The organism is Streptomyces sp. NPDC088910, assembly GCF_044749865.1.
Taxonomy (GTDB): domain Bacteria; phylum Actinomycetota; class Actinomycetes; order Streptomycetales; family Streptomycetaceae; genus Actinacidiphila.
The window spans coordinates 421,225-476,368 of sequence record NZ_JBIVIV010000001.1; the positions used below are offsets into that span (position 1 = coordinate 421,225).

52 protein-coding genes and 3 tRNA genes (1 of these 55 cut by a window edge) are annotated in these 55,144 nt (G+C 72.2%); 27 read left to right on the forward strand and 28 right to left on the reverse strand.

What is annotated here, in order from left to right:
* Positions 1-69: 69 nt before the first annotated feature.
* Positions 70-606: a DUF4383 domain-containing protein gene (locus ACIP4Z_RS01820; protein WP_401304258.1), complete on the forward strand. Its 537-nt coding sequence runs from the start codon at positions 70-72 to the stop codon at positions 604-606.
* A 25-nt stretch (positions 607-631) separates the two neighbouring features.
* Here the strand turns inward: ACIP4Z_RS01820 and ACIP4Z_RS01825 are convergent, their stop codons facing one another.
* On the reverse strand, positions 632-1,291 hold the full coding sequence (locus ACIP4Z_RS01825; protein ID WP_401304261.1) for an O-methyltransferase: 660 nt from the start codon (positions 1,289-1,291) through the stop codon (positions 632-634).
* A 54-nt stretch (positions 1,292-1,345) separates the two neighbouring features.
* Here ACIP4Z_RS01825 and ACIP4Z_RS01830 point away from each other — a divergent pair, with 54 nt between their 5' ends.
* Positions 1,346-1,972 (forward strand): nucleoside/nucleotide kinase family protein, encoded by a 627-nt coding sequence (locus ACIP4Z_RS01830; protein ID WP_401304263.1) that lies wholly within the window; start codon positions 1,346-1,348, stop codon positions 1,970-1,972.
* A 276-nt stretch (positions 1,973-2,248) separates the two neighbouring features.
* Here the strand turns inward: ACIP4Z_RS01830 and ACIP4Z_RS01835 are convergent, their stop codons facing one another.
* From ACIP4Z_RS01835 to ACIP4Z_RS01845, 3 genes are all read right to left on the reverse strand, one after another.
* Complete coding sequence (locus tag ACIP4Z_RS01835) at positions 2,249-3,067, reverse strand: HAD family hydrolase (RefSeq protein ID WP_391047340.1); 819 nt, start codon at positions 3,065-3,067, stop codon at positions 2,249-2,251.
* Complete coding sequence (locus ACIP4Z_RS01840; protein WP_391160177.1) at positions 3,064-5,667, reverse strand: phosphoribosyltransferase domain-containing protein; 2,604 nt, start codon at positions 5,665-5,667, stop codon at positions 3,064-3,066. Before ACIP4Z_RS01840 ends, ACIP4Z_RS01835 begins: the two co-directional genes overlap by 4 nt.
* 111 nt (positions 5,668-5,778) lie before the next feature.
* Positions 5,779-6,945 carry an HpcH/HpaI aldolase/citrate lyase family protein gene (locus ACIP4Z_RS01845; protein ID WP_401304268.1) on the reverse strand — a complete coding sequence of 389 codons (1,167 nt, stop codon included), beginning with the start codon at positions 6,943-6,945 and terminating at the stop codon, positions 5,779-5,781.
* Between the two features lie 163 nt (positions 6,946-7,108).
* Here ACIP4Z_RS01845 and ACIP4Z_RS01850 point away from each other — a divergent pair, with 163 nt between their 5' ends.
* A complete protein-coding gene (locus ACIP4Z_RS01850; RefSeq protein WP_355349950.1) occupies positions 7,109-8,023 on the forward strand; it encodes a TerD family protein in 915 nt (304 codons plus the stop codon).
* Between the two features lie 27 nt (positions 8,024-8,050).
* Here the strand turns inward: ACIP4Z_RS01850 and ACIP4Z_RS01855 are convergent, their stop codons facing one another.
* The 6 genes from ACIP4Z_RS01855 to ACIP4Z_RS01880 all read right to left on the reverse strand — a co-directional run bounded on the left by ACIP4Z_RS01855 (position 8,051) and on the right by ACIP4Z_RS01880 (position 12,595).
* Positions 8,051-8,782, reverse strand: coding sequence for a Tellurium resistance (locus ACIP4Z_RS01855; RefSeq protein ID WP_355349947.1), 732 nt, complete (start codon positions 8,780-8,782; stop codon positions 8,051-8,053).
* A 70-nt stretch (positions 8,783-8,852) separates the two neighbouring features.
* A complete protein-coding gene (locus ACIP4Z_RS01860; RefSeq protein WP_401304272.1) occupies positions 8,853-10,046 on the reverse strand; it encodes a DUF475 domain-containing protein in 1,194 nt (397 codons plus the stop codon).
* A gap of 55 nt (positions 10,047-10,101) precedes the next feature.
* Complete coding sequence (locus ACIP4Z_RS01865) at positions 10,102-10,677, reverse strand: TerD family protein (RefSeq protein WP_355349942.1); 576 nt, start codon at positions 10,675-10,677, stop codon at positions 10,102-10,104.
* A 111-nt stretch (positions 10,678-10,788) separates the two neighbouring features.
* Entirely contained in the window at positions 10,789-11,364 is a 576-nt protein-coding gene (locus tag ACIP4Z_RS01870) for a TerD family protein (protein ID WP_188285108.1), read from the reverse strand.
* Between the two features lie 108 nt (positions 11,365-11,472).
* Positions 11,473-11,955 carry a redoxin domain-containing protein gene (locus tag ACIP4Z_RS01875; RefSeq protein ID WP_391047347.1) on the reverse strand — a complete coding sequence of 161 codons (483 nt, stop codon included), beginning with the start codon at positions 11,953-11,955 and terminating at the stop codon, positions 11,473-11,475.
* 199 nt (positions 11,956-12,154) lie between these two features.
* On the reverse strand, positions 12,155-12,595 hold the full coding sequence (locus tag ACIP4Z_RS01880) for a DUF3052 domain-containing protein (RefSeq protein ID WP_188285110.1): 441 nt from the start codon (positions 12,593-12,595) through the stop codon (positions 12,155-12,157).
* 411 nt (positions 12,596-13,006) lie between these two features.
* Between ACIP4Z_RS01880 and aceE the strand changes: the two genes are divergently transcribed.
* Positions 13,007-15,754, forward strand: coding sequence for a pyruvate dehydrogenase (acetyl-transferring), homodimeric type (gene aceE / locus ACIP4Z_RS01885; protein WP_355344828.1), 2,748 nt, complete (start codon positions 13,007-13,009; stop codon positions 15,752-15,754).
* A gap of 108 nt (positions 15,755-15,862) precedes the next feature.
* Here the strand turns inward: aceE and ACIP4Z_RS01890 are convergent, their stop codons facing one another.
* Positions 15,863-16,129 carry a small hydrophobic protein gene (locus tag ACIP4Z_RS01890; RefSeq protein WP_355344825.1) on the reverse strand — a complete coding sequence of 89 codons (267 nt, stop codon included), beginning with the start codon at positions 16,127-16,129 and terminating at the stop codon, positions 15,863-15,865.
* A 404-nt stretch (positions 16,130-16,533) separates the two neighbouring features.
* Here ACIP4Z_RS01890 and ACIP4Z_RS01895 point away from each other — a divergent pair, with 404 nt between their 5' ends.
* The 3 genes from ACIP4Z_RS01895 (at position 16,534) to ACIP4Z_RS01905 (ending at position 18,922) form a co-directional block, all read left to right on the forward strand.
* Positions 16,534-17,700 carry an alpha/beta hydrolase gene (locus ACIP4Z_RS01895; RefSeq protein ID WP_355344870.1) on the forward strand — a complete coding sequence of 389 codons (1,167 nt, stop codon included), beginning with the start codon at positions 16,534-16,536 and terminating at the stop codon, positions 17,698-17,700.
* A 77-nt stretch (positions 17,701-17,777) separates the two neighbouring features.
* Positions 17,778-18,131: an MmcQ/YjbR family DNA-binding protein gene (locus tag ACIP4Z_RS01900; protein WP_355344822.1), complete on the forward strand. Its 354-nt coding sequence runs from the start codon at positions 17,778-17,780 to the stop codon at positions 18,129-18,131.
* A 38-nt stretch (positions 18,132-18,169) separates the two neighbouring features.
* On the forward strand, positions 18,170-18,922 hold the full coding sequence (locus tag ACIP4Z_RS01905) for a DUF4429 domain-containing protein (protein WP_391047353.1): 753 nt from the start codon (positions 18,170-18,172) through the stop codon (positions 18,920-18,922).
* 61 nt (positions 18,923-18,983) lie between these two features.
* Here ACIP4Z_RS01905 and ACIP4Z_RS01910 read toward each other — a convergent pair whose 3' ends face one another.
* Both ACIP4Z_RS01910 and ACIP4Z_RS01915 read right to left on the reverse strand, forming a co-directional pair.
* On the reverse strand, positions 18,984-20,006 hold the full coding sequence (locus ACIP4Z_RS01910; RefSeq protein WP_355344816.1) for an aldo/keto reductase: 1,023 nt from the start codon (positions 20,004-20,006) through the stop codon (positions 18,984-18,986).
* The gene (locus ACIP4Z_RS01915) at positions 20,006-20,515 is read right to left on the reverse strand and encodes a MerR family transcriptional regulator (protein WP_355344813.1); all 510 of its coding nucleotides are present in this window, start codon (positions 20,513-20,515) and stop codon (positions 20,006-20,008) included. The genes ACIP4Z_RS01910 and ACIP4Z_RS01915 overlap by 1 nt, the downstream gene beginning before the upstream one ends.
* Positions 20,516-20,659: 144 nt before the next feature.
* Between ACIP4Z_RS01915 and ACIP4Z_RS01920 the strand changes: the two genes are divergently transcribed.
* The gene (locus ACIP4Z_RS01920; RefSeq protein ID WP_401304282.1) at positions 20,660-21,478 is read left to right on the forward strand and encodes a serine hydrolase domain-containing protein; all 819 of its coding nucleotides are present in this window, start codon (positions 20,660-20,662) and stop codon (positions 21,476-21,478) included.
* A gap of 18 nt (positions 21,479-21,496) precedes the next feature.
* Here ACIP4Z_RS01920 and ACIP4Z_RS01925 read toward each other — a convergent pair whose 3' ends face one another.
* Complete coding sequence (locus ACIP4Z_RS01925) at positions 21,497-22,210, reverse strand: pirin family protein (RefSeq protein WP_401305021.1); 714 nt, start codon at positions 22,208-22,210, stop codon at positions 21,497-21,499.
* A gap of 377 nt (positions 22,211-22,587) precedes the next feature.
* On the opposite strand from ACIP4Z_RS01925, the gene ACIP4Z_RS01930 reads away from it, so the two are divergent.
* The 5 genes from ACIP4Z_RS01930 to fabF all read left to right on the forward strand — a co-directional run bounded on the left by ACIP4Z_RS01930 (position 22,588) and on the right by fabF (position 27,524).
* Positions 22,588-23,793 (forward strand): helix-turn-helix domain-containing protein, encoded by a 1,206-nt coding sequence (locus ACIP4Z_RS01930; protein WP_355344804.1) that lies wholly within the window; start codon positions 22,588-22,590, stop codon positions 23,791-23,793.
* An 89-nt stretch (positions 23,794-23,882) separates the two neighbouring features.
* Positions 23,883-24,833 (forward strand): ACP S-malonyltransferase, encoded by a 951-nt coding sequence (locus ACIP4Z_RS01935; protein ID WP_355344801.1) that lies wholly within the window; start codon positions 23,883-23,885, stop codon positions 24,831-24,833.
* A 13-nt stretch (positions 24,834-24,846) separates the two neighbouring features.
* Entirely contained in the window at positions 24,847-25,857 is a 1,011-nt protein-coding gene (locus ACIP4Z_RS01940) for a ketoacyl-ACP synthase III (protein WP_355344798.1), read from the forward strand.
* Between the two features lie 70 nt (positions 25,858-25,927).
* A complete protein-coding gene (locus ACIP4Z_RS01945; RefSeq protein WP_355344795.1) occupies positions 25,928-26,176 on the forward strand; it encodes an acyl carrier protein in 249 nt (82 codons plus the stop codon).
* 79 nt (positions 26,177-26,255) lie between these two features.
* On the forward strand, positions 26,256-27,524 hold the full coding sequence (fabF, locus tag ACIP4Z_RS01950) for a beta-ketoacyl-ACP synthase II (protein WP_355344792.1): 1,269 nt from the start codon (positions 26,256-26,258) through the stop codon (positions 27,522-27,524).
* Between the two features lie 173 nt (positions 27,525-27,697).
* Here fabF and ACIP4Z_RS01955 read toward each other — a convergent pair whose 3' ends face one another.
* Together ACIP4Z_RS01955 and ACIP4Z_RS01960 are read right to left on the reverse strand one after the other, a co-directional pair.
* A complete protein-coding gene (locus tag ACIP4Z_RS01955) occupies positions 27,698-28,609 on the reverse strand; it encodes an NAD(P)-dependent oxidoreductase (protein ID WP_401304287.1) in 912 nt (303 codons plus the stop codon).
* A gap of 56 nt (positions 28,610-28,665) precedes the next feature.
* Positions 28,666-29,160, reverse strand: a complete 495-nt coding sequence (locus tag ACIP4Z_RS01960) for a DUF3145 domain-containing protein (protein ID WP_188285125.1) — start codon at positions 29,158-29,160, stop codon at positions 28,666-28,668.
* Between the two features lie 453 nt (positions 29,161-29,613).
* Between ACIP4Z_RS01960 and ACIP4Z_RS01965 the strand changes: the two genes are divergently transcribed.
* The gene (locus tag ACIP4Z_RS01965) at positions 29,614-30,336 is read left to right on the forward strand and encodes an SGNH/GDSL hydrolase family protein (protein WP_401304291.1); all 723 of its coding nucleotides are present in this window, start codon (positions 29,614-29,616) and stop codon (positions 30,334-30,336) included.
* Between the two features lie 76 nt (positions 30,337-30,412).
* On the opposite strand, the gene ACIP4Z_RS01970 is transcribed toward ACIP4Z_RS01965, so the two are convergent.
* Complete coding sequence (locus tag ACIP4Z_RS01970; RefSeq protein ID WP_355344783.1) at positions 30,413-31,183, reverse strand: EI24 domain-containing protein; 771 nt, start codon at positions 31,181-31,183, stop codon at positions 30,413-30,415.
* Positions 31,184-31,791: 608 nt separating this feature from the next.
* Positions 31,792-34,347 carry a beta-glucosidase gene (locus ACIP4Z_RS01975; protein WP_401304294.1) on the reverse strand — a complete coding sequence of 852 codons (2,556 nt, stop codon included), beginning with the start codon at positions 34,345-34,347 and terminating at the stop codon, positions 31,792-31,794.
* Positions 34,348-34,496: 149 nt separating this feature from the next.
* On the opposite strand from ACIP4Z_RS01975, the gene ACIP4Z_RS01980 reads away from it, so the two are divergent.
* The gene (locus tag ACIP4Z_RS01980; protein WP_391047366.1) at positions 34,497-35,132 is read left to right on the forward strand and encodes a TetR family transcriptional regulator; all 636 of its coding nucleotides are present in this window, start codon (positions 34,497-34,499) and stop codon (positions 35,130-35,132) included.
* 59 nt (positions 35,133-35,191) lie between these two features.
* Here the strand turns inward: ACIP4Z_RS01980 and ACIP4Z_RS01985 are convergent, their stop codons facing one another.
* On the reverse strand, positions 35,192-35,620 hold the full coding sequence (locus ACIP4Z_RS01985) for an organic hydroperoxide resistance protein (RefSeq protein WP_355344774.1): 429 nt from the start codon (positions 35,618-35,620) through the stop codon (positions 35,192-35,194).
* A 118-nt stretch (positions 35,621-35,738) separates the two neighbouring features.
* Positions 35,739-36,749, reverse strand: coding sequence for an NADP-dependent oxidoreductase (locus ACIP4Z_RS01990; protein ID WP_355344771.1), 1,011 nt, complete (start codon positions 36,747-36,749; stop codon positions 35,739-35,741).
* A gap of 149 nt (positions 36,750-36,898) precedes the next feature.
* Here ACIP4Z_RS01990 and ACIP4Z_RS01995 point away from each other — a divergent pair, with 149 nt between their 5' ends.
* Positions 36,899-37,405 carry a MarR family winged helix-turn-helix transcriptional regulator gene (locus ACIP4Z_RS01995; RefSeq protein WP_401304299.1) on the forward strand — a complete coding sequence of 169 codons (507 nt, stop codon included), beginning with the start codon at positions 36,899-36,901 and terminating at the stop codon, positions 37,403-37,405.
* A 28-nt stretch (positions 37,406-37,433) separates the two neighbouring features.
* Here ACIP4Z_RS01995 and ACIP4Z_RS02000 read toward each other — a convergent pair whose 3' ends face one another.
* The 4 genes from ACIP4Z_RS02000 to efeU form a co-directional block, all read right to left on the reverse strand.
* Positions 37,434-38,447, reverse strand: a complete 1,014-nt coding sequence (locus ACIP4Z_RS02000) for a hypothetical protein (RefSeq protein ID WP_401304302.1) — start codon at positions 38,445-38,447, stop codon at positions 37,434-37,436.
* 154 nt (positions 38,448-38,601) lie between these two features.
* Complete coding sequence (locus ACIP4Z_RS02005) at positions 38,602-40,116, reverse strand: aldehyde dehydrogenase family protein (protein ID WP_401304304.1); 1,515 nt, start codon at positions 40,114-40,116, stop codon at positions 38,602-38,604.
* A gap of 151 nt (positions 40,117-40,267) precedes the next feature.
* The gene (efeB, locus tag ACIP4Z_RS02010; RefSeq protein WP_355344867.1) at positions 40,268-41,518 is read right to left on the reverse strand and encodes an iron uptake transporter deferrochelatase/peroxidase subunit; all 1,251 of its coding nucleotides are present in this window, start codon (positions 41,516-41,518) and stop codon (positions 40,268-40,270) included.
* A gap of 131 nt (positions 41,519-41,649) precedes the next feature.
* Positions 41,650-43,824, reverse strand: coding sequence for an iron uptake transporter permease EfeU (efeU, locus tag ACIP4Z_RS02015; RefSeq protein ID WP_401304307.1), 2,175 nt, complete (start codon positions 43,822-43,824; stop codon positions 41,650-41,652).
* A 247-nt stretch (positions 43,825-44,071) separates the two neighbouring features.
* On the opposite strand from efeU, the gene ACIP4Z_RS02020 reads away from it, so the two are divergent.
* The 3 genes from ACIP4Z_RS02020 (at position 44,072) to ACIP4Z_RS02030 (ending at position 47,051) form a co-directional block, all read left to right on the forward strand.
* Entirely contained in the window at positions 44,072-44,878 is an 807-nt protein-coding gene (locus tag ACIP4Z_RS02020; RefSeq protein WP_401304310.1) for an SDR family NAD(P)-dependent oxidoreductase, read from the forward strand.
* A 215-nt stretch (positions 44,879-45,093) separates the two neighbouring features.
* Positions 45,094-46,062 (forward strand): SDR family oxidoreductase, encoded by a 969-nt coding sequence (locus ACIP4Z_RS02025; RefSeq protein WP_391160210.1) that lies wholly within the window; start codon positions 45,094-45,096, stop codon positions 46,060-46,062.
* A 146-nt stretch (positions 46,063-46,208) separates the two neighbouring features.
* The gene (locus tag ACIP4Z_RS02030) at positions 46,209-47,051 is read left to right on the forward strand and encodes a helix-turn-helix transcriptional regulator (protein WP_401304314.1); all 843 of its coding nucleotides are present in this window, start codon (positions 46,209-46,211) and stop codon (positions 47,049-47,051) included.
* A 62-nt stretch (positions 47,052-47,113) separates the two neighbouring features.
* Here the strand turns inward: ACIP4Z_RS02030 and ACIP4Z_RS02035 are convergent, their stop codons facing one another.
* Positions 47,114-47,290, reverse strand: a complete 177-nt coding sequence (locus tag ACIP4Z_RS02035; protein ID WP_355344748.1) for a hypothetical protein — start codon at positions 47,288-47,290, stop codon at positions 47,114-47,116.
* Positions 47,291-47,797: 507 nt separating this feature from the next.
* Here ACIP4Z_RS02035 and ACIP4Z_RS02040 point away from each other — a divergent pair.
* The 4 genes from ACIP4Z_RS02040 to ACIP4Z_RS02055 all read left to right on the forward strand — a co-directional run bounded on the left by ACIP4Z_RS02040 (position 47,798) and on the right by ACIP4Z_RS02055 (position 50,371).
* Positions 47,798-48,910, forward strand: coding sequence for a hypothetical protein (locus tag ACIP4Z_RS02040; RefSeq protein WP_401304317.1), 1,113 nt, complete (start codon positions 47,798-47,800; stop codon positions 48,908-48,910).
* 140 nt (positions 48,911-49,050) lie between these two features.
* The gene (locus ACIP4Z_RS02045) at positions 49,051-49,491 is read left to right on the forward strand and encodes a phage holin family protein (protein ID WP_355344864.1); all 441 of its coding nucleotides are present in this window, start codon (positions 49,051-49,053) and stop codon (positions 49,489-49,491) included.
* Positions 49,488-50,108: a DUF3618 domain-containing protein gene (locus tag ACIP4Z_RS02050; protein WP_401304320.1), complete on the forward strand. Its 621-nt coding sequence runs from the start codon at positions 49,488-49,490 to the stop codon at positions 50,106-50,108. The genes ACIP4Z_RS02045 and ACIP4Z_RS02050 overlap by 4 nt, the downstream gene beginning before the upstream one ends.
* A complete protein-coding gene (locus ACIP4Z_RS02055) occupies positions 50,105-50,371 on the forward strand; it encodes a DUF4235 domain-containing protein (RefSeq protein WP_355344736.1) in 267 nt (88 codons plus the stop codon). Before ACIP4Z_RS02050 ends, ACIP4Z_RS02055 begins: the two co-directional genes overlap by 4 nt.
* Positions 50,372-50,608: 237 nt before the next feature.
* On the opposite strand, the gene ACIP4Z_RS02060 is transcribed toward ACIP4Z_RS02055, so the two are convergent.
* The 3 genes from ACIP4Z_RS02060 to ACIP4Z_RS02070 all read right to left on the reverse strand — a co-directional run bounded on the left by ACIP4Z_RS02060 (position 50,609) and on the right by ACIP4Z_RS02070 (position 50,989).
* Positions 50,609-50,682: transfer RNA gene (locus ACIP4Z_RS02060), tRNA-Ile, on the reverse strand.
* Between the two features lie 156 nt (positions 50,683-50,838).
* Positions 50,839-50,911 (reverse strand) — tRNA-Asn (locus tag ACIP4Z_RS02065).
* Positions 50,912-50,916: 5 nt separating this feature from the next.
* A tRNA-Asn gene (locus tag ACIP4Z_RS02070) sits at positions 50,917-50,989 on the reverse strand.
* Positions 50,990-51,199: 210 nt separating this feature from the next.
* Between ACIP4Z_RS02070 and ACIP4Z_RS02075 the strand changes: the two genes are divergently transcribed.
* The 4 genes from ACIP4Z_RS02075 to ACIP4Z_RS02090 all read left to right on the forward strand — a co-directional run.
* Positions 51,200-51,499, forward strand: a complete 300-nt coding sequence (locus ACIP4Z_RS02075; protein WP_355344861.1) for a YtxH domain-containing protein — start codon at positions 51,200-51,202, stop codon at positions 51,497-51,499.
* Positions 51,500-51,614: 115 nt separating this feature from the next.
* Positions 51,615-53,060 carry an FGGY family carbohydrate kinase gene (locus ACIP4Z_RS02080; protein WP_355344733.1) on the forward strand — a complete coding sequence of 482 codons (1,446 nt, stop codon included), beginning with the start codon at positions 51,615-51,617 and terminating at the stop codon, positions 53,058-53,060.
* Positions 53,061-53,264: 204 nt separating this feature from the next.
* On the forward strand, positions 53,265-54,998 hold the full coding sequence (locus ACIP4Z_RS02085; protein WP_355344731.1) for an ABC transporter ATP-binding protein: 1,734 nt from the start codon (positions 53,265-53,267) through the stop codon (positions 54,996-54,998).
* 50 nt (positions 54,999-55,048) lie between these two features.
* Positions 55,049-55,144: the 5' portion of an ABC transporter ATP-binding protein gene (locus ACIP4Z_RS02090; protein WP_401305024.1), read on the forward strand. Its footprint extends 1,824 nt past the window's final position; 96 of the gene's 1,920 nt are visible here — the first part of the coding sequence; its start codon is at positions 55,049-55,051; its stop codon lies off the right edge, out of view.

Sequence of the window (55,144 nt, forward strand, 5' to 3'; positions counted from 1 at the left end):
ATTCCGGACCCCGGCCTATCCTGGAGGAGCGGCGGCCTCGATTCCCCTTCAGCGAAGGAGGCCGGTCATATGCGACTCGACGATCATCTGCCCGTGGACCACAAGCTGAGCCAGATGTACCGCTTCGGCGCCGGTCTGATGGGCCTGATCCTGGTCGTCTTCGGGATCCTCGGACTCCTCAACGGCGTGTCGTTCCTGTCCAAGGCGGGCGACCGGATCGCCGGGCTGAACTCCAACGGCGCGCTCAGCACGATCTCCATCGTCATCGGCGTGCTGCTCTTCGCCGGGATGGTGAAGGGCGGCAACTTCGCCTCGACCCTCAACATCGTCGTCGGCGTCGCCTTCCTGCTCAGCGGGTTCGTCAATCTCGCCCTGCTGGACACCGGCAGCAACCTTCTGGCGTTCAAGATGTCGAACGTGCTGTTCAGCTTCGCGGTCGGCGTGATGCTGATGTTCTTCGGCATGTACGGGCGGGTGACCGGCGGGCTGCCGCACGACAATCCGTACTGGCGCAAGCGCCACCCCGAGCAGGCAGCCCGCGAGGAGGAGGCCCGGGCGGCGGTGACCACCCGGCGGCCGCCTCCCCGCGGACTGCCGCAGCACTGACCCCGTGACGGTCCTGCCGGAGTGACTACTTCTTACGAGCCAGCGTCAGGCCGTCCGCGACGGTGAGCAGGACATCGTCCACCCGGTCGTCCGCGCGTACGTGGTCGTTGAACGCGCGGATGGCCGCGGCGCCGCCGGTCGCGTCCTCGTCCACGACCTCGCCGTGGAAGAGCGTGTTGTCGACGACGAGCAGGCCGCCGGGGTTCATGCGCGGCACCAGCTCCTCCCAGTAGTCGGTGTAGGACCCCTTGTCGGCGTCCAGGAACACCAGGTCGATCCACTGGCCGCCGGGCAGCGCCTTGAGCGTGTCGATGGCCGGGGCGATCCGCAGGTCGACGCGGTCGGCGACGCCCGCCTTGGCCCAGGCGTCCTGGCCGACGGCGGTCCACTCCTCGGAGACGTCGCAGGCGATGAGCCTGCCGTCGGCGGGCAGGGCCTGGGCCATCGACAGGGTCGAGAAGCCGGTGAAGGTGCCGACCTCCACGATCTGCTTGGCGCCGGTCAGGCGGACGAGGAAGGCCAGCAGCGGGCCCTGCTCCTCAGCGGTCTGGAGCCCGGCCACATCGGCGAGGCGGGCGTGCGTGGTCTCGACCAGTTCCCGCTGGACGGCGTCCAGCGGCGGGTTGTGCGCGAGGACGTATCCGTAGAGCTCGGGTGTGAGCTGCGGGTTCTTCGTTTCGGTCAAGGGTCTTCTCCCTGGTGCGGCGCTCAGGGCCCGTCCGGGCCCTAGGGTGACGGAATGCTCGTGGATGACGCGGTCGCCTTGGTCCCCAGCATTCCAGGCCGGAGGGCTCTGCTGGGGCTGGCGGGCGCCCCGGCCGCCGGGAAGTCGACTCTGGCGCGGCGGCTGGTGTCCGGGGTGAACGACCGGGTGGGCGCGGGGACGGCCGCGTATGTGCCGATGGACGGGTTCCATCTGTCCAACGCGCAGTTGGACCGGCTGGGGCTGCGGGACCGCAAGGGCGCGCCCGAGACGTTCGACGTGGACGGCTACGTCCACCTGCTGCGGCGGCTGCGCGGTGACCGTCAACACCCGGTCTACGCGCCCGACTTCGACCGGCGCCTGGACGAGCCGGTGGCCGCCGGGCTGGTCGTCGCGCCCGGTGTCCGGCTCGTCGTCACCGAGGGCAATTACCTCGCCGACGACGGTGCCGGGTGGGAGCAGGTCCGTGACCTGCTGGACGAGCTCTGGTACGTCGACGCGCCGCGTCAGCTGCGTGAGCGGCGGCTGCTGCGACGGCACGTGCGCGGGGGGCGCAGCGAGCTGGAGGCCCGGGCCTTTATCGCTGCGAGCGAGCGGCCCAACGCGCGACGCATAGAGCGCTCCCGCGCCTATTGCACCCGGGTGGTGGCCCCGGGGCACTGACCCCGGGCCCCGAAGCGGTTCCTCTCCGCCGGGGCGCCGGCCACGCGCTTTTTTGGGGGCGCGGGGAACTGCGCGGCCCGCCCCCACCGGGCTGTCAGCCCGAGAACAGACAGCGTCTGCCCCGCTGGGGCCGGTTTTCAAGGCGCGCCACCGTCGGTGGCTGGTCGCGCAGTTCCCCGCGCCCCCAAAAAACAGGCCCTGCGCGACCGCAGCGCACCTGCTGCGTGCCCCTGGAAACAGGGCCCTGGGGCAGGCTGGCCCTGCGTGGGGGCGGCGTTAGAGGGCGTTGCGCATCCGCAGGATGATCTCTTCGCCGGCGGCGACGCCGACCGTGGGGAGGCCGGTGACGTGGGGGGCGGTCCAGCCGGAGTCGGCCAGCTCGCCGTGGCCGGGGCGCCAGCCCTCATCGGCGGCGAGGAGCAGATCGGCGTCGAGGAGGGAGTCGCCGGCGGCGAGGACGCGGTCGGCGCCGGTGCGGCGGACGACCTCGGCGAGGGCGGCGGACTTGCTGAGCGGCAGCGGCACGGCGTAGATCTTGCGGCCCTGGAGGGAGACGGTCCAGCCGCGGGGTTCGGCCCAGGCGGCGAGTTCCTTGACCCAGCCGGCGGGGAGGCGTTCGCGGTCGACCACGAGGTAGGCGAAGAGGTCTTCCGCGATGCGCTCCTTGCGCAGCCACGCGGGGTCGGCGGTGGCGGCGAGGTGGGCGCGTACCTCGTCCAGCGGCGCGGAGCCGTCGGCGAGACGACGGCGGATCTCGGCGTTCCAGTCGTGGTCGGTGCGGCCGTCGACCAGGAGGTGGCCGCCGTTGGCGCAGATGGCGTACCGCGGCTGGGGTCCCGGCAGGCTGATCCGGCGGTACTGCTTGCGGGTGCGGGTGGTGGAGGGCACGAACTGCCCGGCCTCCGCGGCGAGTCGCACCAGCAGCGCGGCGGCGGTCTCGGTCATGTAGGACAGCGGCTTGGCCTCGTGCACCTCGACGCAGAGCAGGCGCGGCGCGTGCTCGTCGGCCATGGTGAGGGCGAGCGCCGCCGTGGAGTAGATCAGGGTGCGGTCGAGGTCGCTGGCGACCAGCGTGCGGTTCTGACGGGTACTCACTTCGCGTCCACCGCCTTGCCGTCGGTCCCGGTGGCCCCTCGGGTGTAGCGGGGGTGGATGAGACCCACGCAGGAGTACGGCAACCCGTCCACCTCCTCGACCGGTACGCCGCGCTGTGCGGCCAGCAGGCGGACGTGGTCGAGGTCGGCGCCGACGCCGCGCTGGGCGAGGATCTTCCAGGGCACCCGGCGCAGCAGCACGCGGGTGGTCTCGCCGACGCCGGGCTTGACGAGGTTCACGTCGCCGATGCCGTACTCCTCGCTGATCCGCTCGACCGCGGCCCAGCCCGCCCAGGTGGGTGAACGGTCGGCGGAGCGCAGCGACTTGACGTCCTCGGCGACGGCGTCGCCGACCCGGTCGAAGGCGGCGGTGACGGTGTCGAGGAAGAGCCCGGAGACGTCGGCGCCCGCCAGCTCGCGGTAGAACTTCGCGCCGTGGTAGTCGTCGGGCCCGGTCAGGTCGGCGCGCAGCACGGTGCGCGAAATGAGGCCGGAGACCGTGGAGTTGAGGCACGCGGAGGGGATCAGGAAGTCGTCGCGGGTGCCGTAGGTGGACACGCAGCCGCCGGGGTCGGCGAGCACCGCGATGTCCGGGTCGAAGACGCCTTCGCCGTCGAAGTCCTTGACGGCTTCGGCCAGTTCGCGGGTGATGGCGCCCTTGCCCGTCCAGCCGTCGACGAACACGGCGTTCGCCGCGTCGTGGTGGGCGGCCAGCCAGCTCAGCGCGTTGCGGTCGATGCCCCGGCCGCGGACGATGGAGACGGCGTAGTGCGGCAGGTCCAGGCCGTGCGCGTGCCGGGCCCAGCGGCGCATCAGCACGCCGACCGGGGTGCCAGCGCGGGCCAGCGAGACCAGGACGGCGTCAGGGCCGCGCTCGGCGAGCACGAGTTCGGTGACGGCGCCGACCGCGCGCGCGATGCGTTCGGCGGAGCCGTCGAGGGCGGCCTTGAACAGGTCCTGGTACGCGGCGCTCGGCTGGTACTCGACGGGCAGCGACTCGGCGTAGTGCGCGCCGCCGCTCTGGATGGCCTCCTCGCGCTCCTCGGTCGGCGCTTCCAGCTCGACCTCCGACAGGTCCTTGAGCAGCCAGCCGACCTCGTCCGCCGCGTACGACGAGAAGGCGGGGCCGCGCAGGGGCTCGGGCAGCGGTCGGGCGGTGGCGCTCACAGGGGCGGGGCTCATCGGTGCGGCGTGTCCGTTCGGTCGGGGACGGGACTCGGTTCCGGCGGTGAGCCGGGACCGCAACCGGGCGTGCAGCCGGGGCCGCGGCCGGTAGGTGGGGACGACGGCGACCAGTACGCGGTCGGTGTGCGCGGCGAGCTGGGCGATCAGGCCGCCGGGCCCGTACAGCTCGGGGGTCTCGCCCGCGGAGTCGATGACGCAGACGACCGCGTCGAAGCCCGCGCCCGCCACGTTGTACGCGTACCGGTCGCCGGGGCCGTCGCTGGGCTCGTCGTGGGCGGGGAACACGATCCGGCTGCGGATGGCGTAGCCGGGGTCGTCGACGGCCAGCACCGGCGAGCGGGTGGTGGTGGAGTAGCGCACGTCGAGAGCGCCGCCAGGGGCCGCCTGCGAGCCCCCAAGGCCCGCGTCCGCTGCGGCGGTGTGCCGCCCCAGGCCCTCAAGGCCCGCGTCCGCTGCGGCGGTGTGCCGTCGCAGCGCCTCCGCCAGCCGCAGCGGGGCGTACATCAGCTCCTCGTTGCCGAGGACGAGGACGCGGCGGGCGCCGGGCGGGAGCGCGGCGGCCAGCCGCTGTCCCATGGCGGGCAGCGCGGCCTCCAGGGCGGCGCGGTGCTCCGGCAGGAAGCCGTGCCTGCCGCCGTCCGGCACCCCGGCCGGCCAGTCCAGCTCGACGTGCGTGAGGTCGTAGTAGTCGGCGGGCGCGGGCGGCGGCGTCTCGTGGGCGGCCACCAGGGCCTGGCCGCGCTCCAGCACGCCCTCGGGGAGCGTGACGGCCCCCGCGACCAGGGCGACGACGTCCACGCGGGCGCCGAGTTCCGCCGCGAAGTCCTCCAGCCGCGCCTGGTCGGCGGCGGACCGCATGTCGGTCAGGGCGACCACCACATACCGCTCACGCGGGTGGCGTCCGTGCAGGTCACGGATGGTGTTGAGGATGGTCTGGCCGGTGGAGAACTCGTCGTCGACCAGGACCAGCGGGCCGCTGCCCGCCAGCAGCGCCGGGTCCTCGGGGAGCAGCAGGTGCCCGGTGGCGTGGCTGTGCTCCTCCTGGAAGCCGCCGCCCGCCGCGACGCCCGCGACCTCGCGCCGGGTGGAGTGCAGGTACGGCACACCGCCGACGCCGTCGGCGACGCAGTGGCCGAGTCCCGTCGCGGTCTCGGCGTAGCCGAGGACCACGGCGTCGGCGACCGCGTCCGGGCCGAGCAGGTCGCGGACCCGCTCGCCGAGCGCGTACGCGGAGCCGTAGACCGCGCGCGGGTCCTGCGGGACGTGCTTGCCGAGGATGTTGGAGACCAGCAGGTGGGCGCGCTTGGGGTTGCGGCGCAGCGCGAGGCCGAGCACTCCGTGCAGGCCCTCGCCCACCAGGCCGATGCCCAGCCGGTCCGCGACCCACTGGCCCGGCCAGGGCGTGTGCGTTGCCATGCGGTGCTTCTCTTCCGTTCGGTGCGAGCGCGGCGCGGGGGCCGTGCTCAGGGCTGGGCGCGGCGCCTGGCCGTGCTCAGGACTGCGCTGGAGGCTGTTCCGGGACCGCGCTCAGGACTGCGGCAGGCTCGCCGCGAGCAGTTCCACGAAGCCGATGTCCTCCTGGGCGACGCCGAAAACCTCGGCGCGGCGCATGGTGCGCTCCGCCCAGGCGCGGTGCGGCTTCACCTCGTTCATCTTGTTGGTGTACGCGGACCGCATGACGCCGCCGCCGGAGCGGTCCTCGTCGAGTATGTCGGCCGCGTCGCAGAACTCCTCGTGCGTGACGACGCTCAGCGCGTGCACGACGGGCACGTGGGTGGGGTGGATGCAGGTCTTGCCCTGGAGGCCGTTGGCGCGGTCCAGCTCGATCTCGCGGAGCAGTCCGTCCATGTCGCGCTCGATGAGGGTGTCGCGCAGGTCCTCGGCCTCGGGGGTGAAGGGGCTGCGGCGCAGTTGCGGCTTGAACATCCGCTCGTGGTGCCTGAAGTACTCCCAGACCGGTCCCGTCACGGTGAAGCCGCTGCCGTCGGCGCGGCCGAGGACGTTGACCACGTCGGCGATCACCGAGGCGACGATCTGCACGTCGTAGGCGGTCATCGCGGGGGCGCGGCGCAGGCCGTAGGAGGAGCAGAAGTCGGTGACGCCCAGGCGCAGGGCGAGCACCCGCTCGCGGTATTTGTCGACCGTCCTGGATATCCCGTAGAGCGTCTCGACCCGGCTCTCCAGGTGCAGGAGCTGCGGGGACTCCAGTACGGGCATGGCGAAAAGGCGCCGCCCGCTGGCGGCCTCCGCGTGCGCCATGGCCTCCAGGAAGGGGACGCCGGTCTCCTCGGTGAACTTGGGCAGCACGAATCCGGACAGCAGTTCCACGGTGCCGCCGAGCCGTGTCACCAGGTCGGTGATCTGCGCGGGCGTGCGGACCCGGATGAACAGCAGCGGAAGGGCCGCCTCCTGCCGGGTCGCGAGATCGGCGAACTGCCGGACGAGATTGGCCTCACCTGCGACGACGTCGCGGTCGTCGATGGAGTCCTCCAGGCACAGGACCATCGACACCACACCCCGGGCGGCCTGCTTCACCACGTCGTCCGCGAGCTGCGGGCGGGTGGCGGGGCTGTAGAGGGTGGCGCCGAGGGCGACCGCGAGCATGCGTGCGGGCGAGTCGGCAGTGAACTCCTGCGGCTCGCGGTGAAACAGTTCGCTCCTGGCTTCAGGAGCGAGGTGCCCGAAGTGTCGCATACGCCCCATTTCGAGGTAGTGAGCCCGATGATATCTGGCCGATTATCGTACGTGCGAGCATGGGGTAGAGGTTCCCTCCACACGTGAAAAACAGGTAACCGCGGCGGGTCCACCGCGTGACCGTCCCGCCCGGCGTTGTGGCGCACGCCACGGGGAGGGCAGGATGACCGGTATGACGCACGTGATGGTGAAGGGCTCGAACACCCCACTGGACGCCCCCGGAATCCGGGCGGTACTGCGCTGGACCCCGGCGTCCGGTTCCCCCGATGTTGACGCCTCCGTGCTGCTGCTCGGTTCCAACGGCAAGGTCCGTTCCGACGCCGACTTCGTCTTCTACAACGAACCGCGCCACCCCTCGGGGCTCGCCCGTCACCTGCCCAAGAAACGCGTCTCCGGCAGCCTGACCGACACCGTCGAGGTCGACCTGGCCGCCCTCGGCTCCGACGTGGACCGCGTCGTGATCGTCGCCTCCTGCGACGGCGGCCCCTTCGCGCAGGTCCAGGACCTGTGCGTGCTCCTCTACGACACCACGGGGCCGCAGCACGCGCCCGTCATCACCTTCGAGGTGCGCCCCGACACCGGCTACGAGACCGCCCTGAACTGCGGCGAGATCTACCGCAAGGACGGCGGCTGGAAATTCCGCGCCCTGGGCCAGGGGTACGACACCGGTCTGGTCGGCGTGGCCACCGAATTCGGCATCGCGGTGGACGACGTCGAGGGCGGCGACTCCGACCGTACCGCCGTACCGGCCACGACCGCGCCGCCCACCGTCTCCCCGGCGGCGCCGCCCACGGCCGGGCCGGTGTCCCAGCAGACCGCGCCGTACGCCCAGGAGCCGGAGCCCGCGCCCACCAGTGCGTACGGATACCCGCTCCAGGCTCCCTCGCCCGGCCACGTGCCCGCACAGCCCGCCTACGGCTACCCGCAGCCCGTGGCGGCCACCACGGCCCCTGCAGTCCACCAGCAGCCGCAGCAGGGCTACCCGGCGTACGGCTACCCGCAGCCGGTGGCCGCCGCCGCCAACGACGGCGGCTTCCAACTGCCGCCGCAGGGACCCCAGTTCCAGTCGGGCAGCTGACCCGCGCGGACAGCGCGCCGGACGCGGTCAGACCTTGGACTTGTAGCCGCGGCCCCACTGGAGGCCCCAGCCGTAGAGCCGGTCGATCTCGGCCTGGAAGCCGTAGACGTACCTGACCTCGCGGCGCACGACCAGCTCGCCCTTGCGGTTCTCGATCAGCACGACGGCGCACGAACGGGCCTGCGGCTCCCGCTCGTTGAGCGGGATCTCGATGCGCGGGCCCGAGGTCGGGAAGATCTCGACCTTCGCGTGCGTGCGGTCGAAGGCGGGCGTGCCGTCGTAGATGTAGACGAAGACCAGCAGCCGCCGGAATTCGTCCCGCTTGTCGAAGTTGATGTACAGCGTCTCGCCCGAGGTGCCGCCGAACCGGTCGTCGCCGCTCATCTGGATGTACGGCGGCGCGTCCAGGTCGCCCAGCAGATTGCCGAGCGGCTGGACAACTCCCTTGCTCCCGTCGGCCAGTTCGTACATGCAGGCCAGGTCGAGGTCGACATTGACCATGGCGGGTCCGGCCGCCTGCACCACGCGCGGTTTGAAGACGTCGAGCTGGCGGCGGAAGAACCCGCCGTTGGAGGTGGCCCAGCCACCGGTGTCGGATGTCCGCATCGACCACGAGAGGTTGACCCGGAGGTTGCCGACGGCCGCTCCCTGCTTGGACAGCGACACCATCGGGTGCCGCTTGGTGAGTTCCACGGTGTGCGCGTTCGCGACGTCGAACTGCTGCCCGCCGCTCGGCCGCAGAAAACTCCACCAGGCCATCTGCCCTCGCCCTCCCCTGACATGAGGCTGCCCCCGCCGGACGGCGGGGGCAGCGCTGGCGCGACCGGGGTCAGACCCCGCTCGCGACTTCCGCCTTGTCGTCGTCCTTGTCACCGTCCGGTTGCCCGGAGTCTTCCCCGAGTCGGCGGTTGCGTACCACCGAGGACCAGTACGAAGCGGCGATCAGCACCACGCCCACCAGACCGGTGATGACCTCGCTGACGTCGTACTTGATCGTGACGAGCAGGATGACGGCCAGCGCGCCGATCGCGTAGTGCGCGCCGTGCTCCAGGTAGACGTAGTCGTCCAGGGTGCCCTTGCGGACCAGGAAGACGGTCAGCGACCTGATGTACATCGCGCCGATGCCGAGACCCAGCGCGATCTCGAAGATGTCGTTGCTCACCGCGAAGGCGCCGACGACACCGTCGAAGGAGAAGGACGCGTCGATGACTTCGAGGTAGAGGAACATGAAGAACGCGGCCTTGCCCGCCAGGCCCACGACCTGTCCGGTGCTGACGCCGTTGCCGCTCTTCGCCGCGACGGGCTCCGCTCCGCCCGCTTCCGCGCCGTCCTCGTCGTCCGCGCCGTCCTCGTCGTCGTCCTCCAGCCGCTCCTCGAAGAAGCTGGAGACACCGCCGACGATGAGATACGTGAGCAGGCCGCCGACGCCCGCCAGCAGCACCGTCTCACCCTTGTCGATGGTGCCGTGACCGCCGTGCAGCGGGACGCCGGTGGCGACGGTGGTGGCGGCGACGAGCAGCGCGACCAGCGCGACCACGACGGAGAGCATGTCCAGCTTGCCGACCTTGGCCAGCGGCTTCTCCAGCCAGCCCAGCCAGGTGATCTCCCGCTCCTCGAAGATGAAGTCGAGGAAGATCATCAGCAGGAACATGCCGCCGAAGGCGGCGATCGCCGGGTGCGCGCCGGTGACCAGCGCCTCGTAGCGGTCGTGGTCGTTGATCGCGACCCTGACCGCTTCCCACGGACTGAGCTTGGCCGTGATGGCGACGATGATGATCGGGAAGACGAGCCTCATGCCGAAGACGGCGATCAGCACGCCGATGGTGAGGAACATCTTCTGCCAGAAGGCATTCATCTTGCGGAGGATGCCCGCGTTGATCACCGCGTTGTCGAACGAGAGTGAGATCTCGAGGACCGACAGGATCGCGACAATGGCCAGGCCCTTCCAGCCCCAGAGGACGCCGGCCAGGGCGAGGCCGGCGGCAGTGATGCCGAACGACCAGCCGAATGTTCTGAGGAGCACGAGCTACCTACCTATTTCCCTGATGATCACGAGGACCCCCGCGAGGTACGCGGCTTTACGAAACGTTGACCCCGAAGTCTAGGGCGATGCCGCGCAGTCCGGAGGCGTACCCCTGACCTACCGCACGGAACTTCCACTCGCCGCTGTAGCGGTAGAGCTCGCCGAAGATCATCGCGGTCTCGGTCGAGGCGTCCTCGGTCAGGTCGTAACGGGCCAGTTCGGCGCCGTCCGCCTGGTTGAGCACCCGGATGTACGCGTTGCTGACCTGGCCGAAGGTCTGGGAACGGGCGTCGGCGTCGTAGATCGAGACCGGGAAGACGATCTTGTCGACGCGCTCGGGGACGAGGCTCAGGTCCACCAGGATCGTCTCGTCGTCACCGCCGGTGCCGCCGACCAGTTCGTCGCCGGTGTGCTCGACGGAACCCTCCGGGCTCTTGAGGTTGTTGTAGAAGACGAAGAACTCGTCTCCCAGGACCCGGCCGTTGCCGCAGAGCAGCGCGCTGGCGTCCAGGTCGAAGTCGGCTCCGGTGGTCGAGCGGGAACTCCAGCCGAGACCGATCTGCACCTTGGTGAGATTCGGCGCGGCCTTGGAGAGGGAGACATTGCCTCCCTTGGCGAGCGTGACGCCCATCGTGTTTCGTTCCTCCCCGTCGCAGGGTGTGCTGGGTGGGTCCTGGGTGCTGGGTGGGCCCTGGGTCCGCCAGGGACGGGCGGCGCCCGGTGGCCGGGCGCCGCACCGCGATCAGACGTTGACGCCGAAGTCCTGGGCGATGCCGCGCAGTCCCGAGGCGTAGCCCTGACCGATGGCGCGGAACTTCCACTCCGCGCCGTGCCGGTACAGCTCGCCGAAGACCATGGCGGTCTCGGTCGAGGCGTCCTCGGTCAGGTCGTAGCGGGCCAGCTCGCGCTGGTCCGCCGCGTTGAGCACCCGGATGTAGGCGTTGCGCACCTGGCCGAAGCTCTGCTGGCGGCTCTCGGCCTCGTAGATGGAGACGGGGAAGACGATCTTCGCGACATCGGCCGGGACACCGGCCAGATTCACGTTGATGACCTCGTCGTCGCCCTCGCCCTCACCGGTGAGGTTGTCACCGGTGTGCACCACGGAGCCGTCGGGGCTGGTGAGGTTGTTGAAGAAGACGAAGTGCGCGTCGGAGAGCACCTTGCCCTGGTCGCTGGTGAGCAGCGCGCTCGCGTCGAGGTCGAAGTCGTTGCCGGTGGTGGTGCGGGCGTCCCAGCCCAGACCGACGACGACGGCCGTGAGATTCGGCGCCTCCTTGGTCAGCGAGACGTTGCCACCCTTGCTGAGGCTGACTCCCACGAGTCCTCCCAAATCGGTTCGTGCGTGCTGTGTGCGTGGCGTACGCGTGCACAGATCCTGCGCTGGTGCCGGATCAACGTGCCGAGCTTAGTGACGGGTTCCCGAGGTCTACAGCGATTCGAGCGCCTTTGCGTAGTCGTGAAGATCGCGGGCGTCCGGCAGCCCGTTGACGACGGTCCAGCGCACGGTGCCCTCCTTGTCGATGACGAAGGTGCCGCGCAGGGCGCAGCCCTTGTCCTCGGCGAAGACGCCGTAGGCGCGGGAGACCGCGCCGTGCGGCCAGAAGTCGGACAGCAGCGGGTAGTCCAGGCCCTCCTGGTCGGCGAAGACCCGCAGCGAGTGCATCGAGTCGCAGGAGACGGCGAGCAGTTGCACGTCCGCGTTCTGGAACGCGGGCAGCTCGTCGCGCAGCGCGCACAGCTCGCCGGTGCACACGCCGGTGAAGGCGAAGGGGTAGAAGAGCAGCACGACGTTCTTCCGGCCGCGGAAGTCGGCCAGGCGCACGGTACGGCCGTGCTGGTCGGGCAGGGCGAAGTCGGGTGCCGGGGCGCCGACCGCGGGGATCTCGTGGGCTGCGCTGATCTCGCTCATCGCGCGGGCGTCCCTTCTCGGGGAGGCGCGGGACCCGGCGCGGCCGTCGCGACCGCCGCAGGGCCGCGACACAGGGTGGGCCAAGCGCGCGGTTCCCCGCTCCCCCGAGGGGGCGCGGGGAACCGCGCGGCCAGCGTGTGACGGGCGACGGACGGCCGCGGGGCGCAACCCCTGCGGCGGGCCGCCGGTGCCGGGAAAGCTACCGCTTCCCCGCGCGGGCCGTCTTGGGTGTCACGAGACGGCTGCCGGTCCAGTCCTTGGCGGCGTTGACGCTGCTGGTCTGGGCGAGGCCCGCGGTCTGCGCGGCCTCTCCGATCTCGCTGGGCTCGACGTGGCCGTCACGCCCGGTCTTCGGGGTCATGAGCCAGATCGGGGCGCCGGGGTCGACCGTCGACGTGGCGTCGACGAGTGCGTCGGTGAGGTCGCCGTCGTCCTCGCGGAACCACAGCAGGACGGCGTCGGGCACGTCGTCGTACTCCTCATCGGCGAGCTCCTCGCCCGTGAGCTCCTCGATACCCTCTCGAAGCTCCTGGTCGCAATCCTCGTCGTACCCGAGCTCCTGGACCACCTGTCCGGGCTCGAAACCAAGCCGGCTCGCCGGGTTGGTCCGCTCCTCCGCGTGGTCCGCGGTCGCGCTCACGCTTTGCCTCCTGTCATGGGGAAAATCTGCCCGCGCCTGTGCGGGTTATTGGCGGTAGTCCACACGGGCTGGGCGGATCGCGCAAGTACCCGGCGTACGAGACCGTCGAAACGGTGACGATTCGACCGTGTCACCGCAACCCGCACACTCAATGGTGACGCACATCACGGCGGTTTGCCGGTGTTGTGCGTGATTGGAGCCGCGAGTCGGTCGTACGAGCGACTGGGCGTAGAGTTCAGGTTTGGCCTCCCCCAACCTCAGGCCGGGAGGCTCCCGGCCGACCACCGGCCCTGGGGCCGCGCGGCTCATGAGCTGCGGTTACCGCTCGGTAGAGATGACGTATCGAACGACGCGGTACACGATGGAGGCGGCGCGACCCAGCAGAGCTCCACCTAGCAGCGAAGGAACAGCGTGGCTTCCGGATCCGATCGCAACCCGATCATCATTGGCGGCCTTCCCAGCCAGGTCCCGGATTTCGATCCCGAGGAGACGGCGGAATGGCTCGACTCGCTCGATGCGGCCATCGACGAGCGCGGCCGTGAGCGGGCCCGCTATCTGATGCTCCGCCTCATCGAGCGCGCGCGCGAGAAGCGCGTCGCGGTGCCCGAGATGCGCAGCACCGACTACGTGAACACCATCGCCACCAAGGACGAGCCGTTCTTCCCGGGCAACGAGGAGATCGAGCGCAAGATCCTCAACGCCACCCGGTGGAACGCGGCGGTCATGGTCTCCCGCGCCCAGCGTCCCGGGATCGGCGTCGGCGGCCACATCGCCACCTTCGCCTCCTCCGCCTCGCTCTACGACGTGGGCTTCAACCACTTCTTCCGCGGCAAGGACGACGGCCTCGGCGGCGACCAGATCTTCTTCCAGGGCCACGCCTCCCCCGGCATCTACGCCCGCGCCTTCCTGCTCGACCGGTTGAGCGAGGCGCAGCTCGACGCCTTCCGCCAGGAGAAGTCGAAGGCGCCGAACGGCCTTTCCAGCTACCCGCACCCGCGGCTGATGCCGGACTTCTGGGAGTTCCCGACCGTCTCGATGGGCCTCGGCCCGCTGGGCGCGATCTACCAGGCCCGGATGAACCGCTACATGGAGGCGCGCGGCATCGCCGACACCTCCACGTCGCACGTGTGGGCGTTCCTCGGCGACGGCGAGATGGACGAGCCGGAGTCGCTCGGCCAGCTCTCGATCGCCGCCCGCGAGGGCCTGGACAACCTGACCTTCGTCGTCAACTGCAACCTCCAGCGCCTCGACGGCCCGGTGCGCGGCAACGGCAAGATCATCCAGGAGCTGGAGTCGCAGTTCCGCGGCGCCGGCTGGAACGTCATCAAGCTGATCTGGGACCGCTCCTGGGACCCGCTGCTGGCCCAGGACCGCGACGGTCTGCTGGTCAACAAGATGAACACCACCCCGGACGGCCAGTTCCAGACGTACGCGACCGAGACCGGTTCGTACATCCGTGAGCACTTCTTCGGCGACGACCAGCGGCTGCGCAAGATGGTCGAAGGCATGTCCGACGAGCAGATCCTGCACCTCGGGCGCGGCGGCCACGACCACCGCAAGGTCTTCGCGGCCTACACGGCGGCCAAGGAGCACAAGGGCCAGCCGACGGTGATCCTCGCGCAGACCATCAAGGGCTGGACGCTGGGTCCGAACTTCGAGGGCCGCAACGCGACGCACCAGATGAAGAAGCTGACGGTCGACGACCTCAAGCGCTTCCGCGACCGGCTGCACCTGCCGATCACCGACCAGCGGCTCGACGAGGGCTACCCGCCGTACTACCACCCCGGCCGGGACTCCGAAGAGATCCAGTACATGCACGACCACCGCAAGGCGTGCGGCGGTTACGTGCCCACGCGCGTGGTGCGGGCCAAGCCGCTGCCGCTGCCGCCGGAGAAGACGTACGCGACCGCGAAGAAGGGCTCGGGCCAGCAGTCGATCGCCACCACCATGGCGTTCGTCCGCGTCCTGAAGGACCTGATGCGGGACAAGGAGATCGGCAAGCGCTTCGTGCTGATCGCCCCCGACGAGTACCGCACCTTCGGCATGGACGCGTTCTTCCCGAGCGCGAAGATCTACAACCCGATGGGTCAGCAGTACGAGTCGGTCGACCGTGAGCTGCTGCTGGCGTACAAGGAGTCGCCGACCGGGCAGATGCTGCACGACGGCATCTCCGAGGCGGGCTGTACGGCGTCGCTGATCGCGGCGGGCTCGGCGTACGCCACGCACGGCGAGCCGCTGATCCCGGTCTACGTCTTCTACTCGATGTTCGGGTTCCAGCGCACCGGCGACCAGTTCTGGCAGATGGCCGACCAGCTCTCGCGCGGCTTCGTGCTGGGCGCGACCGCGGGCCGCACCACGCTGACCGGTGAGGGCCTCCAGCACGCGGACGGCCACTCGCAGCTCCTGGCCTCCACCAACCCCGGCTGCGTCGCGTACGACCCCGCCTTCGGCTACGAGATCGCGCACATCGTGCAGGACGGTCTGCGCCGGATGTACGGCGAGACCGCGGACGGCAAGCCGGGCGAGGACGTCTTCTACTACCTCACCGTCTACAACGAGCCGATCCAGCACCCGGCCGAGCCCGCGGACGTCGACGTGGACGGCATCCTCAAGGGCATCTACCGCTTCAAGACCGGCGAGGCCGGTACGATCCCCGCGCAGATCATGGCGTCGGGTGTCGCGGTGCCGTGGGCGGTCGAGGCGCAGCGCATCCTCGCCGAGGACTGGAACGTACGGGCCGACGTATGGTCCGCGACGTCCTGGAACGAGCTGCGGCGCGAGGCCGTCGCGATCGAGGAGCACAATCTGCTGCACCCGGAGGAGGAGCAGCGCGTGCCGTACGTGACGCGCAAGCTGTCCGGGGCCGAGGGGCCGTTCGTGGCCGTCTCGGACTGGATGCGGGCGGTGCCCGACCAGATCTCGCGCTGGGTGCCCGGCACGTACTCCTCGCTGGGCGCGGACGGCTTCGGCTTCGCGGACACCCGTGGCGCGGCCCGTCGCTTCTTCCACATCGACGCGCAGTCGGTGGTCCTGGCGGTCCTCACCGAACTGGCCCGCGACGGCAAGGTCGACCGGTCCGTGCTGAAGCAGGCCGTCGACCGCTACCAGCTCCTGGACGTGGCCTCGGCCGACCCGGGCGCGGCGGGCGGCGACGCGTAGTTCGGCTCTCGGGTTCGCCCGGGCTCCGCACGACAACGGCCTCCGGGCCGAGAGGGCTCTCCCTCTCGGCCCGGAGGCCGTTCGTACGCCCGCGCGGCGCGGGCGGGGCTACTGGGCCACGTAGAGCAGCGCGATGAGTGTGTCGAGCGCGCCGAGGAACAGCGCGATCAGGGCCAGCAGGGGTTTGCGGCCGCTCCAGCGGCGGCCCATCGCGAGCCAGCCGCAGACGACCGCCACGGGGCCGAACACGATGCCCAGGACGAAGAAGCCCACGACCGCGCTGATGACTCCGATGATGCCGAGCCTGCCGCCGGTGCGCTCCACTTCGACTCGGGTGCCGCGGGAGCGTTCGGTCGTGGCGAAACGTCGAGCCATGGTTCCCTCCTCGGGGTCCCGTCCTCGGGTCCTGCCGGTTCGATTGCCCGCTGCGGGCACCGCTATGCCGCGCGGAGGCCGCCTACCGGCCGCGTATCGCCTTGTGAGTGCCTTCCGGCGGGAGGCGGGCACCGGGGGGTGCGTCCGACTGGCGGCAGCCGCGTAACCTCCGGTCAGATCATTCCGTTTCCAAACGTGATCTGACTCACCCTTGACCCGGCCACCCGTCCGGGTCTTCTACGCTGGACCGCGGAGCCGCGCCCAGGGACGCCGTTGTCCGCACGTACTGCCCCACAGCACCTGACGCCCCACCTCCCGCCCCCATATCCCCGCCGCCCGGTTGAACCCGGGACGAATCCGCGAGGCATCTGCGAGTGAGCCTTCTCGAAGCGCGACTGAGCCCCATGTCGATCCGCGCCCTGCTGGCCCTGTCGGTCGTCTTCATCATGCTGGCGACCACCGGCTGGACGGCGCTGCGCCCCGGCGGGGCCGGTGACCCGCGGGCCGCCGCCCTGTCGTCCTGGCGGCACGGCACCATCGCCTCGCACAAGCTGCCGGACCCCGACAGCGGCGCCCGGACGATCGCGCGCTTCTTCGCGTCGCTCACCGGCGGCCAGCGGCTCGCGCTCACCGAGCGGTACCCGCTGATCGTCGGCAATCTCAACGGGGCGCCGCTCACCTTGCGCTACCGGGCCAACCACGCGGCCATCGAGCAGGCCCGCACCGCGGAGACCGCGCGCTCGCACAGCGACCAGTTCACCGTGGCGGGCCGGATCGACGCGGCGCGGCGGGCCGCGCGCTACACCTCGCTGCTCAGCGGCCACCGGCAGATCCTCTCCTTCGACCCGACGGGCTCCGGCCGGGTCGCGGAGGTCTTCGGCGACCTGAAGGCCGCCAAGCGGGTCTCCGTCGTCGTCCCCGGCGTCGACACCAACCTGCTCACGTTCGAGCGCGCCACCAAGTCGTACGCGGCCCCGGTCGGCATGGCGACGGCGCTGTACGACGCGGAGCGCGCCGCCGACCCCGGCGTGCGGACGGCCGTGATCGCGTGGGCGGACTACACCACGCCGACGGGGCTCGGCCTGGACGCCTCGACGGGCAACATGGCCGAGCGCGGCGCCACCCGATTGAACGCGCTGCTCAGCGCCTTGCCGCAGCACGCCGAGGTGTCGCTCTTCTGCCACTCCTACGGCTCGGTGCTGTGCGGGGTGGCCGCCCCCGACCTGCCGGGCCGCTCGGTCTCCGACATCACGGTCTTCGGCAGTCCCGGCATGCGCGTGCAGCGCGCCTCGCAGCTCCACACGTCGGCGCACGTGTGGGCGGCGCGGGACAGCTCCGACTGGATCAGCGATGTGCCGCACCTGGAGATCGCCGGGCTCGGCCACGGCGCCGACCCGGTCAACGACTCCTTCGGCGCCCGGGTGATCAGCGCCGCCGGAGCCAGCGGGCACCCCGGCTACTTCGCGCCCGGCACCACCAGCCTGGCCAACTTCACGCAGATCGCCCTGGGCAACTACGCGGCGGTCGCCTGCCAGGACGCGGACGAGGGCTGCACCTCGGGGCTCGCCTGAGGGCCGGGCCGGGCCTCGCACCGTCCGGTGGCGGGCTGCGGGGGCGGGCTGTCACAGGGCCGCCCTACGCTGGCCGCATGGCCACCTTCGAGGAGTTCGCGGACAGCGCCCTGGCGCTGCCGCGGGCGCACCGGCAGATCACCTGGGGCAGCGAGCACACCTTCCGGGTCGGCGAGAAGATCTTCGCCATGGGCAACCCCGACGGCGCCCATGTGTCGCTGAAGGCGTCCAAGGAGGATCAGACCGAGCTGATCGCCGCCGACCCCGGCACCTTCTCGCCCGCCCCCTACGTCGGCCGCTTCGGCTGGGTGCGCGCCGCCCTGGACTCCGTCGACCCGGACGAGCTCGCGGAACTCCTCACCGAGGCCTGGCGCCGCACGGCTCCGCGCCGCCTGGTCAAGGAGTTCGACGAGGCCGCGGGACGCGCGTAGTTCCTGACGGGGTACCGCCAAGCGGGAGGCCGCTTACGATGGCCCGTATGGGTGATGTGCTGGCCGGAAACAACGCTGAATGGGAGTTCGAACCAGAAGCGGTGGTGATCCGGTACAGCAGAGGCGTACGGGGCGTGAGGTTTCTCCAGGCCCTCGGGGAACGCCGGATTCCGCATGAGGCGCTGGACGGGATCGAACTGCTGGACGGACGGCGCGGCACCGTCGTCCTGCGGGCGCTGCCCAGGCCCGGCGCCGATCCGGTGATCGAGGCGGCCGGCGGCCAGCTCAAGGAGAGCGCGGACCCGTACCGTCTGGTGCTGCCCGCGCAGTCGCGCACGCTCGCGGAGTACTACCGGGACGAGCTGCGCCCCCTGCTCGGCCCCCAGGTGCGGCACAGCCTTGACGACGGCCCGGCGGAACGTTTCCTCGTGGCCCCACCTGCGGCGCCGCGCTCCTTCAAGGCGTACGACGCGAAGGCGCTGTTCGACGGCCGCACCGTCAGTTTCCGCTGGTTCTGGACGGGCGCGTCGTCCGCGAAGTGGAAAGCGGGCGACCAGAGCTTCCCGGTGGAACAGCTCAGCGGCCTCGACTGGCGCTCGCCCGAACTCCTCCACGGCCATCTGCGGCTGCTGCGCCGCGACGCCGACCGGCAGGAGCAGCCCGGCGAGGCCGACCAGGACCCGGCCGCCGTCGTCTTCGGCCTCGGCTACGGACCCGTGCACGAGTCGCTGCCCTTCGCCGCGGCGGTGCTCGCCGCGATCAAGTCCGCCCGCGTACGGCCGCAGCCGTAGGGCGCGGTCGTACGCGGGCGGGTGGCGCCGTGTAGCGCCGTGTGTGGCTGAATCCGTACGGCTACTCGCGCGCCGCCGACGTACTGCTCATGTCCGGGTAGCGGTCGCCCGCCACCTGCGCGGCGATCGGTTCGAGCAGCTCCAGCTCGGCCGGGGTGAGCGTGATCCGGGTGGCCGCGGTGTTCTCCAGCACGCGGGCGGACTTGCGGGTGCCCGGGATCGGCACCACCGGCAGGCCGTGCACGGCAGCGCGCTGCTGCACCCAGGCCAGCGCGATCTGGCCGAGGGTCGCGCCGTGCGCCTCGGCGACGGCGCGGACCGGGGCCAGCAGGTCCGCGTTGCGCCGGGCGTTCTCGCCGGTGAAGCGCGGCTGGCTCTGCCGGAAGTCGCCGCTGCCCAGCTCGGTGGCCGCGTCGGTGAACGAACCGGTCAGGAAGCCGCGGCCGAGCGGCGAGTACGGCACGAAGGCGATGCCCAGTTCGGCCGCCGCGCCGACCGCGGACTGCTCCACGTCCCGGCTGAACAGCGACCACTCCGACTGGATCGCGCTGATCGGGTGCACCGCGTGCGCCTCGCGCAGTTCCGCGCCGGTCACCTCGGACAGCCCCAGCCAGCGGACCTTGCCCTCCGTGACCAGCTCGCCCATCGCGCCGACCGACTCGCTCAGCGGGACCGCCGGGTCGCGCCGGTGCATGTAGTACAGGTCGATGACGTCCGTGCCGAGGCGGCGCAGGCTGCCCTCGACGGCCTGCCGGATGTACGGCGGGTCGTTGCGGATCGCCCGGTACGAGGAGTCGTCGCGCTTGCGCTCGTTGGCGAACTTCGTCGCCAGGACGATCTCGTCGCGGTGCGCCTTGACGAAGGGGGCCAGGAACTCCTCGTTGTCGCCGATCCCGTACATGTCGGCGGTGTCGTAGAGGGTGACGCCGACGCCCAGCGCCGTCTCCAGCGTCTCGCGGGCCGCGGCCTCGTCGGTGTCGCCGTAGAACTCGCTCATGCCCATGCAGCCCAGCCCCTGGACACCGACCGCGGGTCCTCCGGTGCCGAGGGTCGTGGTGGCGATACGTGAGGTGTCGTCGCTCATCAGGCGCCTGTCCTTTCCTGCACTGCGGGGTGCCGCACGGCGGGGGTCCGCGGCGCGGGGTCCTGCACGGTGGAGCACGCGTACGTGCTGATCTTGAAGTCGAGGACCGTCAGGGTGTCCTGGAGCTCGGCGATCCGCTGGAGCACGTCCAGCCGGGTGGACTCCAGCAGCGCCTGACGGTCGGGGAACGTGTGGTCGCCGCTGCGCACCAGCTCGGCGTACCGGACCATGTCGGCGACCGGCATCCCGGTCAGCCGCAGCTTGCCAACGAAGGCCAGCCAGTCCAGATCACGGTTGGTGAACCGGCGCTGGCCGGTGTGCGAGCGGTCCACGTGCGGCATCAGGCCGATCCGCTCGTACCAGCGCAGGGTGTGCGCGCTGAGGCCGGTGAAGGCGGCCACCTCGCTGATCGTGTACTGGTCCTGGCCGTCGGGCCGCAGGTGCCCGTCGTCATCCGCGCAGCTCGTCGTATTACTCGGTTTGCTCTTCGCCACCTGCACGACCGTCATACGCTCCACGCTAAGACCTTGGAGTGCACTCCAAGCAAGTGGGCTCCGCGCGCCGGGCCCGCTCTGATCCCGCCCCGGCCTCGCTCCGGCCTCGCTCCGGTCCCGCCCCGAAGCGCGGCACGGACACGCTTTAAGCTCGCACGCATGGAGAGCTTGCGCCTGATCGAGCAGTGGCCGGTGACGAACGCGGCGGCGGCCGTGGTGCGGCAGGACGGGACGGTGGCCGGGTCGCACGGGCCGACGGGACAGCGGTTCCGGCTCGCCTCGGTCACCAAGCCGCTGACCGCGTACGCGGCGCTGGTGGCGTACGAGGAGGGCGTCTTCGAACTGGACGACCCGGCGGGTCCCGAGGGCTCCACCGTGCGGCACCTGCTCGCGCACGCGTCCGGGCTCGCCTTCGACGAGGACCGGGTGACGGCGCCGCCCGGCACCCGGCGGCTGTACTCCAACGCGGGCTTCGACGTGCTCGGCGAGCACCTGGCCAAGGCCGCGGGCATCCCCTTCGCGGAGTATCTGCGGCAGGCCGTGCTCGAACCGCTGGGCATGACCGCCACCGGTCTGTCCGGCGCGGGCTCCCCCGCCGCCGACGGTGTCTCCACGGTCGACGACCTCGTCCGTTTCGCCGCCGAGCTCCAGGCCCCGCGGCTCCTGCACCCCTCCACCGTGGCCACCGCCACCTCGGTGGTCTTCCCCGGCCTCAAGGGCGTCCTGCCGGGCTACGGCCACCAGAATCCCAACGACTGGGGCCTGGGCTACGAGATCCGCGCCGCCAAGTCCCCGCACTGGACCGGAGCCCTCTCCTCCCCCGCGACCTTCGGCCACTTCGGCCAGTCCGGCACCTTCCTGTGGGTCGACCCGGTCGCCGGAACCGCCTGCGTCGCGCTCACCGACCGCGACTTCGGGGAGTGGGCGGTGCCGCTGTGGCCGCGCTTCACCGACGCCGTCCTCACCGAGCTGCGCTAGGGCTTTCGGGGAGGGCGGTCAGCCGTACGACGGCTCGGCGTGCATCTCCCACACCAGGTACTCCGCCGGGCCCTCGCACCGCGCCGTGAGCGCGTCCGCGCCGGTGATCCGGGCCGCGTCCCCCGCCGTCAGCAGCTCGTCACCGAGCCGCACACCACCGCGGACGACATGCACATAGCGGTACGGGGCCGACGGCAGCGGCGCGCTGTCCGCCGTCACCGGGCGGCCCACGTACAGCGCGGCGGCGCGCTGCCGCAGCCGCAGCGCCCGCGGGGGCGCGTCCGGGGCGCCCGTGGCCAGCAGCGTCAGGCCGGGGCCCGGCGGGGCCGGGTCGCTCACGCTCGCGTAGGCCGGGGCCTCCCCGAACGTGTCGGGGTGCAGCCACATCTGAACGAACGTCAGCCGCGTCCCGCCCGCATTGCGCTCGACATGGCGTACGCCGCCGCCCGCGCTCAGCCGCTGGAGCCCGCCGGGGCCGAGGCGGTGCGGCGCGCCGCCCTCGTCCCGGTGCTCCAGCTCGCCTTCCACCACCCAGGTGACGATCTCCGTGTCCCGGTGCGGGTGTTCCCCGAACCCCGCGGCCGGTTCCAGGCTCTCCTCATTGCACGCCAGCAGCAGGCCGAACCGGACGTTCTCGGGGTCGTAGTGACCCCCGAACGAGAACGCGTGCCGCGTCACGATGCCCTTCTGCGGCACCGATCGCATCCTGCTCGCGGCCCGCCGCACGTCGATCACCGCCCCACGATACCCAGACCCCACCCCGCCGGGCCGTGGGCCTGCCCGTGCGGCTGCCGCCGCGTGGGCCCGCTGTCCGCACGACCTGTGCCCCGTCTGGGGCGCTGGGGGCACCCCCGGCCGGAGGTTGGGGGAGGAACTGCGCGGCCAGCCGCCGCGCTCCCGCAGGTCACCACCCGCCCCGGCGGGGCAGTTCGGATGTCTCCGGACCACCCGCCGGTGGGGGCTTGTCGCGCAGTTCCCCGCGCCCCTAAAGACCAGGCCCCGCGCAGGGTGGACGTACAGGGGGGCGGGCCCGCGGCGGGGCCGGGTCTCGCGCGGCGAAGCCGTACCCGTGGAGCGCGCCCCGCAGGGGATAAGGCAGGCTTGTCCTCGTGCCCGAGCCCTCGCAAAGCCCGCAACCTCCCGCAGAGACAGGCCGCGGCAGCCATGCCGCCACGCTCCGGCGGCTGGAGAAATCCGCCGGAAGGCTCGCCGCGAACGCCATCGCGCGGATGGACGCGCAGTTGCCGTGGTACCGGGCGATGCCACCGGAGAACCGGTCGTGGATCGGCCTGGTGGCCCAGGCCGGCATCGCCGCGTTCACGGAGTGGTTCCGGCACCCCGAGGCGCCGCAGGCGATCAGCACCGACGTGTTCGGCACGGCGCCGCGCGAGCTGACCCGCGCGATCTCGCTGCGGCAGACCGTGGAGATGGTGCGGACCACCATCGAGGTGATGGAGGCGGCGATCGACGAGGTCGCCGCCCCGGGCGACGAGGGCGTACTGCGCGAGGCGCTGCTGGTGTACGCGCGGGAGATCGCCTTCGCGACGGCGCAGGTGTACGCGCAGGCCGCGGAGGCGCGCGGCGCGTGGGACGCGCGGCTGGAGTCGCTGGTGGTCAACGCGGTGCTGTCGGGCGAGGCGGACGAGGGCGTGCTGTCCAGGGCCGCCGCGCTGGGCTGGAATTCGCCGGACAAGATCGTGGTGGTGCTCGGCACCGCGCCCACCGGGGACAGCGAGTTGACGGTCGAGGCCATCCGGCGGGCCTCCCGGCACGCGAAGCTCCAGGTGCTGACCGGGGTGCTCGGCGAGCGCCTGGTCGTGGTCGCCGGCGGCGACGACGACCCGATCCGGGTGGCGAAGGCGCTGATCGGCCCGTTCGCGGCGGGCCCGGTCGTCGCGGGCCCGGTCGTCGGCGACCTGCTGACGGCGACGCGTTCCGCGCAGGCGGCGGCGGCCGGACTCAAGGCGTGCGCGGCGTGGCCGGACGCGCCGCGCCCGGTGCTCTCGGACGACCTGCTGCCGGAGCGGGCGATGGCGGGCGACCGCTACGCTCGTGAACAGTTGGTGGAGGAGATCTACAGACCGCTGGAGGAAGCGGGCTCGGCGCTGCTGGAGACGCTGAGTGTCTATCTGGAGCAGGCGTCATCCCTCGAAGGTGCGGCCCGCATGCTCTTCGTGCACCCCAATACCGTTCGCTACCGGCTCCGACGTGTGACCGATGTCACCGGCTGGTCACCCTCCGATGTACGCTCCGCGTTCACCCTGCGCATCGCGCTCATCCTGGGGCGACTGTCCGACGCCGACCGGACACACTGAGCTTTTGTTGGACACATACAAATCGCCTGACAGTTCTTGGTCCCTGTCCCCACGGGCGGTCATCCCCGTCCGCGAGAGAGAGTGTGAAGGTGCTCGTACTCGTCGCTCCCGGCCAGGGCGCGCAGACGCCCGGCTTCCTGGCCCCCTGGCTCGAACTCCCCGGTGCCGCCGACCGCCTGTCCGGCTGGTCCGCCGCGGCGAACCTCGACCTCGCCCACTACGGCACGAAGGCGGACGCGGACGAGATCCGCGACACCAAGGTGGCACAGCCGCTGCTGGTCGCCGCGGGTCTGCTGTCCGCGGGCGAACTGACCGGCGGGGCCTCCCCGCTGACCCCGGACGCGGTGGCGGGTCACAGCGTCGGTGAGATCACCGCGGCCGTACTGGCCGGGGTGCTGTCCGCCGAGGACGCGATGACCTTCGTCGCGGCCCGCGGCCGGGCCATGGCGGACGCCGCCGCGGTCACCGAGACGGGCATGTCCGCGGTGCTCGGCGGCGACCCGGACACGGTCCTCGCCCACCTCGCCGGTCTCGGTCTGACCCCGGCGAACATCAACGGCGCCGGCCAGATCGTGGCGGCCGGCACCATGCCGCAGCTCGCGGCGCTGGCCGCGGACAAGCCGGAGAAGGCCCGCGTCATCGCGCTGAAGGTGGCGGGCGCCTTCCACACCGAGCACATGGCCCCGGCCGTGGCGACCCTGGAGGCGCTCGCGCCCTCGCTGGCCGTCACGGACCCGGCGCTGCCCTATGTGTCGAACGCCGACGGCCGGTTCGTGGCGTCCGGCGCGGACATCGTACGGCGGCTCGTCGCGCAGGTGTCCAACCCGGTTCGGTGGGATCTGTGCATGGAGACCTTCAAGGAACGCGGCGTCACTGCGATGATCGAGGTATCGCCCGGTGGCACGCTCGTCGGCCTCGCCAAGCGGGCGCTGCCCGGGGTGCGAACCCTCGCGCTGAAGACGCCGGACGATCTGGAAGCGGCCCGCGCCCTCGTCGCCGAATACGGCACCCCCGCCGAAGCCGTAGACGCAGCCGAATAGGAGCCGTGCAGAGATGACAGCGAAGATCAGGCCGAGCAAGGGCGCGCCGTACGCGCGGATCCTCGGTGTCGGCGGCTACCGGCCGACCCGCGTGGTGCCCAACGAGGTCATTCTGGAGCACATCGACTCGACGGACGAGTGGATCAGGTCCCGGTCCGGGATCGCCACCCGGCACTGGGCGGGTCCGGACGAGACCGTCGCCGAGATGTCGCTGGCCGCGGGCGGCAAGGCCATCGCGGACGCCGGGATCAGCGCGTCCGACATCGACGGCGTGATCGTCGCCACCGTCTCGCACTTCAAGCAGACCCCCGCCATCGCGACCGAGATCGCCCACCGGATCGGCGCGGGCATGCCGCCCGCCTTCGACATCTCGGCGGGCTGCGCGGGCTTCACCTACGGCCTGACGCTGGCCAAGGGCATGGTCACCGACGGCACCGCCAAGCACGTCCTGGTGATCGGCGTGGAGCGGCTCAGCGACCTCACCGACAAGGAGGACCGTGCCACGGCCTTCCTGTTCGGCGACGGCGCGGGCGCGGTCATCGTCGGCCCTTCGGACGTACCCGCCATAGGTCCCACGGTGTGGGGTTCCGACGGCGAGAAGTCCGAGACGATCAAGCAGACCGTCTCCTGGGAGGTCTACCGGGACACGCCCGCCGGGGAAGTCCGTTTTCCGGCGATCACGCAGGAGGGCCAGTCGGTCTTCCGGTGGGCCGTGTTCGAGATGGCCAAGGTCGCCCAGGAGGCGCTGGACGCCGCCGGGATCACCGCCGACCAGCTCGACGCGTTCATCCCGCACCAGGCGAACATGCGGATCATCGACTCGATGATCAAGGCTCTGAAGCTGCCGGACCACGTCGCGGTCGCCCGTGACGTGGAGACCACGGGCAACACCTCGGCCGCCTCGATCCCGCTCGCGATGGAACGGCTGCTCGCCACGGGCAAGTCCAAGAGCGGCGACACCGCGCTGGTCATCGGCTTCGGGGCGGGTCTGGTCTACGCGGCAACTGTGGTTACTCTCCCTTAGTCACACACACCCTCGCGGCGCCGCAGTCCCGCACGCCGCTCACCCAGCAACACATCAAGGAGCGCCGTCAATGGCAGCCACCAAGGAAGAGATCGTCAGCGGTCTCGCCGACATCGTCAACGAGATCGCCGGTATCCCGCAGGAGGACGTCCAGCTCGACAAGTCCTTCACCGACGACCTGGACGTCGACTCGCTGTCCATGGTCGAGGTCGTCGTGGCGGCCGAGGAGCAGTTCGGTGTGAAGATCCCGGACGACGACGTCAAGAACCTCAAGACCGTCGGCAACGCCGTCGACTACATCCTGGCCGCCCAGGTCTGACCGGGCCCCGCCCGCCAGAAAGCCCTACCGGGACGACGCGACTGTCGCCCGCCCTTCTAGACGTGGAGAGACAATTCCTGTGAGTCCGACCAATCGCACCGTGGTCGTCACCGGTATCGGAGCAACCACACCGCTGGGTGGCGACAGCGCGTCGACCTGGGAGGCGTTGCTGGCCGGCCGGTCCGGCGTCCGCACGCTCGACCAGGACTGGGCGGCGGATCTGCCGGTGCGGATCGCCGCGCAGATCGCCGTCGAACCGGGTGAGGTGCTGCCCCGCCCGCTGGCCCGCAAGCTGGACCGCAGCGCGCAGTTCGCGCTGATCGCGGCCCGTGAGGCGTGGGCGGACGCGGGCTTCACCGCGAAGGCGGGCGAGGACCCGGCGGTCGACCCCGACCGGCTCGGTACGGTCGTCGCCTCCGGCATCGGCGGCGTGACCACGCTCCTCGGCCAGTACGACGTGCTCAAGGAGCAGGGCGTCCGCAAGGTCTCCCCGCACACCGTGCCGATGCTCATGCCGAACAGCCCGTCGGCGAACGTCGGCATCGAGGTCAACGCGCGGGCCGGTGTGCACACCCCGGTCAGCGCCTGCGCCTCGGGCGCGGAGGCCATCGGTTACGCCATCGAGATGATCCGCACCGGCCGTGCCGACGTGGTCGTCGCGGGCGGTACCGAGGCGGCCATCCACCCGCTGCCCATCGTCGCCTTCGGCAACATGATGGCGATGTCCAAGAACAACGACGACCCGCAGGGCGCGTCGCGGCCGTACGACTCCGGGCGGGACGGCTTCGTCCTCGGTGAGGGCGCGGGCGTGATCATCCTGGAGTCCGAGGAGCACGCCACCGCGCGCGGCGCCCGGGTGTACTGCGAGGCGGTCGGCCAGGGCATCTCGGCCGACGCGCACCACATCACCCAGCCGGAGCCTTCGGGCCGTGGCATCGCCGCCGCGCTGACCAATCTGCTGCACAACTCCGACCTGAAGCCGGCCGAGATCGTGCACGTCAACGCGCACGCGACCTCGACCCCGCAGGGTGACGTCGCGGAGATCAAGGCGCTGCGCCAGGTCTTCGGCGACGACGTGGACCACATGGCGATCTCCGCCACCAAGTCCATGACCGGTCACCTGCTGGGCGGCGCGGGCGGTATCGAGACGGTCGCGACCGTTCTCGCGCTGTACCACCGCATCGCCCCGCCGACGATCAACCTCAACGACCCGGACCCGGAGGCCGACGCCGACATCGTCCGCGCCGAGGCCCGCCCGCTGCCCGAGGGCACCATCGCCGCCCTCAACGACTCCTTCGGCTTCGGCGGCCACAACGTGGTGCTGGCGCTCCGCTCCTGGAACCGCTGAGGCGCTGCCCGCTGAGCTGTGACGCGTGTGCCCCTGCCGGTCGGTCCGGCAGGGGCACACGCGTGAGGTCGGACCGCCGGGCGCACTGGCGCGGCGGGGTTCACCGGTAGCCGGCGAGCCACAGGGCGGATCCAAGCGCCCGGAGGCGAGACGGCGGCAAAAAAAGAGGGGCGCTACTTCGCTTCGGGGTCGAGGTCGGGGTCGGGGTCGGGGTCGGGGAAGCTCGCGAAGTACGAGGCGGCCATGTCCTCGTCGCCGTGGCCCTGGGCGGAGGCGCGGTGGAAGCGGTCGGCCCCGGCGGCGGTGAGGTCGAGGCGGATGCCGTGCCGGTCGGCGGCGCCGAGGATGAGTCCGGCGTCCTTGGCGGCGGCGTCCACGGTGAAGTTGGGGGCGAAGTCGCCGCTGAGGATGACGGCGGACTTGGCGCGGAGGTAGGGCAGGTCGAGGGGGCCGCCCCCGATGGCTTCGAGGATGTGGTCGCGGTCGACGCCGAGCCCCTTGGCGAGCGCCATGACTTCGGCGGTGCCGTGGGTGACGGCCAGCACCCAGGTGTTGAGGACGAGCTTGAGGCTGCTGGCGGCCCCGGCCGTACCGTCGTCGCCGAGCCAGATGGTGGTGCGGCCGACCGCGTCGAAGACCCGTTCCGCGACCGGGCGGGCGGCGGCGGGGCCCGCGGCCAGTACGGTCAGCTCCCCGGCTTCGGCGACCGGCCGGGTGCCGAGGACGGGCGCGTCGAGGAAGTGCGCCCCGGTCTCGGCCGCCAGCGCGCCCAGTTCGGCCAGCGCGTCGGGCCCAACGGTGCTGCTCTGGACCCATACGACGCCCTCGCGCAGGGCGGGCGCGGCGGCGCGCATCACCTCCAGGACGGAGGGCCCGTCGAAGAGCATGGTGATCACGGCGTCGGCGTCGCGTACGGCGTCGGCCGGGTCGTCGGTGACGCGGATGCCGTCGGCTTCGAGCGGCTGGGCGCGGGAGCGGGTGCGGTTCCAGGCACGGACCTCGTGCCCGGCGGCGGACAGATTGCGGGCCATCCCGGCGCCCATGATTCCGGTGCCGAGGACCGCGACGGTGAGAGTGTCGGACATACCGGCAGGCTATGCCGCGCGGCCCCGCTCGGGGCGCCGACGTACCGCCGACGGGATTAGACCACTTGGTGGAGCCAGCGGACGGGGGCGCCCTCGCCCGCGTAGCGGAAGGGCTCCAACTCGTCGTCCCAGGGCTTGCCGAGCAGCCCGGACAGCTCGCTCTCCAGGTCGGCCTCGCCCATGCGGGCGCGCTGCATCGCGGCGCGCAGCCGGTCCTCGGGGATCAGGATGTCGCCGTGCATGCCGATGACGGCGTGGAAGATGCCCAGCTCGGGGGTGGCGCTGTAGCGCTCGCCCTCGGCGGTCGCGCAGGGCTCCGCCGTGACCTCGAAGCGCAGTTGGTGCCAGCCGCGCAGCGCGGACGCCAGTTTGGACGCGGTGCCGGGCTCTCCCTGCCAGGAGAATTCGGCGCGCCAGGTACCCGGCGAGGCGGGCTGCCGGATCCAGTCCAGTGTGACGCGCACGCCTAGGACGCCCGCGACGGCCCATTCGACGTGTGGGCAGAGCGCGCGCGGTGCGGCGTGCACGTACAGAACTCCACGTGTCGTCACCGGTACCTCCAGTGTGGGACGAGGTTCGCCTTCCCCAGCGGCCTCACACCCGAACTGGCTGCTCTCGGGGCAACATTAGACATTCTGCACTATTCACCACAATCAGGACAACAATCTACGTTTGACGCCCGGCAGTCGCCGATCTCCCGTCTTTTCGCCCGGGTGTCAGGGAAAAAGCTACCGTGCGGCGTCCTTGAGGGAGTCACGTACCGTCGTGCTGGTACGAGATGTCACCCACTCGTCGGAGGGGAGCACCGGATGCGACCGATGCTGCGCCGTGGCCTCGCACTGGCCGTAGGGGCCGTTCTCCTGGGCGGATGCACCGTCAGCGGGTCTCCGCCCGACGGCGGTCGGGGTGAACCCTCCGCACACACCTCGCATTCCGCTTCGGGGCCGCGCGACCCGTCCCCGAAGCCCTCGCCGACCCGCCCCTGGAACGTCCGTCCGCCGTCGGTGGCCGCGCTCGGTGACTCCATCACCCGCGGTTTCGACGCCTGTTCGCCGCTGTCGGACTGCCCCGACGTGTCGTGGTCCACCGGCGACCGCGACAAGGTCGACAGCGTGACGCACCGGCTGGCCGCGACCGTGCCCGCCACCAGGAGCTGGAATCTCGCCCAGTCCGGCGCCCTGGTCGCGGACCTGCCCGCCCAGGCCGAGGCCGCGGCGGCCCACCGGCCCGCCATGGTCACCGTGCTGATCGGCGCGAACGACGCGTGCACCGCCACCGCCGCCGCGATGACCTCGATCGCCGACTTCCGGGCCGACTTCGCCCGCGCGCTGTCGTATCTGCACCGCGTGCTGCCCGGAACGCAGGTGCTGGTGGCCAGCATCCCCGACCTCAAACGGCTGTGGTCGGTCGGGCGGACCAACGTCCTGGGCAAGCAGGTCTGGAAGCTCGGCCTGTGCCCCTCGATGCTGCGCGACGCGGACTCGCACAGCGCGGCGGCCGAACAGCGCCGCGACACCGTACGGGACCGCGTGATCGCGTACAACAAGGTGCTCGGGCAGGTCTGCGGACAGTACGAGCGCTGCCGCTACGACGGTGGCGCGGTCTTCGCGTACCCGTTCGGCACGGACGACCTGAGCCGCTGGGACTGGTTCCACCCCAACGAGCGGGGGCAGGCCCAACTGGCCAGGATTCTGGCCCGAGTCGCCTTCGGCGCGAGTCCCGCGTAGGGGCGGAACCGGTCATTTCACGGAGGGATCCGGCCTTTTCGGCGGCGGGCCCGGGGACGGTGCGGGGGGATGGCCCTCAGTCGTCGGGCCGGCCCTCCTCGGCGGGCTCGCCCGGCGGCAGCACTTCCCTGGCCAGCAGCGTCGCGCCCGCGACGGCGCCGGGCATCAGGAAGACCGCCACCAGCGGCACGAGGAAGGCCAGGACGAGCGGCACGCCGAAGCCGAGGACCAGCGGCAGCCGGGCCCGCAGCACGCGGATGCGTTCGCGCAGCGGTACGTCGCGGCGCTGCATCGCGACCGCGGCGAGTTCCAGGGTGAGGAAGAAGCCGGAGACGCAGAAGCCGACGGCGGGCACCACGGTCTGCCCGAGGACCGGCACGAAGCCGAGCGCGAACAGCACGATCCCGAAGGCCGCGACGCGCACCAGGACCCGGACGCTGTCCACCGTCGAGACCCACAACTCCCGCCACAGCCCCAGCTCGGGCCCCTCGGGCGCCCCGCCCTCGGCCCGGTCCACGCGCGCCGCGACCGTCTCGTAGAACGGCTGCCCGACCAGCAGCGTCACCGCCGTGAACGAGATCACCGCCAGCAGCAGCCCGCCCCCGACCACGACCGCGTCCAACAGCCCCCGGAACGCCCCGGACCACGGCGACGCCCAGTGATCCGCGAAGGGCGTCGCCCACGCGACCATGTCGTCCGTCCACACCAGCAGCGCCACGAGCGCCGCCGCGTACCCGACCAACGTGATCAGCGCGGGCACCATCCCCAGCCGCCACTCCCGCCCGTGGCCTGCGGCCCACTTCTGGCCCAGATACAGCAGCCGCACTCCACCCCAGATCTCCCGCATGCGCGGAGCTTAGAGGACAAGCACGTCGGCCGCCGCCGAGAGGCATACAAGCGCGACGCGGCACCCGCCGCCGGGTCACCCTTCGGCCCAACCCGCCCGCCAGCCACCACGCGCAGCGCCCAACTCGCCTTCGCCGAAGGCGAGATCCCCTGCGGGGCTGCCGTTGGCCGGTACTCGAACCGCACGGCGCGCGGTCGCCGAAGGCGAGATCCCCTGCGGGCAGCCATCCGCGCCGCTGCCCGCATCGCACGGACCGCAGTCGCCAACAACGAGAGCCCCTGCGGGGCGGCCGTTGGCCGTAGCCCGAGCCGCACGGATCGCCGTCGCCGGACGGGAGATCCCTGCGGGACGGCCATCCGCCGAATCTCGGATCGCACGGGCCGCGGTCGGCGACGGTGGGGGCCCCTGCGGGGCGGCCGTTGGCCGTAGCCCGAACCGCACGGACCGCCGTCGCCGAACGCGAGAGCCCCGCGGGGCGGCCGTTGGCCGTAGCCCGAATCGCACGGACCGCGGTCGCCGACGGGGGGGGACCCCGCAGGGAGGCCGGCAGCCGAATCCCTACCTGCATGGGTGGGGGTCCCCCCGCCGAAGGCAGGGGGAGGGCGGGGTCAGGGAGCGGGGACGGAGAGCGGGGCCGTGAGGCGGGGCGAGGCGATGGAGCGGCCGGCGACCACGGCGTAGGCGCCGGGCACGAGCCGCCACGCGGCGGCATCCTCGTCCCAGACCTCGGCGGCCCGCCGGGGCACCCGGACGGTCACCTCGACGGCCTCCCCCGCCTCGGCGGCGACGGAAGCGAATCCGGCCAGCCACCGCCCGGGCCGCGCGACGTCCGAGGTCGCCCCCTCGGACGACGCCCCGTCGAGGTAGAGCTGGACGACCTCACGCCCGGCCCGCGCCCCGGCGTTCCGCACCCGCACGGTCGCGGTGACCAGCACGTCCGGCTCCGAACTCTCGGCGACGACCAGCGACTCGTACTCCCAGTCGGTGTACCCGAGCCCGTGCCCGAAGGGATAGGCGGGCGCGACGGCCTGCCGCTCCCACACGCGGTACCCGATGAACACCCCTTCGTCGTAGGCGAGTACGCCGTCCTGCGGCGTGACCCGGCTGACGGGCGCGTCGGCGAGCCGTACCGGCCAGGTCGTGGGCAGCCGCCCGCCCGGCTCCTCCACGCCGAGCAGGACGTCGGCGAGGGCGGCCCCGGCCTCCTGCCCGGGGAACCAGCCGAGGAGCACGGCGGCCACGTCCTCGCGCCACGGAAGCTCCACCGGGGAGCCGGAGTTGACCACGACCACGGTCCGCGGATTGACGGCGGCGACGCGGGCGACGAGTTCGTCCTGGCGGCCGGGCAGCCGCAGATCGCGCCGGTCGAAGCCCTCGGACTCGACGCGTTCCGTGGTGGCGACCACGACGACGGCGGTGTGCGCGGCCCGCGCGGTCTCGACGGCCTCGGCCAGCAACTCCTCCGGGTCGCGGGCCGGTTCGCCGTGCAGCAGGGCGAACCCGACGGCGAGGATGGGGAGTTCGACGCTCTTGGGCACGGCGTGCACGAGGCTGATCTCGACCCGCTCCCCCGCCGCCAGTTCGACGGTCCCGTGCTCGGCGGGCGTGCCGAGGAACGCCTCGAACGGGTCCTCGTGCTCGCTGCCCTCGACGCCGTCGAACAGCACGTGTCCGCCGACGGTCAGGGTGAAGCCGCCGGTGCCGCGGGTGCCGAAGCGGTGCGCGCCGCTGACCCGCGGGGTGAACCAGCCGCGGGTCTCGACGGTGTGCAGCGCGTCGTACGCGACGCCTTCCGGCAGTTCGCCGAGCCACTGGAGCTGGCCGTTGGGCAGCTCCTCCGAGCCCAGCTCGGCTCCGTGTTCGTCGCGGGCGACGGCGGTGAGGGCGAATCCGGGTCCGGCGACGGGCAGTTCCTCGGTGGGGTCGGCGCCGACGCTGTGGCTGAGGGCGACGCCCGCGTGCAGCGCGGCCCGCAGCCCGTCGAGCGGCGAGACGACGTGGTCGGGGAAGACCTGCGCGGAGCCGCCGCCCAGGACGCGCGGGTCGCGGGCGGCGGCGCCGATGAGGGCGATGCCGCCGCCGAGCGGGGTCGGCGCGAGCGGCAGCACGGGCGCGTTGCCGCGTACCTCGTTGCGTACGAGCACGAAGCCGCGGCGGGCGATCTCGCGGGCCAGCGCGTCGCCGTCGGCCGGGGCGGGCCGGTCGGCCACGGCGACGGCGGGCGGCGCGCCCTCCAGCAGGCCGGTGCGGGCGGCGAGCAGCAGGACCCGGCGGGCGGCGGTGTCGACGGCCGCCTCCTCGACGGCCCCCGCGCGTACGGCGGCGGCCAGCGCCTCGCCGTAGACGGTGACCGGTCCCGGCATGGCGATGTCGAGGCCGCCCAGGAGCGCGCCGACGGTGTCGCGGGCGGCCAGCCAGTCGGAGACGACGACGCCGTCGAAGCCCCATTCGCCGCGCAGCACGCCGTTGACCAGCGGGTCGTGCTCGGTCATCGTCGTGCCGTTGACAGCGTTGTAGGCGGCCATGACGCCCCAGGGGCGGGCGCCCGCGACGATCGCCTCGAAGGGCGCGAGGTACAGCTCGCGCAGCGGCCGGGGCGCGATCCGGTTGTCGACGGTGAAGCGCTCGGTCTCCGCGTCGTTGCCGACGAAGTGCTTGACGGTGACGCCGACTCCGCCGTCCTGGACACCGCGCACATAACCGGTGCCGATGGCGCCGGTGAGATACGGGTCCTCGCTGTACGCCTCGAAGTGCCGTCCGCCCAGCGGCGACCTGTGCAGGTTGACGGTCGGCGCGAGCAGGACGTGGACGCCCTTGCGATGCGCCTCCTGGGCGAGCAACCGTCCTGCGCGGCGGGCCAGTTCGGGGTCCCAGGACGCGGCGAGCGCGGTGGGGCTGGGCAGCGCGGTCGACGGGTCGCCCGCCGTCCAGCGCTTGCCGCGTACGCCGATCGGGCCGTCGGACATCACCAGCGAGCCGAGGCCGATCTGCGGCAGCGCGGGCAGCGTCCACATGTCCTGGCCCGCCAGCAGCCGCGCCTTGGCGTCGAGGTCGAGCTTGCCGAGCGCCGCGTCGACCGCCCGCTCGCGCTCCGCGTCCCCGCGCGCGTCCGCGCGTACGCCCTCGTCCCCTGCTCCGGCCGCCGCCCCGCTGATCGCCGTCATCTTCCGTCCCCTTCCGCCTGTCCCGTACCGCTCCCGTCCCACCGCGCCCACGCTACCTGTCGTACGGTAGGGATAGATGCCATTTCGTAATCTTGTAGGCTCCCGAGCGGCAAAGGCTCCCGAGCGGCAGGGGAAGGGGGCGGGGTGGCGTGGCGGGAACCAGGAGTGAACGGCGGGGCGACCGGCGGGCGGAGATCATCCAGGCCGCGACGGAGGTGATCGCCGAGCGCGGCTACCGGGGCGCCACATTGGTGGCGGTGGCCGAGCGGGTGGGGCTGACCCAGCAGGGGCTGATGCACTACTTCCCCACCAAGGACGCCCTGTTGGTGTCCGTGCTGGAGGCGCGCGACCAGTGGGACATGGCGTCGGCGGCGCTGCACGGCCGGTCGTGGCCGCTGGAGGTGGTGGCGGAACTGGTCGAGTACAACGCGACCAGGCCCGGCATCGTCCAGGCGTTCACCGTGCTGGTCGGCGACAGCGTCACCGAGGGGCACCCGGCGCAGGAGTATTTCCGCGAGCGCTACGCGCGGGTCCGCGAGGGCGGCGCGCAGGCGCTGCGCGCCGAGTACGGCGACCGGCTGCCGGGCGGCCTCACCCCCGAGCGGGCGGCCACCTTGCTGGCGGCGGTGATGGACGGCCTCCAGGTGCAGTGGCTCCTCGACCCCGGCGCGGTCGACATGTCGGCGGCCTTCCGCGACTTCCTGGCGCTGCTGGCCCCGCCGTCGGAGCCGGGGACGGCCGGACAGCCGTCGCCGTCCGAGCCGGGGACGGCCGGACAGCCGTAAGGACCGCGCTCCTGGGAGCGCGGTCCTTACCGGGGCCGACCGGGTGAGCGGCGGAGAACTCAGACGACGCTCAGGTCCACCGTGATGTTGCCGCGCGTGGCGTTGGAGTACGGGCACACCTGGTGCGCCTTCTCCACCAGGTCCTTGGCGGTGACGTCGTCCACGTTGGGGATGGAGACGGCCAGTTCGACGGTGAGGCCGAAGCCGCCGGAGGCGATTTTGCCGATGCCGACCTTGGCGGTCACGCGGGAGCCGCTGATGTCGGCCTTGGCCTGGCGGGCGACGACGCCCAGCGCGCCCTGGAAGCAGGCGCTGTACCCGGCGGCGAAGAGCTGCTCGGGGTTGGTGCCGTTGCCCGCACCGCCCATCTCGGTCGGCGGGTTCACGATGACGTCGAGCTTGCCGTCGTCGGTGGCGACGCGGCCGTCACGGCCGTTCTCCGCGGTGGCGACGGCGGTGTACAGGACGTCTACGGGCTGGATGCTCATGAAAGTGTCCTCCTGAGGGGCGGGCGGCCCGCAAGGCACGCGAGCACGCCTGCAACATTTTGTTGAATTTTCGGCCGGGTGTCGAGCCCGGCCGGTCGGTCGGCGGCCGGACGGCGGGTCACTCCGCCGGAAGAGAGACGATCATCTTTCCGGTGTTGTCACCGCGCAGCACGCCCAAGAACGCTTCCAGATTGTTCTCGATTCCCTCCACCACCGTCTCGCGGTACCGCAGCCGGCCGTCACGCAGCCAGCCGGCGGCCTCGCGGACGAACTCGGGGCGAAGGTCCTCGTGGTCGGTGACGAGGAAGCCGCGCAGGGTGAGCCGCCTGCCGACCATCAGGCCGAGATTGCGCGGCCCCGCCACCGGCTCCGTCGCGTTGTACTGCGCGATGGCCCCGCACAGGGCGGCCCTGCCGTGCACCCGCATCGCGCCGACCGCGGCCTCCAGGTGCTCCCCGCCGACGTTGTCGAAGTAGACGTCGATGCCGTCGGGCGCGGCGGCCTTCAACTGCCCGGCCACCGGGCCGTCCTTGTAGTTGAAGGCGGCGTCGAAGCCGTACTCCTCCACCAGCATCCGGACCTTCTCCGCGGAGCCCGCGCTGCCGATGACCCGCGAGGCGCCCTTGAGCCGGGCGATCTGCCCGGCCTGGCCGCCGACGGCGCCCGCCGCGCCCGAGACGAAGACGACCTCGCCCGGCGCGAATTCGGCGACCCTCAGCAGACCCGCGTAGGCGGTGAGCCCGGTCATGCCGAGGACTCCGAGATACGCGGTGAGCGGCGCCTGGTCCGGGTCGACCCGGACGGCGCGCGCGGCGTCCACCAGGGCGTACTCCCGCCAGGCGAGGCCGTGCAGCACATGGTCGCCGACTGCGAAGTCCTCGGCCCGCGAGGCCACGACCCGGCCGACTGCGCCGCCGTGCATCGGCTGGTTCAGCTCGTACGGCGGCGCGTACGACTTCGCCTCGTTCATCCGGCCGCGCATGTACGGGTCGACCGACAGGTGCAGATTGCGGACCAGGATCTGGCCGGGGCCCGGCTCGGGGACGTCGGTCTCGACCAGCGCGAAGTCTTCCGGCACCGGCCAGCCCTTGGGGCGGGCGACCAGGTGCCATTCACGGCTCTTCGGCATGGGGGAAGTCCTCCTTCGGCGACGGTTCGACCACTGGTCGGCGTCGATCACTGATCAACCGCTGATCAACCATGGAAATGATTCAGGTGCTGAACTAACCATGGACCTTGATGTTTCATGATGTCAAACATTTGGGTAAACTGTTGGTCATGACACGTCGCCGAAGCGATCCCCTGACCGTCGAGGTCGTCGGCCTGATCGGCACCGTCGCCGCCCGCTACCACCAGGAGTACGAGTCGGCCGCCGCCCGCCACCGGCTGACCGGCGCGCAGGCCAAGGTGCTCGCGCTGCTCAATTCGGGGCCGCTGCCCATGCGGCGGATCGCCCGCTGGCTGAAGTGCGAGCCGTCCAATGTGACCGGCATCATCGACCGGCTGGAGGTCAGGGGGCTGGCCGAGCGCCGTACCGACCCGGCCGACCGCCGGATCAAGCTGGCCGCGGCCACCGCCGAGGGCCACGCCGTCGCCGACAAACTCCGCGACTCCCTGGACTTCGCCCGTGAACCGCTCGCCGGGCTCTCCGAACAGGAACGCACCATGCTGCGCGACCTGTTGCGGCAGATGCTGGGCGACGACCCGGCGGACGGCGCGCACCGCGACCACAGCCTCGGTGACACCCCGGGCGCGGGCCGCGAGCCGGGCGAGGGCGACGGCTGAGGCCCGCTGATCCGTCCCCGCGGGGACCCTACTGGCACCACCAGAGCACATGCGTGCACGTCGGCGACGGTGTCGCGGGCGAGGACGGCGGCGCGGTCGTGGTCGGCGGCGCGGCGGTCGTCCTCGACGGCGACGCGCTCGCGGTGCGCGAGGGCTTCCCCGCCGGGCTGGACGCGGGCGCGCTCTCGGAACGCGAGGCCGAAGCCGACGGCGAGCCGGACGCCTTGTCGGATGCCGAGGGCGACGCGCTGCCGCTGGTCCGGCCGCCACCCTTCGGGACGCCGGGGGTGCCGCTCGCGCCGGTGGACGGCCGGGGCGCGTCGGGCGAGGGGGAGACCGCGGAGACGCCGGGGCCGGGATCGGTGGACGGGCTCGGCGAGCCGCCGGAGAAGGCCGCGACGCCGAACATCGTCAGCGAGCCGACGACCGCGACCGCGCCGACGCCGAGGATCGCCGCCCGCTGGTGACGGCCGCGGCGGCGCCTGGCGGTCCCGCGCAGGTCGTGGTCCTCGCGGTAGCCGCCGCCACCGGCTCCGAGCAGGCTGTCGGCCAGGGCAGTGGGGGCGTCCCGTCGCGGGGCTTCGCCGTACGCGGGGACGTACGGGTCGGCGTACGGGGCGGTGTACGTCCCGCCGTACGCGCTGTCGTCGCCCGCCGTGCCGGGGTCCGTGTCCGGGTCCTCGCCGACGCCGGGGCCGACTGCGACGGCACTGCCGGTACCCGTGCCCGCGCCGCCGGGCTCGGGCTCGGCGGCGGTCGGGACGGGGGCTGCCGGGACGGCGGCGGGGCCCGCGTCCGGGCCGAGGCCCGAGTCCCTGAGGAGGTCGTCCACGAGGGAGCCCTCGACGGGGGCCATCGGTGTCGCCGCGCTCACGGACGGCGCCGGGCCGGCGCCGTCCGCTGCGGCGGCCTCCTCGGTGACCGGCGGCAGTTGCGCCGTGTCGGCCTCGTCGGGCAGCCCCGACCGGTCCGCGATCGCGCCGCATCCGGGGCAGGAGAAGGCGCCGTTGAGGTGTCGTCGGCACGTGTGGCAGTAGTTCATGGCGGATGGACTGTAAGGGACCGTCGCGGTGCGGCGGAACCCCGGAGTTCCGCTTGTCCCGGCTTCGCCGGGAAACTCCCCTGCGGACAAGTCGCCGCAGCTCAGGCCAGGTCGGGGCGGTCTGTACAGCGTCGGGCCGATGCCCGGCGGCGGCTCAGCCGGGCCAGACGAGACTCTGCGTCTCGCTGTAGGCGTGCAGCGCGTACGACCCCACGTCCCGGCCGACGCCGCTGCGCTTGAAGCCGCCGAAGGGCGCCTCCATGTTGCGGCCCACGGTGTTGATCCCGACGCCGCCCGCGCGCAGCCGCCGCGCGACCCGGAAGGCGCGGGGCACGTCGGCGGACCACACGTAGTCGATCAGGCCGTAGTCGCTGTCGTTGGCGAGCGCGACGCCCTCGTCCTCGTCGTCGAACGGCAGCACCACGACGACGGGCCCGAAGATCTCCTCGCGGACCACCCGCATGTCGGGCGCGCAGTCGGCCAGCAGTGTGGGGGCGACGTAGAACCCCCTTTCCAGCGGCGGGCGTTCACCGCCCGCCAGCAGGGTGGCGCCCTCCTTGCGGCCGAGCGCGACATACGCCTCGACGCGGTCGCGGTGGGCGGCGGAGATGACCGGGCCGACGACGGTGGCGGGTTGGGCGGGGTCGCCGACGACGAGCCGTCGCGCGTACCCCGCCAGTCGCTCCACCAGCCGTGGGTAGACCGCGCGTTGGGCCAGTACGCGGGTGGGGGCGGTGCAGATCTGGCCGCTGTAGAAGCTGAAGGTGGTGCCGATCCCGGCGACGGCCGAGTCGAGGTCGGCGTCGTCGAAGACCAGCGCGGCGCCCTTGCCGCCGAGTTCCATCAACTGCCGTTTCATACCGCGCCCGCAGGTCTCCGCGATGCGCTGCCCGACGGCCGTGGAGCCGGTGAAGCTCACCATGTCGGTGTCGGGCGACCCGACGACCGCCTCGCCGACGTCGGCGCCCGAGCCGGTCACCACGTTGAGCACACCCGGCGGCAGCCCGGCCTCGGTCAGCGCCTCCGCCATCCGGTAGACCGACAGCGGGTCCTGCGGGGCGGGTTTGACCACGACGGTGTTGCCCATCGCGAGCGCGGGCGCGACCTTGCCCGCCGGATTCGCCCAGGGGTTGTTGTAGGACGTGACGCAGGCGACGACGCCGACCGGCTGCCGGACCGCCAGCGCGCCGAAGACGCCGCCCGCGCCCATCGCGGACGCCTCGTTGAGCTGCGGGAGCAGCGCGGTCTCGGTGGGTTCGAGCGCGCCGCGCGCGTATCGCAGGAAGCGGGCGGCGGCCACGCCGACCTGCATGCCGCGGGCGGTCGCGGCGGTGGCGCCGCTCTCGGCGCCCGCCAGGGCCGCGTACGGCTTCAGTTCGCGCAGGATGATCCGCCCGGCGCGCTCCAGTATCCGGCCGCGCTCCTCGGGGCGGGTGCGCGACCAGCCGTCGAGCGCCTGCCGGGCGGCGGCGGTGGCCGCATGCGCCTGTTCCGGGCTCGCTTCCGGCGCCCGCCCGACCACGCGCTCGGTGGCCGGGTTCAGCACGTCGTAGTGCCCGCGCTCCGGGGCGGTCCACCGGCCGCCGATGAACAGCGCGTCCTCGATCGCCGTCCCGTCCGTACCTGTTGACGTATCCGTCGGCCCGTCCGCCGCCCTGTCCACCGCCATGCCCGCCTCCTCGGCCGCCGGTCCCACCGGAATCCGGCACGGGCACAGCATGCCTGACGGACCGTCAGATGAGGAGAGGCGGACGGCACCTGATCCGCCCGGCCCGACGGCGTGCTGACGGAATGTCAGGCGGGGGGGGTCGGGCAGAGGCTCAGGCGGAGAGCAGGCCGCGGCCGAGCCAGTCCTTGGTGTCGCGGACGCCGGGCAGCACGAAGAAGTAGCCGCCGCCGACCGGGGAGATGTAGTCGACCAGCGGCTCGTCGATCAGCCGGGTCTGGGTGGCCTCGAACTGCCGCTGTACGTCCTGCTGGTAGCAGCAGAAGACCAGCCCCATGTCGAGGTTGCCGACCGCGTCCACGCCCCGGTCGTAGTTGTAACCGCGGCGCAGGATGCGGGAGTCGTCGGTCCTGGCGGTGCGCGGGTTGGCCATCCTGATGTGCGCGTCCAGCGGGATCGCGTTGCCCTGCGGGTCCTTGGCGTAGAGCGGGGTGTCGGTCTCCTTCGCGCCGTCCAGCGGCGCGCCGGTGTCCTTGCGGCGGCCGAACATCAACTCCTGCTCGGTGAGCGAGACCCGGTCCCAGAACTCGACCAGCATCCGGATGATCCGGATCGCCTGGTAGCTGCCGCCCGCCGCCCACGCGGGCTCGCCGAGCGCGTCCGTCACCCACACCAGGCGGTCCATCTCCCGGCCGGAGCGCACGTCCGGGTTGGCGATGCCGTCCTTGAAGCCGAGCAGATTGCGCTGCGCGCCGGTCGGCCGGGGCGCGTTCTGGAAGCCGTCCATGCGCCACTTGATCTGCATGCCGCCGCGGGTGTGCCGGGCGATGTCGCGCAGCGCGTGCAGGACGGTGTCCGTGCTGCCCGCGCAGATCTGCAACGACAGGTCGCCGTGGCACTGCGCGGCCTGGAGGTTGTCGTTGGGGAAGGTCCGCATCGGGGTGAGGCGGCGCGGCTTGGCGCCCGCGAGGCCGTAGCGGTCGTCGAAGAGCGAGGAGCCGACGCCGACGGTGACGGTGAGCGCGTCGGCGGGGACGGTCGGGCCGAGGATGCCGTTGTCGGACGGCGGCGCGCCGACGCCCAGGTCGTCGGGGGTGCCGCCCGCGGTGAGGAAGCGGGCCCGCTCGGTGATCGTCCTGAACAGGTCGGCGAGTTCGGCCCTGGTGTCCGCGATGACGTTCAGCGAGACGAAGGTCGCCGCGGCGGGCTGCGGGGTGATGACGCCCGCCTGGTGCGCGCCGTGGAAGTCCACCGCCGCGGCCTGGCCGCGCTGACCCGCGTCGGCCGCCTGGGCGCTGCTGCCGCCGGCCGCCGTGCTCAGCGCGAGGCCGCCGCCCGCCAGCGCCGCCGCGCCCGCGCCCGCGCCGAGCGCGGTCTTCACGAAGGACCTGCGGCCCGCGCCCATCGGGCAGGTGCCGCCGCCCGCCGCGTCACCGCCGTAGCCCTCGTGGCCTTCGGGTCGGGTGGAGTCGGCGGGCATCTGCTGCTTCCCTTCGGGGAGTTGTTCGGGTCCTGGCGCCGTACGGTCCTCGCGCCTCATGCGGACTTCCGGATTTCGAGCAGGTCGGGGACGGGCGCGAGGTCTTCCAGGAGCTGGCCGGTCGCGCCGTCGATCGTCGCGCGGGCCGCCGCGTCGAGCGAGCCGACCGGGGTCCAGGCGGCGCCCTTGTGCGTGCTGTCGAGCAGCCTCTGAAGGCGGGCGATGTCCGCGTCGATCAGGGCCAGTTGGCGCGGGTCCCGCCGGGTGATCAGCGGCCGCAGCACCGTCAACAGCTCTTTCGTACCGGCCAGGTTGGCGTTCGCGGTCGCCAGATTCGTCCCGCTGCCCTCGTCGGTGTCGCCGGTCAGCTCGAACTGGAGGGTGTTCTCCAGGATCTCGTGGCTGCGCAGCGGCAGGTCGGACGGGTCGAAGTCCTGCGTGGGGAACGCCTTGCGCAGGCCCGCCACGTCGGCGCCGAGCCGGACGGCGAGCGGCTTGAGCGAGGCCGCGGACTCGCCGTGCCACAGCCCGTACTCGATGCGGTGGAAGCCGGTGAAGGACGGGTCCTTCTCGCCGCCCGGCAGCCCGTCCTTGCGGCCGTTGATCTTCGCGTCGAAGTCGGCGAAGGTCCCGTAGGCGGCGCCGAGCGCGGAGTACGTGTCGTGCGCGGTGAGCCAGTCGGCGCGCGCCGCGGTGAGGTCGCCCGCCGCGAGGTCGGCCGTCAGTGTGCCGGTCTGTCCGACCAGCGTGCCGAGCCCGGTGTTCACATAGGCGCGGTACGACGCGAGCGGCGGCTGGAGTTCGGACGCGGCCAGCGGCAGGACGGCCTTGGTGGTGCTGCCGCCGGAGACCCGTACGGACGCCGAGGTGACCGCCTTGCCGCTGGTCGGCACGCAGCGCCAGGCGTATTCGCCGCTGCCGACGGTGGCGACCAGGTCGCGGGTGGTGCCGGGGGCCAGGCCCTCGATCTCGCCGTAGACGGCGTTGGTGGCGGGGTTGATCAGATAGACCTCGGACGCCTTGTCGCCGGTGTTGCGCATCGAGAAGGTCCGGCGGCCGGGCTTGGGGGCGCTGAAGCCCTTGCCGCACTCGGTCGGCGAGACGGCGACGGTCTGCGCTCCCGCGGGCTTGCCGTCGCCGAAGGCCACGACCAGGCCGCCGATCACGGCGGGGATCGCGACGACGGCGGCCGGGAGCAGCCATACGGGACGGGAGCGGGTGCGGGCGGGCGCCGCCGTGACACCGGGCACAGGGGCCGGGTCCGGTGCGGCGGCGGGGGCCGGTGCGGAAGCGGGGGCCGGTGCGGAAGCGGGGGCCGGTGCGGCGGCGGGGGCCGGTGCGGAAGCGGGCGCCGTCTCCGCCCCGGTCGGCTCGGCCGTCGGTGCCTCGGCCGCCTTCTTGGACACGGGCGCGGGCGCGGGCTTGCGCAGGCCGCGTACGAACAGCGTCATAACGATCGCGAGGTAGCCGACGTAGGCGGCGACCTGGAGCCAGGTCATGGCCGGGGTGAGGTTGAGGACGCCCTGGAGGAGGGCGGCGTACCAGGAACCGGCGTCGATGTGCGCGCTGAGGTCGAAGGCGTACGCCGTCTTCCCGGCGATCACGCCGCCCTCCTGGAGGTCGCGCAGGCCGTAGCCGAGGACGCCCGAGGCGATGACGATCAGGACGGCGCCGGTCACGGTGAAGAAGCGGCTCAGATTGATCTTGAGCACCCGCCGGTACAGGCCCCAGCAGAGCCCCGCGGCCAGCACCAGGCCGATCGCGGCGCCGGCCAGCGGGCCGCCGGACTCCCCCGCGGCGCGGGCGGTGGTCCACAGGAAGAGCGCGGTCTCCAGGCCCTCGCGGCCGACCGCGAGGAAGGACGTGAGGATCAGCATGCCGCCGCCCATGGCGAGCGCGGCCGTCACCTTCTCCCGGATCTCACCGGACAGATTGCGGGCCGAGCGGCGCATCCAGAAGACCATCGCGGTGACGAAGGCGACGGCCACGACGCTGAGCGTGCCGCCGAACGCCTCCTGCGCGGTCGCCGACAGATTCGCGGCGGTGAAGGTGAGGACCGCCCCGAAGCTCATCGACAGGGCGATGGCGGCCAGGACGCCCGTCCACACCTGCGGGAGCCGGGACTTGGCGTCGCCGCGCACCAGGGTGGCCACCAGGATCGAGACGATCAGCCCGGCTTCGAGACCTTCCCTGAGTCCGATCAGGAAGCTCGGAAACGCGTCGTCCCACATCGATGTTCGTCCTCCCGGACCCGTGCTTAGGTGTGCCTGGCCTGACTTAGGCATACCTATCCTGCGGATCGGGGCCCGCGAAGTCTCTATGGTCCGGTTCCGTATTGGGTAAAAAGGACACCACGTGACACCGGATGACACCGGATGTGCGCGGGCCGCGCGGGCCGCTCCCCGCTCAAGGTGGGATCGGCGATCCCTGGACAAGTGGGGCCTTCATCCGGCCGTCGCCGCCGCCCACGCTGGAGTCATGACCACGCACACGGACACGACCACCGGCACGACCACGGACAGCACCGCACCGGCCAGGATCGCGATCGTCACCGGCGCCAACCGCGGGCTCGGCCGCGCCACCGCGCTGCGGCTCGCCGCGGACGGCGTCGATCCGATCATCACCTTCCGGTCGCACGAGGACGAGGCGGCGGCCGTGGTCGCCGAGGCGAGGGCGCTCGGCCGCACCGCGTACGCGCTCCGCCTGGACACCGCCCGGACCGCCGGATTCGCGGACTTCGCCGACGAGGTGCGGCGGCTGCTCAAGGAGGGCTGGGGGCGGTCGGACTTCGACTACCTCGTCAACAACGCGGGCTCCGCCGTGACGGAACCCTTCCTCGAAGCCACCGAGGAAGGCTTCGACACGATGCTGAACGTCCACTTCAAGGGCGTCTACTTCCTCACCCAGCGGCTGGTCCCGCTGCTCGCCGACGGCGGCCGGATCGTCAACCTCTCCACCGGGCTGACCCGCTTCACCAGCGAGGGACTGTCGGCGTACGCGTCGATGAAGGGCGCCGTGGAGGTGTTCACCCGCTATCTGGCCAAGGAGCTGGGCCCGCGCGGCATCACCGTGAACGCCGTCGCGCCCGGCCCCACCGGCACCGACTTCGGCGGGGGCTTCATGCGGGACGACGAAGGCGTCAGGGCCGCGCTCTCCGGCCAGGCAGCGCTCGGCCGGGTCGGGACCGCCGAGGACATCGGCGGGGTGATCGCCGCGGTGCTGTCCGACGGGACCGGGTGGATCACGGGACAGCGGATCGAGGCGTCGGGCGGGTTCCTGCTCTGACCCGGCGGGTTCCCACTCTGATCCGGCGGGTTCCCGTTCCAGCCGGGCGGGTTGCTCCTCCGACCTGGCGGTTCCCTCGCCCGCCGCACGGGATACGTATCCGCACGCCGTCCCTTTGTGTTCCTCTCCCCCCTCCCCCCTCCGCTGGAAAGCGCTCGCCCGCCCCCGCGAATGCGGCATCGCCCGCCCCCACTCACCGTCAGGAGCGAACCGTCATGACACGTAAGAACGCACTGGACACCGCGGTGCCCGATCTCAGCGGAAAACTCGCCGTCGTCACGGGCGGGAGCGACGGGATCGGGCGGGGGCTCGGCGGGCGGCTGGCGCGGGCGGGCGCGGAGGTCGTGCTGCCGGTACGGAACGCGGCGAAGGGCGCGGCGGCCGTGGAGCGGATCCGGGCCGAGGTGCCCGGCGCGCGGGTGTCGACGCGGGAGCTGGACCTGGCGTCGCTGGAGTCGGTCGCCGCGCTCGGCCGGACGCTGGTCGCCGAGGGCAGGCCGGTCGACATCCTCGTCAACAACGCGGCGGTGATGACCCCGGCGACCCGGCAGACCTCCGCGGACGGCCTGGAGTTGCAGTTCGCGACGAATCACCTCGGGCACTTCGCGCTGACCGCGCATCTGCTCCCGCTGCTGCGCGCCGCGGGCGGCGCGCGGGTGGCGACCCAGTCGAGCATCGGTGCCCGCCAGGGGGCGCTGGCCTGGGACGACCTCCAGGCGGAGCGCGGCTACGCGCCGATGAAGGTCTACAGCCAGTCGAAGCTGGCGGTGCTGATGTTCGGCCTGGAACTGCACCGGCGCAGCGTCGCGGGCGGCTGGGGCATCACCAGCACCCTCGCGCATCCGGGCCTGACCTCGACCAATCTCCAGACGGCCGGGCCGAATCTGGGGCGCGCGAAGCGGACGACCTGGATGGACCGCGCCTTCCGCTGGCAGTCCAGGCTCGGGCTGTTCGTGCAGACCGTCGACGACGGGCTGCGGCCGGTGCTGTACGCGGCGACCGCGCCGGGGGCGGTCGGCGGCGCCTTCTACGGTCCCGGCGGCCTCGGGCATCTGACCGGGCCCGTGGTGGAGCAGCCGCTGTACCGGTCGGCGCGGAGCGAGGAGGAGGCGCGGCGGGTCTGGCAGGTGTCGGAGGAGCTGGCCGGGGTGCGCTTCCCGGACGGCGTGGCCGCCGAGAGCTGAGCCGCGGACGTGCGGGGGGGGGAAAAGACCGTGGCCGTACGGGCGGGAGGGCGCGGACGTACAGGCGGGAGACCGGGACCGGACAGGCGGGAGGGCGCGGACGTACAGGCGGAAGACCGCGACCGGACAGGCGGGAGACTGGGGTCATGGACCGAGAACAGCTGGCGGACTTCCTGCGCACCCGGCGTGAGGCGCTGCAACCCGAGGACGTGGGGCTGCCGCGCGGGCCGCGGCGGCGTACGCGGGGGCTGCGGCGCGAGGAGGTCGCCGCGCTGTCCGGCATGTCGACCGACTACTACAGCCGGATCGAGCAGGCCCGCGGCCCGCAGCCGTCCGCGCCGATGCTGGGCGCCATCGCGCGCGGCCTGCATCTCTCGCTCGACGAGCGCGACCACCTCTTCCGGATGGCGGGGCACAGCGCCCCGGAGCGCGGATCGGGCAGCGACCACGTCAGCCCCGGCCTGATGCGGATTCTCGGGCGCCTGGACGACACTCCCGCGCAGGTCATGACGGATCTCGGCGAGACGCTGACGCAGACCCGGATGGCGCTCGCCCTGCTGGGCGACGAGACCGGGCACACCGGGATGGCCCGCAGCTTCGGCTACCGCTGGTTCACCGACCCCGTCACCCGCCGCATCTACCCCGAGGCCGACCACCCCACCCACAGCCGGATCTTCACCGCCGGGCTGCGCGAGACGCTCTCCCGCCAGGGTCCCGGCTCGCGGGCCGCCGCCCTCGTCGACGCCCTGCTCGCCGTGAGCCCCGAATTCGCCATCCTCTGGAGCGCCCACGAGATCGGCGTCCGCCACCCCGACGACCTCAAACGGATCCGTCACCCCGAGGTCGGCATCCTCCACCTGCACTGCCAGGTCCTCCAGGACCCCGCCCAGTCCCAGACCCTCCTGGTCTTCACCGCCACCCCCGGCACCGACTCCTACGAGAAGCTCCAGCTGCTGTCGTCGCTGGGCGAGCGCGGCGCGACGGCGTAGTCAGGGAGTCACGTACGGGTACGTCCCGTACGGGTACGGCCCCGTACTGCCGCGGTCCGGGGTCAGACCTGTTCCGACTCGCCTTCCACCGCGAGCTGCCACTCCGCCTGGAGGCGGGCCAGTTCCGTCAGCTCGTCCGGGGTCCACGAGGTGCGACCCGCGCTGAGCCGACGTATCCGGGCATTGAGCTCGGCCGCGTCGGCGAACGCGGAATCGGGAGCCGGAGGCGTGCTGGGCATGGGCGCAAACATATCCACGATCCGATAAACGCCCGGTATACGCCGAGCCCATCCCCCGGACCCCCCGGGTGTAATCCATCCCACTCCGGGGCAGACGCGCGGCCGGCCCCTCCGCGCCCCCGGTCAGCGCCTCTCAGCGCCGGTCAGCCTTCGGTCGGCGGCGGCCCGGCAGGGGCACCGGCGCCAGGGCGGGTGAGCCGCGCGGACACGGGGCTCGTTGGCCAGGTTTTTACGTTCCGCCGGGACGGCGTTCCGGATCATGGCCGCCCCGGCCTCGCGAGCCCGAACCGGACCTGCGGGGGCCCGCATGAGGCGGCGGCGCCGGGCCGTACTCCGCTTGCCGGGCCGGAGGACAACGGCGGGCGGACCGGGGGCGGTCGCGGTCTTGTCGGCCGCCGGGGCCCGGCCTAGCGTCGGGGCCTCATCCACTCGTCACGCGTTCGGTACGCCGACCACGGGGTCCGTCGTGCCGCGTGACGGGGTGCGAAGCCGAGGAGCGTGGCCGTCATGCCCGCCGAACACGTCACGCACAGCGCCGGAACCGGACCCAGCCGCCGGGGGCTGCTGCGCGCGGGCGCGGGCCTCACGGCCGCCGGGGCGCTCGGCGCGGCCGGAGTCCTCGCCGCCGCGGGACCGGCCGCCGCCGACCTGCCGGTCACCCCGCCCTTCTCGCTGGAGGGCGGCGGGGACCAGGTGTTCTGGCGCAAGCCGCTGCACGAGACGTCCTGGGCCATGCAGTCCTTCGCCTACGACAACGTCAACGGCCACATCTACTTCGCCCAGCACCGCCCCGGGGACAACGAGAACGACTCCGACGACGGGGACCCGTCAAAGGCGCACATCCACTACGGCGACATCTGGATCGTCCGCACCGACCTGGCGGGCAACGTGCTCGGCACCATGGCGCTGCACCAGTTCGGCCACGGCTCCTCGATGGCCGTCGAACCCACCGGCGCCGGTTCCGCGCCGTACCTGTGGATCGAGGGCGACAACTACAACGTCGCCAAGGGGGCGTACGAGGACAGCGGCTACCGGCTCACCCGGTTCCGTTACACCGAGGGCATCACCCTCACCTACGGCAACCCGTCGGTGATCCCGATCCAGGACCGTACGCCCACCATCACCACCTACGCGGGCCTGCCCCGCCCCGCGATCGACCCCGTCAACAACATGCTGCTGGTCCGCTACGCCACCCAGTCCACCTCGCCCAACCCCTGGCGGCTGGTGGTCTTCCCGCTGGCGGACGCGGTGGCGGGACGGCTCTCCCAGGACGACAGGAAGGCCGAACGCGCGCTGCCCACCAACGCCCAACTGAAGATCCCGGACGACGCCGCCTTCCAGGGCGTCACCCTCTACGGCGAGTACGCCTACCTCCTCTACGGCAGGTCGGGCGGCCCGTCCTACCTCGCCGCCGTCAGCATGAACGACGCCGGGGGCGGGCACGGCGAGGTCTTCCGCACCACCGCGGGGGCGACGATCCCGGGCCGCGAGCCGCAGGGCTGCGCGATCTGGGTGGCCGACGGCCAGCCCCGCCTCACCTTCGGCTTCTCCGGCAAGACCGGCACCACGACCGACCCCAGCTTCGACGCGAGCCTCTTCTACAAGAACACCTTCGCCTGAGGGTGCCCGCGCCTTCCCCGTACGTCCCCCGCCCGAGCCGAACCGACGTGCCCGGCACGCGGCCGCCTGCCGAAGCGCGTGTGCGCCCGTCCGGCCCGGGTAGCCGGGCGCATAGGAGACGGAAGGACCGGTGAGTGGTGATGGATCCCGTCGGAACTCGGGCGGCAGGGGACGGCTCCGGAGCGGCGGACGGCTCGGGCGAGCCGTCGGTCGGCGAGCTGGTGTCGCGCGCGACACAGCAGATGTCGCAGCTCGTGCGCGAGGAAATGCGGCTCGCCCAGGCCGAGATGGCCCAGAAGGGCAAACGGTTCGGCATGGGCGGCGGGCTGTTCGGCGGTGCGGGGCTGCTGGCCTTCATCGGTCTGGAGGCGCTGGCCGCCACGGCGGTCGCGGCGCTCGCCCTCACGTTCTCGGTGTGGCTGTCGGCGCTGATCGTCGCGGTGGCGCTGCTGGCGCTCGCCGCCACGCTGGCGCTGGCGGGGAAGAAGGAAGTGAGCCGCGCGACGCCGCCGGCTCCCGAGCAGGCGATCGCCGGTGTCAAGGCCGATGTCGCCACCATCAAGGAAAAGACGAAGCGATGACCATCGACCCGCATGACGAGAAGGACCCGTCCACCCCCGAGGAACTGCGCGCCCAGGTGGAGAGCACCCGTGAGCAGCTCGGCGAGACGGTGGAGGAACTGGCCGCCAAGGCCGACGTGAAGGCCCGCGCCAAGGGCAAGGCCGCCGACATCAAGGACGAGGTCGGCGACAAGGCCGCCCAGGCGAAGGACAAGGCCGCCGAGGTCAAGGACAAGGTCGGCGACAAGGCCGCCCAGGCGAAGGACAAGGTCCAGAGCAAGGTCACCGAGCTGAAGGACCGCGCCCAGACCACGAAGGACGAGGCCCAGGACACCGCTCAGGACACGGCGGCCGACGCGTCGGCCTCGGCCCGGGCGAAGGCGGCCGAAGTCGGCGCGCTGGTCCGGGACAAGACGCCGGAACCGGTGCGGGAGAAGGCCGCCGCCGCCTCGGCCAAGATCGCTGAAGGCACCGCGGCGGTGGCCGCCAAGGTCAGCGAGAAGACCCCCGAGCCCCTGGCCGAGAAGACCCAGCAGGCCGCCGACGCCGTCAAGCGCCGCCCCGGCGCGGCCGTCGCCGCGGCGATCGGCGCCGCCGTGGTGTTCTTCACCGTCCGCTGGAAGAGGGGCCGCAAGTGAACGCCGCGAAGATCGTCTACCGCCCGGTCGGCCTGCTGCTCAGCGTGGCCAGTGGCGCGTTGGCCGGAGCCGCCTTCAAGCAGACGTGGAAGGTGGTGGGGCACGACGACGACACCCCGGACGCGCTGGACGAGGAGCGCGCCTGGAAGGAGGTCCTGATCGCGGCCGCGCTGCACGGGCTGATCTTCGCCGTCGTGAAGGCGGCGGTCAGCCGGAGCGGCGCCACCGCCACCCGGCGGCTCACCGGCACCTGGCCGGCCTGACCCGCGCCCCGCGCCCCGCGCACGCGGAAAGCGGGGCCGCGCCGCGCGGTCACACGCCGATCAGCCCTGACCCCCGCCGAGTTGTGCCACGAGGCCGCCAGGGCGACCACACCCGGCCCCGTCAAGGACGTGCCGCGGACGCCACTCGGACGGATGCTCGCGCGGGGGGTGTCGGCGCCATGATCGCCGCCCCCGGAGACCGTCCACGAAGTGCCGGCTTCGCGGCACGGCGCAGGGTGGGGCGGGTGGGACTCGAACCCACGACCGACGGATTATGAGTCCGCTGCTCTAACCGGCTGAGCTACCGCCCCGTACGGTGCGCCTCGCGCGCCGTCTGCCGCAGCATAGCTGCTCATACGATCTGTCGCCCTCGCGGGTCACAGACGCGTCATTGGGTGGACTCGCGGGGGCGGGGAGTTGGTTCCCCGGGACATGAAAAAGGACCCCAACGGGGTCCTGATCCGGCGCTCCCCCGACTGGACTCGAACCAGTAACCTGCCGGTTAACAGCCGGCTGCTCTGCCAATTGAGCTACAGGGGACCGAGCTCCCCCGACTGGACTCGAACCAGTAACCTGCCGGTTAACAGCCGGCTGCTCTGCCAATTGAGCTACAGGGGATCGCTCTGCGTGCACCGAATGCACTCGTCAGGGTGTCCCCGGACGGCGCGCGTTCGCTGCGACACATACATTAGCGCAAGTGAGGGGGTGCTCCGCCAACCAGTTGCGCCAGGGTTGTCACCCGGCTGCACAGGGTAGGCGCGCAGCACACGGCACCTTGGCCCGACTTGTCCTATGCCTGACGTGTCCGACGGAAAGAGGGTGGAGCCCATGCGCTACCGGCTGACGTTCATCAGTGGAGCCGTCGTCGGCTATGTGCTCGGCGCGCGCGCCGGGCGCGAGCGGTACGAGCAGTTGCGCAAGAGCGCGCAGCGCGTCGCGCAGAACCCGGCGGTGCGCAACGCGGCGGAGAGCGCCGCGCAGACCGGCAGGAACGCCGCAGTGAAGGCCGCGGACACGGTGACGGCGAAGGTCGGCGACCGGCTGCCGGAGTCGGTGACCGAGCGGGTGAAGGCACTGCGCGACCGCAGCGCGCCGCCCGAGGACGACTGGGGCACCTCCAACACCTGAGGAAGGGCATCCCCGCCCGCATCCCGCCGCATCCCGCCCGTTTCTCGAACACCTGACGCAACCTGATGCACAGCTGTCACCCCGTACCCGCCCCCCGTGGGGCATCATCTCGTCCATGGGGAAAGTCGCGGGCATAGACAGCTCCACCACCGGTACGACCGTCGTCGTGTGCGACAGCGAGACCGGGGCGGTACTCAGGCAGGGCCATGCGCCGCACCCTCTGGACGACGGCGAGAAGCCGACCGAGATCGACCCGCAGGCGTGGCTGCTGTCGCTGGGCGAGGCGGCCAAGGACGGCGTCCTCGAAGGGGTGCAGGCGATAGGCATCTCCGGGCAGCAGCACGGGCTGCTGGCCCTGGACGCGGGCGGGGTGGCCGTACGCCCAGCCCTGTTGCGCGGCGACAAGCGGGCGCAGGCGCAGGCCGTGGACCTCACCGACGAGCTGGGCGGGGCGGCCGGGTGGGCCGAGGCGGTCGGCTCGGTGCCGCAGGCCGCGTATCCGGTGGCGAAGCTGCGCTGGATCGCGCAGCACGAACCGCAGACGGCCACGCGCATAGCGCAGGTGATGCTCCCGCACGACTGGCTGGTGTGGCAGTTGCTGGGGCGGCCCGCGCGCCGTACGACCGACCGCGGCGACGCCTCGGGCACCGGCTACTGGTCGGCGGCCACCGGCGAGTACCGCACGGATCTGGTCGAGCGGGCGCTCGGCCACCAGGTGGCGCTCCCCGACGTACTGGCCCCCGCCGAACCCGCGGGACAGACCCCCGAGGGCCTGCTGATCTCCGCGGGCACCGGCGACAACATGGCCGCCGCCCTGGGCCTGGGCCTCGGCCCCGGCGACGCGGTGGTCTCCCTGGGCGCGGCGGGCACCGTCTTCGCCGTGCACCACGAGGCGCTGAAGGACCCGACGGGTACGGTCACCGCCTTCGCCGACGCGACCGGCCGCCATCTGCCGGTGGTGCAGGTGCGCAACGCCGTCCGTACGCTGCGCGGCACCGCCGATCTGCTGGGCACCGACCTGGCCGGGCTGTCCGAACTGGCGCTCCAGTCCACGCCCGGCGCGTACGGACTGGTGCTGCTGCCGTATCTGGAGGGCGAGCGGACGCCCGATCTGCCGCACACCGCGGGGACGCTGGCCGGGCTGCGGCGCGACTCGATGAAGCCGGAGCACCTGGCGCGGGCCGCCTTCGAGGGCATGCTGTGCGGGCTGACGGACGCGCTGGACGTGCTGCGCAACAAGGGCGTCGAGGTGCGCCGGGTGTTCCTGCTGGGCGCGGCGGGCGAGCTGCCCGCGGTGCGCGCCATCGCGCCCGCCCTGTTCGGCACGCAGGTCGTCGTACCGCCGGCCGCCGAGTACGCGGCGCTGGGCGCGGCGCGGCAGGCCGCCTGGTCGCTGGGCGCGGTGCTCGGCTCGCAGTCGCAGACCGAGCCGCCGCCGTGGGCCGAGGCGGCCACGCAACTGCTGGAGCCGGGCGACGACTCGGCCGTGGGGTCAGCGGTGCGTCAGCAGTACGTCGCGGTGCGCGAGCAGACTCACCCGGGGGCCTTTGCCTCGCTTTAATCCCATCTCGCTTTAATCCCATGCGGCCCGGCGGTGTCGGAAGATAAGATCCTCCGCCGATCAAGACGGGCAAAGGGCGGGCAAAGCTCGGCGGGCCGGGGCAACGTCCCCTCCCCCGCGCTGCGTCTCCGTACGCGCCTTCCGCCGCCTGCGTACGTCCCGCCGGGTACGCGGCGCCCGTACCGCCGACACCGAGGTTTCAGTGTGCTGATCAGACTCCTGCGGGCCCACCTGGGCCCGTACAAGCGACCCATCGGTCTCTTGGTACTGCTCCAACTCGTCCAGACCATAGCCACGCTCTACCTGCCCACGCTCAACGCCGACATCATCGACAACGGAGTGGTGAAGGGCGACACCGGCTACATCGTGGGGCTGGGCGGCGTCATGATCGGGGTGACCGTCGTCCAGGTCTGCTGCGCGATCGGCGCGGTCTTCTTCGGCGCCCGGACCTCGATGGCGGTCGGCCGTGACATCCGCGCGTCGGTCTTCGACCGGGTGCAGAGCTTCTCGGCCCGCGAGGTCGGGCAGTTCGGGGCGCCGTCGCTGATCACCCGCACCACCAATGACGTGCAGCAGGTGCAGATGCTGGTGCTGCTGACGTTCACGCTGATGGTGTCCGCGCCGATCATGTGCGTCGGCGGCATCATCATGGCACTCGGCCAGGACGTGCCGCTGTCGTCGCTGCTGCTGGCCGTGGTGCCGCTGCTCGGCATCGTGATCAGCCTGATCATCCGCAGGATGCGCCCGCTGTTCCGCACGATGCAGACCCGCGTGGACACCGTGAACCGGGTGCTGCGCGAGCAGATCACCGGCATCCGCGTGATCCGCGCCTTCGTCAAGGACGACTACGAGCAGCGCCGCTTCGCCGAGGCCAACGACAGTCTGACCGATGTGTCGCTGGCCACCGGAAAGCTGATGGCGCTGATGTTCCCGCTGGTGATGGGCGTGGTGAACATCTCCAGCGTCGCCGTGCTGTGGTTCGGCGCGCACCGCATCGACAGCGGCGGGATGCAGATCGGCGCCCTGACGGCGTTCCTGAGCTATCTGATGCAGATCCTGATGTCGGTCATGATGGCCACCTTCATGTTCATGATGGTGCCGCGCGCCGAGGTCTGCGCCGAGCGCATCGAGGAGGTGCTGGGCACCGAGTCCAGCGTCGTCCCGCCGACCGCGCCCGTGCTGACCCTGCGCCGCCACGGCGACCTGGAGCTGACCGGCGTGGAGTTCGCCTACCCCGGCGCGGAGGCGGCCGTCCTGCGCGGGGTCGACCTGGTCGCCAGGCCCGGTGAGGTGACCGCGATCATCGGCTCCACCGGCAGCGGCAAGTCGACGCTGCTCGGCCTGATCCCGCGGCTGTACGACGCGACGGGCGGCCGGGTGCTGGTCGACGGCGAGGACGTCGCGGAGCTGGCCCCCGCGCTGCTGGCCGAGACCGTCGGCCTCGTACCGCAGAAGCCGTATCTGTTCTCCGGCACCGTCGCGACCAACCTGCGGTACGGCAAACCGGACGCCACCGACGAGGAGCTGTGGCACGCGCTGGAGGTGGCGCAGGCCAAGGACTTCGTGGAGCGGCTCGACGGCGGGCTCGACGCGCCCATCGCGCAGGGCGGCAGCAATGTCTCCGGCGGACAGCGGCAGCGCCTGGCCATCGCGCGGGTCCTGGTCCGCAAGCCGGAGATCTACCTCTTCGACGACTCCTTCTCGGCGCTGGACTACGCGACGGACGCGGCGCTGCGCCGCGCGCTGCTGCACGAGACCGCCGCCGCGACCGTGCTGATCGTCGCCCAGCGGGTGTCCACCATCCGTGACGCGGACCGGATCGTCGTCCTGGACGAGGGCCGGGTCGTCGGCACCGGCACGCACACCGAGCTGATGACCGACAACGAGACCTACCGGGAGATCGTCCTGTCCCAGCTCACGGAAGCCGAGGCCGCCTGATGAGCGACGACGAGCACAAGCCCGCCGCCGCGCAGCGCCCGCCGCGGCCGATGGGCGGGCCCGCGCGCTTCATGAGCGGCGGCCCGGTCGAGAAGCCGATGGACTTCGGCGGGTCGCTGAAGCGGCTGCTGGGTCTGATGCGTCCC

What these genes read in the sequence shown, in the direction of transcription:
- ACIP4Z_RS01820 (WP_401304258.1), top strand. Translation starts at nt 70, where the DNA reads ATGCGACTCGACGATCATCTGCCCGTGGACCACAAGCTGAGCCAGATG.
- ACIP4Z_RS01830 (WP_401304263.1), top strand. Translation starts at nt 1,346, where the DNA reads ATGCTCGTGGATGACGCGGTCGCCTTGGTCCCCAGCATTCCAGGCCGG.
- ACIP4Z_RS01840 (WP_391160177.1), bottom strand. Translation starts at nt 5,667, where the DNA reads ATGGCAACGCACACGCCCTGGCCGGGCCAGTGGGTCGCGGACCGGCTG.
- ACIP4Z_RS01845 (WP_401304268.1), bottom strand. Translation starts at nt 6,945, where the DNA reads ATGCGACACTTCGGGCACCTCGCTCCTGAAGCCAGGAGCGAACTGTTT.
- ACIP4Z_RS01850 (WP_355349950.1), top strand. Translation starts at nt 7,109, where the DNA reads ATGACCGGTATGACGCACGTGATGGTGAAGGGCTCGAACACCCCACTG.
- ACIP4Z_RS01855 (WP_355349947.1), bottom strand. Translation starts at nt 8,782, where the DNA reads ATGGCCTGGTGGAGTTTTCTGCGGCCGAGCGGCGGGCAGCAGTTCGAC.
- ACIP4Z_RS01865 (WP_355349942.1), bottom strand. Translation starts at nt 10,677, where the DNA reads ATGGGCGTCACGCTCGCCAAGGGAGGCAATGTCTCCCTCTCCAAGGCC.
- ACIP4Z_RS01875 (WP_391047347.1), bottom strand. Translation starts at nt 11,955, where the DNA reads ATGAGCGAGATCAGCGCAGCCCACGAGATCCCCGCGGTCGGCGCCCCG.
- ACIP4Z_RS01890 (WP_355344825.1), bottom strand. Translation starts at nt 16,129, where the DNA reads ATGGCTCGACGTTTCGCCACGACCGAACGCTCCCGCGGCACCCGAGTC.
- ACIP4Z_RS01895 (WP_355344870.1), top strand. Translation starts at nt 16,534, where the DNA reads ATGTCGATCCGCGCCCTGCTGGCCCTGTCGGTCGTCTTCATCATGCTG.
- ACIP4Z_RS01900 (WP_355344822.1), top strand. Translation starts at nt 17,778, where the DNA reads ATGGCCACCTTCGAGGAGTTCGCGGACAGCGCCCTGGCGCTGCCGCGG.
- ACIP4Z_RS01905 (WP_391047353.1), top strand. Translation starts at nt 18,170, where the DNA reads ATGGCCCGTATGGGTGATGTGCTGGCCGGAAACAACGCTGAATGGGAG.
- ACIP4Z_RS01910 (WP_355344816.1), bottom strand. Translation starts at nt 20,006, where the DNA reads ATGAGCGACGACACCTCACGTATCGCCACCACGACCCTCGGCACCGGA.
- ACIP4Z_RS01915 (WP_355344813.1), bottom strand. Translation starts at nt 20,515, where the DNA reads ATGACGGTCGTGCAGGTGGCGAAGAGCAAACCGAGTAATACGACGAGC.
- ACIP4Z_RS01920 (WP_401304282.1), top strand. Translation starts at nt 20,660, where the DNA reads ATGGAGAGCTTGCGCCTGATCGAGCAGTGGCCGGTGACGAACGCGGCG.
- ACIP4Z_RS01940 (WP_355344798.1), top strand. Translation starts at nt 24,847, where the DNA reads ATGACAGCGAAGATCAGGCCGAGCAAGGGCGCGCCGTACGCGCGGATC.
- ACIP4Z_RS01945 (WP_355344795.1), top strand. Translation starts at nt 25,928, where the DNA reads ATGGCAGCCACCAAGGAAGAGATCGTCAGCGGTCTCGCCGACATCGTC.
- ACIP4Z_RS01955 (WP_401304287.1), bottom strand. Translation starts at nt 28,609, where the DNA reads ATGTCCGACACTCTCACCGTCGCGGTCCTCGGCACCGGAATCATGGGC.
- ACIP4Z_RS01970 (WP_355344783.1), bottom strand. Translation starts at nt 31,183, where the DNA reads ATGCGGGAGATCTGGGGTGGAGTGCGGCTGCTGTATCTGGGCCAGAAG.
- ACIP4Z_RS01975 (WP_401304294.1), bottom strand. Translation starts at nt 34,347, where the DNA reads ATGACGGCGATCAGCGGGGCGGCGGCCGGAGCAGGGGACGAGGGCGTA.
- ACIP4Z_RS01985 (WP_355344774.1), bottom strand. Translation starts at nt 35,620, where the DNA reads ATGAGCATCCAGCCCGTAGACGTCCTGTACACCGCCGTCGCCACCGCG.
- ACIP4Z_RS01990 (WP_355344771.1), bottom strand. Translation starts at nt 36,749, where the DNA reads ATGCCGAAGAGCCGTGAATGGCACCTGGTCGCCCGCCCCAAGGGCTGG.
- ACIP4Z_RS01995 (WP_401304299.1), top strand. Translation starts at nt 36,899, where the DNA reads ATGACACGTCGCCGAAGCGATCCCCTGACCGTCGAGGTCGTCGGCCTG.
- ACIP4Z_RS02000 (WP_401304302.1), bottom strand. Translation starts at nt 38,447, where the DNA reads ATGAACTACTGCCACACGTGCCGACGACACCTCAACGGCGCCTTCTCC.
- ACIP4Z_RS02005 (WP_401304304.1), bottom strand. Translation starts at nt 40,116, where the DNA reads ATGGCGGTGGACAGGGCGGCGGACGGGCCGACGGATACGTCAACAGGT.
- efeB (WP_355344867.1), bottom strand. Translation starts at nt 41,518, where the DNA reads ATGGGCGCGGGCCGCAGGTCCTTCGTGAAGACCGCGCTCGGCGCGGGC.
- efeU (WP_401304307.1), bottom strand. Translation starts at nt 43,824, where the DNA reads ATGTGGGACGACGCGTTTCCGAGCTTCCTGATCGGACTCAGGGAAGGT.
- ACIP4Z_RS02020 (WP_401304310.1), top strand. Translation starts at nt 44,072, where the DNA reads ATGACCACGCACACGGACACGACCACCGGCACGACCACGGACAGCACC.
- ACIP4Z_RS02025 (WP_391160210.1), top strand. Translation starts at nt 45,094, where the DNA reads ATGACACGTAAGAACGCACTGGACACCGCGGTGCCCGATCTCAGCGGA.
- ACIP4Z_RS02030 (WP_401304314.1), top strand. Translation starts at nt 46,209, where the DNA reads ATGGACCGAGAACAGCTGGCGGACTTCCTGCGCACCCGGCGTGAGGCG.
- ACIP4Z_RS02035 (WP_355344748.1), bottom strand. Translation starts at nt 47,290, where the DNA reads ATGCCCAGCACGCCTCCGGCTCCCGATTCCGCGTTCGCCGACGCGGCC.
- ACIP4Z_RS02040 (WP_401304317.1), top strand. Translation starts at nt 47,798, where the DNA reads ATGCCCGCCGAACACGTCACGCACAGCGCCGGAACCGGACCCAGCCGC.
- ACIP4Z_RS02045 (WP_355344864.1), top strand. Translation starts at nt 49,051, where the DNA reads ATGGATCCCGTCGGAACTCGGGCGGCAGGGGACGGCTCCGGAGCGGCG.
- ACIP4Z_RS02050 (WP_401304320.1), top strand. Translation starts at nt 49,488, where the DNA reads ATGACCATCGACCCGCATGACGAGAAGGACCCGTCCACCCCCGAGGAA.
- ACIP4Z_RS02075 (WP_355344861.1), top strand. Translation starts at nt 51,200, where the DNA reads ATGCGCTACCGGCTGACGTTCATCAGTGGAGCCGTCGTCGGCTATGTG.
- ACIP4Z_RS02080 (WP_355344733.1), top strand. Translation starts at nt 51,615, where the DNA reads ATGGGGAAAGTCGCGGGCATAGACAGCTCCACCACCGGTACGACCGTC.